The sequence below is a fragment of the uncultured Flavobacterium sp. genome, from assembly GCF_963975515.1.
Taxonomy (GTDB): domain Bacteria; phylum Bacteroidota; class Bacteroidia; order Flavobacteriales; family Flavobacteriaceae; genus Flavobacterium.
In genome coordinates this window covers 1-57,671 of record NZ_CAXBGY010000004.1, presented here as the reverse complement: position 1 = coordinate 57,671, position 57,671 = coordinate 1, and the positions used below count along the sequence as shown (strand labels likewise).

Sequence of the window (57,671 nt, the reverse complement as noted above, 5' to 3'; positions counted from 1 at the left end):
ATAAGCATTGGAAGAATTTTTGAGGCTCCAAGCAATAAATTATCTAAATTCCAGAAATTAGTTGATAAAAAAGCCATTCCATCATTTGGAAAACCGTTTATCTGACCATAATGCTGAAAACCAGCATTGAACATACCAAAAATTAATGCAGGAATCAATGACATGATTACTGTATTCATTACACGTTTTAAATCAGCTGCATCTCTAACGTGTGCTCCTGAATGTGTAGTGATATTTGGTAAATATAGAAAAGTGTGCAAAGCATTGAACGATTGTTCCATCTTTGTACCTTTATACTTCTCTTTTAAATTATGTAAATTTTGTTTTAATCCCATTTTCGTTTTTCTTTATTTTGAAATTAACCCACCTCATTAATCATCATATCCAATCCAGCACGGATTATTTTTTGATGATCTTGTTTTGAAACGTCAACATATTCTGTTAAAGCAAAATCTTCTGGAGCTACTTCATAAATTCCTAAAGCTTCCATTTGATCAATATCTCTAACTAAAATAGATTTTAATAATTCCATTGGATAAATGTCTAAAGGAAATACTTTTTCATATTTTCCAGTAAGTACAAATCCTCTGTGTTCTCCGTTTGTATTTGTATTTAAATCGTATTTTTTATTTGGCGTTAAGAATGAAAACATTCCAGCTCTATAAATACTAAATTTATTAGGCCTTGGTAAATTCCAACCAAAGAAATCATAATCATCACCTTCTGGAATTACAGTAACTTGAGAATGATAAAATCCTAATGATTGTTCTTTAGATTTTTTATCTCCAGTTAAAACGTTTCCACTGATGATTCTATAGTTTCCATCTTTTAAGTTAGAAGCAACAACATCTGACATTTGAGCACCAGCAATTACATTTACGTAAGAAGGTTTATCAAATCCAGTTCCTGTTAAAGCAACTGTTCTTTGAAGATTTAATTTTCCTGTTGAGAATAGTTCTCCAATTACAGCAACATCTTCTATTTGAATAGTCCAAACTTTTTCCCCTTTATTGATTGGATCAATAGTAGCAATTTGAGTTGAAACCAATCCAATTGGATGAACTCCTTCTCCTTTATGAAGAATAATCGCATCAGTTTCTGGCATAAAAGCAGCATTCGACTTTGTAGTTACATGAACTTTTCCGGTAGTTAATTTTGCTAAAACCTCGAAACCAGCTTTTAAAAATTCTTTTTTACCTTCTAAAGTAAAATTCAAATCACCAGCTAATGGTGCAGAATTGATTCCAGATACAAAAATTGCTTTTGGAGTATCGGCAGAATTAGCAATCACATCATAAGGACGCTGATTGATAAATGGCCAACAACCTGAAGCCAACAAGTGTTCTTTTACTTCTTGAGACGATAAATCTTTTGGGTTTTTTTTGCTATGCTCTATGTGAATATCCTGAAAATCTGCCGTGATAAGAATTTGTAATATAACTCTTTTATCACCACGAGTAATCTCTTGGATAGTTCCACTTACGGGAGAAACAAATTTTACTGACTCATCATTTTTTGAGTAGAAAATTACTTCCCCAGCTTTTACTTTTGCTCCTTCTTTAACAACCATTTTTGGTGTCATTCCGTGAAAATCAGAAGGATTAATAGCATAGACTTTCGATCGGGAAACAACAGAAAGTGTATTTTCTGCCTCACCCTTCAATTTAAGGTCTAAACCTTTTTTAATTCGAATGTCTTTTGACATGTGTATTGAAGATATGGTTAGTACTATTTTATAAAACGTGCAAATTTAATCATTTACCAATATGCTTACCAAATATTTAACCATGTGATTTTGTTATTTAAAACAGTTCTAAATAATTGTTTTTTAGGATTCAAGCATAATTATTGTAAAGTTATTTTTAGATTTACTAAATTTACATTTCCCTATACATTATTTTATGAAAAAATTATTTATTCTTTTATTGACTATACTCGGCTTTGCAAAGGTTTTTTCACAATCATTAACCGAACAAGAAGTTACTCCACCTTACAACATTAAAGCTGTTTCGTTTCATCAAAGAGATTCGGTCGCAACTCCTTTTTTTAGATTGGGAGATAGCTTTGAACTACAATTTGATGATCTTTTTGGAAATGAAGCAGATTACTACTACACAATTACACAATATAGTTACGATTGGAAACCAACTAACTTAGCTAAAGTAGAATATTTACAAGGAATGGACAATCAACGAATAATAACATATGAAAATTCATTCAATACTTTACAACTATACTCACATTATGTTCAAACATTTCCAAATCGTTTTAACAGAATAACAAAAAGCGGAAATTACATGGTTAAAATATTTAATGATGATAAAGAAATTGTTTTTTCAAGAAAATTCATCATTTATGAAGATATTGTTGCAGTACCAGCAGTTGTAAGAAAATCAAGAAACATTCAGACTATTCAAGAAAAACAAAACTTGGACTTTACCATAAACCTAGGCGAAACAACCTATCAAAACCCAAAGCAAAATATAAAAGTCAGTATTTTTCAAAATGCTCGTTTTGATACTGCAAAAAATAATATCGCTCCACAATACACCATTGGAAACGAATTAGTCTATAGGTATAATGAAGAAACGCAATTTTGGGGCGGAAATGAATTCTGGAATTTTGAAAACAGCACCATTAGAGCGACGAGCAACTCTGTTTTAAAATACACTGCTGGAGACATTTACAACACTCATCTATATGCAAATCACGAAAGAAAAAACAAGATTTACACTTATTACCCAGATATAAATGGAAGGTTTTTGGTCTATAATAGAGGCGCAGAAAACTCATCTATACAAGCTGATTATACTTGGGTTTATTTCACATTAGATGCCGCAACTACTTTTACTAACAACAGTATCTATATTGGTGGTATGTTTAATAACTATGCCAAAACTGATGAATATAAAATGGCCTACAACAAAGAAAGTGGTTTCTATGAAAAAGCTGTTTTAATCAAACAAGGATTTGTAAATTTCGAATACACCTTAACAGATAAAAAAGGAAATGTTGATAGTGAAAACGCTATAGATGGAAACTTTTATCAAACCGAAAACCAATACAACATCGTTGTTTATTATAGAGGAAACAATGATAGATACGATAGAGTAATAGGAAACGGAATGACTACTTCTAAAGTTATTAAAAACTAATGTCCAAAAGAAAATCAAGACAGTTTAGAGGTTCAAAATGTTTAAATTGCGAGACTGCATTAGACATTAGCGAAAAATATTGCCATCAATGTGGACAATTAAACTCAACCAAAAAATTAACGATTGGAGATTTTTTTGAAGAATTTCTATCCAACTTTTATGCTTATGATTCTCGCTTAAGAAACTCTATTGTTTCAATTTTCACAAAACCAGGAGTTTTAGCAAGGGAATTTAACGAAGGAAAGCGTCAGAAATACGCCAATCCTTTTCGTTTGTTTTTGAGCGTTTCCATTGTTTTATTTTTAACAATGAGTATTGAAGAACCTGACATTAATTTAAATCCTAATTTAGAAAAGGAAATTGAAAATGAAAAACAAATAAACAATATTAAAGACAGCTTAGATGTGTCTGTATTTGGAAAAAGCAAAAATAAGGACATTGCTTCATTAAAAACAGAAAAACTACACAAAGACTCTATCTACAATAAAACACAACTAGACAATAGTATTTATATTTTTCAAAGAACCATTTCTTCATATAGAAATTTTCACATAAAATACCCAGAAAAAACTACAGAAGTAAGTTTAATAGAATTAGGCTATAAAAATGATTATTTGAATAGACTAGTATTCAACAAAGCAATCACCTTCAAATCTAATGAAATCACAGATGAACTTTTTAGCTATTTCTTTCAAAAATTTCCGATATTATTATTTGTAACATTACCATTTTTAACCATAATGTTTTGGTTGATGTTTTTTTCGAAATCAAGAAATTACACAGAAAACTTAGTGTTTTCATATACTTTTTTTACATTTATGTTTGTAAGTTTCATACTTTTCAATCTATTAGAATATTTTTTTATTGATTATTCTAACTACATTATTTTTCCTACATTGTTAATTATTTTTCCAATTTATTTTTACAAATCTTTAAGAAATTTTTACCAAAAAAGCCGTTGGATAACTATTTTAAAATTCGTACTTTTGAACATATTATTTATACCTTTTGCAATATTGAGCATGTTTTTAATACTGTTTTTAGGTGTCTTATTCTTTTAACCTATGGTAACACAAATAACAAGAGGCATTAAAATTTCAGTTTTGACTAGTTTTGAAGGTACATACTTCAAGAACTACAAAATTCATTTTGCTTTTTCTTATGAGATTACTATTGAAAACCAAAGCAAAGATTCTGTGCAACTAAACACACGTCATTGGGAAATTTACGATTCTTTAAGTCAAACAGAAATTGTTGATGGCGAAGGTGTTGTTGGAAAAAAACCCGTCCTAAAACCCGGAGAATCTCACGTTTATTCTTCAGGATGTTTATTAGCTTCACCTATTGGAGCTATGAAAGGTCATTTTAATATGATAAATTTCACCTCAACAAGAAGTTTCAAAGTTGAAATTCCAACTTTTAAATTAAGTGCAACTTTTGCCTTAAATTAATTTGTATCTTTTCTAACATACTTTTTAAAAAATCATTCGTATTTTTGCATACAAATAATAATTTTTCAGAAATCAATCGTCTGAAAATCTAATATCTAAATAAAATTATCATGCCAAAAGGATTCTTTCATGTCCCAAAAGCGGTTAACGAACCCGTAAAATCTTACGCTCCAAATTCTCCAGAAAAAGCAGCCGTTTTAGCAGCTTATAAGAAAATGTGGAACGAAAATATAGATGTTCCTATGTACATAGGTTCAGAAGAAATTCGCACAAATAACACAAAAACAATGTCTGCTCCTCACGACCATCAACATATCGTAGGAACATATCATTTAGCTGAAAAATCTCATGTAGATAAAGCTATTACAGCTGCATTAGAAGCAAGAAAAGAATGGTCTCAAATGCCTTGGGAACACAGAGCTGCAATCTTTTTAAAAGCTGCTGAATTAATTGCTGGTCCATATAGAGCTAGAATTAATGCTGCAACAATGATTGCACAATCAAAAAATATTTTTCAAGCAGAAATTGATGCTTCATGTGAGTTAATTGACTTTTTACGTTACAACGTAGAATTCATGACTCAAATTTATAACGACCAACCAACGTCAAATTCTGATGTTTGGAATAAAGTTGAATATCGTCCTTTAGAAGGATTTGTTTATGCAATTACTCCATTTAACTTTACGGCTATTGCTGCAAATTTACCTGCTAGTGCTGCATTAATGGGAAATACTGTTGTTTGGAAACCTAGTGATAGTCAAGTTTTTTCTGCAAAAATCATTATTGATATTTTCAAAGAAGCTGGAGTTCCTGATGGAGTTATCAATGTAGTTTTTGGAGATCCAGTGATGATTTCTGATACAATTTTTGATCATCCAGATTTTGCTGGAGTTCATTACACAGGTTCAACGTATGTTTTTAAAGAAATTTTCAAGAAAATTGGAAACAATATTCATACTTACAAAACATATCCAAGAATTGTTGGAGAAACTGGTGGAAAAGATTTCATCGTTGCACATGCATCAGCAAATCCAAAACAAGTGGCAACAGGAATAGTTCGTGGTGCATTTGAATTTCAAGGACAAAAATGTTCAGCAGCTTCAAGAGCTTACATTCCTCAAAGTATGTGGCCTGCAGTTAAAGAGCAATTAGTAACAGATGTAAATTCTATGAAAATGGGTTCTCCAGAAGATTTTGGAAACTTCATTACAGCAGTTATTCATGAAGGTTCATTTGACAAGTTAGCTAGTTTTATTGACCAAGCTAAAAAAGATAGTGATGCTGAAATTTTAGTAGGTGGAAATTACGATAAATCTAAAGGTTATTTTATTGAGCCAACAGTTATTGTAACAACAAACCCAAAGTATGCTACAATGGAAACAGAACTTTTTGGACCCGTAATTACAATTTATGTTTATGAAGATGCAAAATGGTCAGAGACATTAAAATTAGTGGATGAAACTTCAGAATATGCTTTAACTGGAGCAATTTTTAGTAGAGATAGATACGCAACTGTTGAAGCAACAAATGCTTTAGAAAATGCTGCTGGAAACTTCTATATCAACGACAAACCAACAGGAGCTGTTGTAGGAATGCAACCATTTGGTGGAGCAAGAGCTTCAGGAACAAATGACAAAGCAGGTTCTATGCAAAACTTATTGCGTTGGGTTTCACCAAGAACCATTAAAGAAACTTTCGTTACACCAGAAGATTATAGATATCCTTTCTTAGGAGAAAAATAAATACAAAAAAGGGATTCAAAATTGAATCCCTTTTTTTATGCTTTAAACTTTAAAGGCAAATGCACCACTTTTTTAGTTTCAAAAAAATCTTCACTAAAATAATCTGATAAATTATATTCTGTTGCTTTTGGAAAATCTTTTAATTCTTCCGTTAAATCACCACCTTTTAAATATAGAATTCCGTTTTTAAGTTCGTGTTTACTTTGTTTTTTGATTTTATCTTTAATCCAACTTACAAAATCAGGCATATTTGTAACTGCTCTACTTACGATAAAGTCAAAATCTCCTTTTACGTTTTCAGCACGCATTTGTTCAGCTTTTACATTTTTTAAATCTAAAGCGTTTGCTACTTCATTAACCACTTTTATTTTTTTAGCAATAACATCAATCAAATAAAAACGCGTTTCTGGAAATAGAATCGCTAATGGAATTCCAGGAAAACCACCACCAGTTCCAACATCTAAAATATATGTTCCTTTTTCAAACTGCTGAATTTTAGCTATTCCAAGAGAATGTAAAATATGTCTTGTATAAAGTTCGTCTATATCTTTTCTTGAAATTACATTGATTTTTGAATTCCAATCTTCATATAAAGCTTGTAATTTTTCAAATTGTTCAATTTGAACAGGAGTTAAATTGGGAAATTGCTTTAAAATTTCTTGCATAAAGTTAATTTTTTACAAAAATAGTCATTTTAATGAATAAAAAATGATGAATATCATATTTGAAAAAATTATAATAATTATCTTTGACACTTAATTAAATATTTATGAATTCGAATTCACCAACTTTTTCAAACAACGATTCAATGAAGTTCTTTCGTACTCTAAACAAGAGAGTTAACGAATACTTCAAAGAAAACAAAATACAAAAAACAGGAAACTGGAAACTGCATTTAAAAACTGTAGTGATGTTTGCAATATTTTTAACACCTTATTTCTTTCTTTTGGCAATGAATATGCCTTTTTGGGTTTATTTACTTCTTAACGTAGTTATAGGAATAGGAATGGCTGGCGTTGGAATGAACGTAATGCACGATGGAAATCACGGTTCGTACTCATCAAAGGGCTGGCTAAACAAAATTATGGGTGGAAGCATCTATATTTTAGCCGGTAATGTGTACAACTGGCAAGTACAGCACAACGTTTTACATCACACCTATACTAATATTCATGGTCATGATGAAGATTTAGATGCCGGAAGAGTAATGCGTTTTACAAAACAAGCAGACTGGAAATACTTTCATAAATTTCAACATCTTTATTCCGTTTTCTTATACGGTCTTTTGACTTTCAATTGGGCAATCACTACAGATTTTCTTCAAATGAAACGTTTTTTAAAAAGAAAATTATCTTATGGAGAATTCGTAAAACCTTCAATAAGATGGACAACCTTGGTTATTACTAAGGTAATTTATTTCTCTATCTGGTTAGTAATTCCAATGGTAATTGGAATTGTTTGGTGGAAAGTTTTATTAGGATTCGTTGTAATGCATTATACAGCAGGAGTTATCTTAAGTGTAGTTTTCCAATTGGCACACGTGGTTGAAGACACCATTACTCCTTCTCCAAGTGAAGATGGTACTATGGAAAACACTTGGGCTATTCACCAATTGTTTACAACAGCTAACTTTGCTCCAAAAAACTGGTTAGTAAATTATTATACTGGTGGATTGAATCATCAAGTAGAGCATCATTTATTCCCACACATCAGTCATATTCATTATGATAAAATCGGTAAAATTGTAAAAGAAACAGCTTTAGAATACAATTTGCCTTATTATGAATTTAAAACCATGAGAGGAGCTCTTTATTCGCATTTTAAACATTTAAAAGAATTAGGACAAAAACCTCAATTAGTATAAACATCTGGACGCGATTAATTTCGCGTCTCTTTATTTAACATCATCAATACCATGAACAATCCACTTTCAGACAGAATTAACAAATTATCGACATCTCAAACTTTAGCTATGGCTGCTTTAGCTAGAGAACTAAAATCACAAGGGAAAGACATCATCAGTTTAAGTTTAGGTGAGCCTGATTTTAACACTCCTGATTTCATTAAAGAAGCTGCAAAAAAAGCAATTGACGAAAATTACTCAACGTATTCTCCAGTTGATGGGTATATGGATTTAAAAGAAGCCATTTGTAGAAAATTCAAAAGAGATAACGATTTAGATTATAAGCCTTCAAACGTTGTAGTTTCCACTGGTGCAAAACAAGCTTTGTACAACATTGCTCAAGTCATGCTTAATGATGGTGATGAAGTTATTTTACCAGCTCCTTATTGGGTTTCTTATTACGAAATCGTAAAAATGGCTGGAGGAATTCCTGTTGAAGTTCCAACAACTATTGAAAGTGATTTTAAAATCACACCAGAACAACTAGAAAAAGCAATTACACCAAAAACAAAAATGATTTGGTATAGTTCTCCTTGTAATCCAAGTGGTTCTGTTTTTAATCGTGAAGAATTAACTGCTTTATCAGAAGTAATTCTAAACCAAAAACAAGAAATTTATGTAGTTTCTGATGAAATTTACGAACACATCAACTTTTCAGGAACATTTTGTAGTATAGCTTCAATTCCAGGTATGTTTGAAAGAACTATTACCGTAAACGGAGTTGCAAAAGCTTTCGCGATGACAGGTTGGAGAATCGGTTATATTGGAGCTTCTGAAATTATAGCAAAAGCTTGTACAAAAATGCAAGGACAAGTTACTTCTGGAGCAAATTCAATTGCACAAAGAGCTACAATTGCAGCTGTTGATGCTGATCCAAAAGTATTAAATGAAATGGTTTCAGCCTTTAAAAGCAGAAGAGACTTAGTAGTTGGATTAATTAAAGAAATTCCAGGATTAAAAATCAATTCACCTGAAGGAGCATTTTATGTATTCCCAGATGTATCTGACTATTTTGGAAAAATCCTTAGAGGAACAGAAATTAAAGACGCTAACGATTTTGCAATGTATTTACTTTCTGAAGCTAATGTTGCAACAGTAACAGGTGAAGCTTTTGGAAATCCAAACTGCATTAGATTCTCCTACGCAACAAGCGAAGAGTTATTATCTGAAGCAATGCGAAGAATTAAAGAAGTATTAGCATAAAATAGGTTAAAAGGTATGAGGTTAAAAGGTTATAAGTAATGCCTTTTAACCTCATAACCTTTTAAACCAATAAACAAAACAATGAAAATATTATTATTAGGATCAGGTGAACTAGGAAAAGAATTTGTAATTGCAGCACAACGAATCGGTCAAACGGTTATTGCAGTTGACAGTTATGAAAATGCACCTGCAATGCAAGTCGCACATAGTTTTGAAGTCATAAACATGCTTGATGGTGCAGAATTAGACAGAATCGTAACTAAACACCAACCTGATTTTATTGTCCCTGAAATTGAAGCTATTCGAACAGAACGTTTTTATGATTATGAAAAACGAGGAATCACAGTTGTTCCTTCTGCAAAAGCTGCAAATTTCACTATGAATAGAAAAGCAATTCGTGATTTAGCAGCTAAAGATTTAGGTTTAAAAACAGCAAATTATCGCTATGCAACAACTGCAGATGAATTACAAAAAGCCGTTCAAGAAGTTGGAATGCCTTGTGTAGTAAAACCATTAATGAGTTCGTCTGGAAAAGGTCAATCTACTATAAAAACTAATGAAGATATAACAAAAGCATGGAATTATGCTGTTGAAGGTTCTCGTGGTGATGTTGTAGAAGTTATTGTGGAAGCATTTGTGAATTTTCATTCTGAAATTACTTTATTAACAGTTACCCAAAACAACAACCCAACTCTTTTCTGTGCACCAATTGGCCACAGACAAGAACGAGGTGACTATATGGAAAGTTGGCAACCTGCAAGAGTTTCTGACAAAGATTTATTTGAAGCACAAGACATGGCCGAAAAAGTTACAGAAGCACTTGGTGGCGCTGGCCTTTTTGGTGTAGAATTTTTTTTAACAGACGAAGGAGTTTATTTTTCTGAGTTATCTCCAAGGCCACATGATACTGGAATGGTTACTTTAGCCAATACTCAAAATTTTAATGAATTTGAATTACATCTTCGTGCGATTTTAAGTTTACCAATTGCAGAAATTACTCTAGAAAAAAATGGAGCAAGTGCTGTAATTTTAGCTTCTGAAAACTCTAACAATCCAACATTTACTGGTGTTGAAAAAGTGGCTTGTTTACCAAAAACAGATTTTAGATTATTTGGCAAACCAACTTCAAGACCTTACAGAAGAATGGGAGTTGTTTTAACTCACGATTCATTAGAAACTCCAATTGAAAAAATTATTGAAAGAGCAAAAATAACAGCTAAATTAGTAACCGTAAATCCATAAAAAATGAAAAAAACAGTCTTACTATTAATCTTCTTTTCAACTTTAAGCATTTTTGCTCAAGAGAAAAAAATAACGATTGAAAAACAAATTGTAGAAACTTCTTGTGGTCAATGTCAATTTGAAATGACAGACAAAAAAGGATGCGATTTAGCCATTAGAGTGGATGGAAAAGCATATTTTGTAGAAGGAACATCGATTGATGATCATGGTGATGCACACGCACATGATGGCTTTTGTCAAGCAGTTAGAAAAGCAGAGGTTTCTGGAGAAATAGTTAATGAAAAATTTAAAGTGACACATTTTGCACTGTTACCAAAAGAAGAAAAGCCTAAAAAATAATGACTTTACTACTTCAAAATATAGAAAAAATAATTTCGCTTTCTGAAAAGGAAAAGGAACTAATTTTATCTAAAATTGAAGTCAGAAATTACAAAGCTAAAGCAGTCTTACTTAATGCTGGAGAAATTTGCAAACATTCCTATTTTGTGAATTCTGGAATTTTAAGAAGTTTCAATATTAACGACAATATTGTTGAGCATGTTTTACACTTTGCTTGTGAAGGTTGGTGGATTGGAGATATGTATAGTTTACTTTCTCAAAAACCGGGAAATTTATTCATTGAAGTTAATGAAGATGCTGAAATCGTTTTACTTTCAAAAGAAAACCAAGAAGAATTATATTTAAAAATTCCAAAATTAGAACGCTTTTTTAGAATTCTAACTGAAAACTCATTAGTAGCTCATCAAGAACGATTAATGGATAATTTAAGTCTATCTGCAGAAGAACGTTTTGAAAAATTTTGTTCAAAATATCCAACGCTAATTCAACGTGTACCTCAAAAACAAATTGCTTCATACATAGGAGTTACACCAGAATTTTTTAGTAAAATGAAAGCTAAAATGCTGAAAAAGTAATTTCTTAATCTAGGTTAAGTGCTCTTCCTTTGTTCCTAACGTAAATTTGTATCATAATAATTACTAAATTTATATCCTTATGAAAAATACAGTTTTACATAAAGCAAAAACAAGAGGAAATGCAAACCACGGTTGGTTAAATGCTTTTCATAGTTTCAGTTTTGGAAGTTGGTACAACCCAGAAAGAGTTCAATTTGGAACTTTGAGAGTTTTGAATGATGACACAATTGCAGCAGGAATGGGTTTTGGGACTCATCCTCATGACAATATGGAAATTATCACTATTCCGTTAGAAGGTGATTTGGCACATAAAGACAGTATGGGAAATACTGAAGTGATAAAAACTGGTGATGTTCAAGTAATGAGTGCCGGAACAGGAATTCAACATTCTGAGTTTAATCCAAATCCAGATTTACAAACTAAATTATTTCAAATATGGTTGTTTCCAAAAACTCGTGATGTTACACCACGTTACCAACAAATTACTTTAGATAAATCGTTAGAAAAAAATAATTTCGCTCAAATATTGTCACCTAATGAAAATGATGAAGGTGTTTGGATTCATCAAGATGCTTGGTTTTATTTAAGCGATTTTGACGAATATTTTTCAAAAAAACTTACGCTTAAAAAAGAAGGAAACGGATTTTACATCATGAATATTGAAGGAGAAATCGAAGTAAATGGTGAAAAACTAGAACAAAGAGATGCACTTGGCGTTTGGGAAACTTCAGCATTAGAAATAAAAGCATATACAAAAGCAAAATTTTTAGTAATGGAAATTCCGATGGAAGTTTAAAAAAGTGCTCAGTGTTCAGTTAGTAGTGTTCAGTCACAGTTTAAATCAAATAAAAAATGGAAGTACAATTAAATATAAACGATAAAAATGGTTTTTTCTATATTGAAGAAAATGGAAAAACAGAAGCTAAAATGACTTTTGTGTTTGCTGGTGAAGATAAAATCATAATTGACCACACAGAAGTAAATGAAGGGAATAATGGAAAAGGTTATGGCAAAATGATGGTTGAAAAATCAGTTGAATATGCTAGAGAAAAAAACATCAAAATAATTCCTCTTTGTCCTTTTGCAAAAAAAGTGATAGAAAAAACACCTGAATTTCAAGATATTTTATAACTTAAATTTATTAACCATGAGCACAAAAGACATTACAAAAGAATATACAAACGGTGAAGTTACTGTTGTATGGCAATCTGGAAAGTGTACGCATTCTGGAAATTGTGTAAGAAATAATCCTGATGTTTTTCAACCCAAAGAAAAACCTTGGATTAAAATTGACAGATAAAATCATGGAAACTGTAAATAAATGTCCTTCTGGAGCTCTTTCATACTATAAAAACAAAAAAAATGACTAAAAAAATAATAGCCTTTGGTGGTTCATCAAGTAAAAATTCAATTAATAAAAAACTAGCAACTTATTCCTCAAGTTTATTTAAAAATGCTACTGTCGAAATTTTAGATCTAAATGATTTTGAAATGCCTGTTTTTTCAGTTGACAAAGAAGAAAATGGTTTTCCAAAAGAAGCTCAAAACTTCCTTAATAAAATTGAAGAAGCAGATTTACTAGTTGTTTCATTAGCCGAACACAATGGCGCTTATTCAGCTGCATTTAAAAACATTTTAGATTGGACTTCTAGAATAAATGGAAAAGTTTTTCAAGGAAAAAGAATGTTATTAATGGCAACTTCTCCAGGTGCTCGTGGTGGACAATCGGTTTTAGAAATTGCGAAAGATAGATTTCCAAGACATGATGCTACTTTAGTAGGCACATTTTCTTTGCCAAGTTTTCATGATAATTTTGATAATAAAAACGGAATTAATAATTCTGATTTAAAAAATGAGTTAATGGAAATTGTAAATTCAATTGATTTATAATAAAAATGTTATTTTTGCAACAAAATAATCGTTCAGCATTGATGAGATGCTGAAATAAATTCAGCATAAAATGAAAGCATACATATTTCCAGGTCAAGGTGCTCAATTCTCAGGAATGGGAAAAGACTTATATGAAACCTCAGCATTAGCCAAAGATTTATTTGAAAAAGCAAACGAAATTTTAGGTTTCAGAATCACAGACATAATGTTTGAAGGAACTGCTGAAGAATTAAAAGAAACGAAAGTAACACAACCAGCTGTTTTTTTACATTCAGTAATTTTAGCAAAAACTTTAGGAGCTGATTTTAAACCCGAAATGGTTGCAGGTCACTCATTAGGTGAATTTTCTGCATTAGTTGCCAATGGAACATTATCTTTTGAAGATGGGTTAAAATTAGTTTCAAAACGTGCATTAGCTATGCAAAAAGCTTGTGAAATTAAACCTTCAACAATGGCTGCTGTTTTAAATTTGGACGATAAAATTGTAGAAGATATTTGTGCTTCAATTGATGGAATTGTTGTGGCTGCAAACTATAACTGTCCAGGACAATTAGTAATTTCTGGAGAATACAAAGCGGTAGAAGAAGCTTGCGAAAAAATGAAAGAAGCTGGAGCAAAAAGAGCATTGATTTTACCTGTTGGTGGAGCATTTCACTCACCAATGATGGAACCAGCAAGAGAAGAATTGGCAGCTGCAATTGAAGCAACTACTTTCTCCACTCCTATTTGTCCGGTTTATCAAAACGTAACAGCAAGTGCTGTTTCTAATGCTGAAGAGATTAAGAAAAACTTAATTATTCAATTAACTGCTCCAGTTAGATGGACACAATCTGTACAACAAATGATTGCTGATGGAGCAACTAGCTTTACAGAAGTTGGCCCAGGAAAAGTTTTAGTTGGATTGGTTGGAAAAATTAATAAAGACGCTGAAACGCATTCTGCATAATTAATTTTTTCTAAAGAAATGATTAAATTCATTATCTTTGAAAGTCAAATTGATTGATTATGAAAAATTTATTTTTTTATTTAGTACTGTTTTTTACTGCTATTACTAATGCCCAAACAGTTGCTGAGCTAGACCTTACTTTTAACAATAACAGTGCTTTATCCGGAAATGGAGAAGGCCCTATAAAATATGGTTTTGTTACTGCTGCTGCTCTACAAACAGACGGTAAAACAATTGTTGCAGGTAGTTTTACATCTTATAATGGAACTCCGTGTAATGGATTAATAAGATTAAACGTTGATGGATCACAAGACAATAGCTTTGTTATTAGCACTCTTAGTAACAGTAATATAAAATCAATAAATATACAACCAGATGGGAAAATAATTATTGCCGGAAGTTTTCAATACTTAAATGGTAATAGTGGAGCTAATTATAGTGATATTGCAAGACTAAATACAGACGGCTCAACTGATTTAACTTTTAATTCTACCATAGTAAATACAGTTGGTGGCGTTAGTGGTTCAATTATCAACTCATCTATAATTCTGCCTAATGGAAAAATTATTATTTGTGGCAATTTCACTACATATAATAATATAAATGCATACAGAATTGCAAGATTAAATACTGATGGAACTCTTGATACAAGTTTTAACATTAGTGGTTTAGGTGCTCAATATGGTATTACAAACTATAATAGTGAAACTGATATAAAAAGTCTAAAGTTACAACCAGATGGGAAAATAATAGTTATAGGTAACTTTACGGCTTTTAATAGTACTGTTAGAAATCATATTGCAAGATTAAATAGTGACGGGACTATTGATTTAAGTTTTAATTCTGAAATAGGGTTAAGTTTTCAATCTAATGAATATATTAAAGCTAATTCAATTTCTATACAACCTGATAACAAAATCATTGTTGGAGGTCAGTTTATAACCTACAATAATTCTCCTGCAAAAGGACTTGTTAGAATTAATAGTGATGGTTCAATTGACAATACATTTAATGTTGGAAATGGTTTCATTTTACAAGGAAATTTAGTAACTGGAAACACATACATATATCCTGGAGAAGTGATTAAAACTGAAATCCAACCTGATGGTAAAATTATTGTAGGTGGTGATTTTATTAAAATTGATCAAACATTAATAAGAAATTTAGCAAGATTAAATACTGATGGCTCATTAGATCTAACATTTAACAATTTTAGTGGACCTTCAAATATATTTTTTCCGCCCTCTAGTGGTAACATTACAGGAAAAATTTCAACTTTATTTTTAGATAATCAAAATATTTTTATTGGAGGAAGTTTTGATTTCTACAATTACACACACATTGGTTCATTTACAAAATTAAATAGCAATGGAACAGTTGATTTTGATTTTAATAAAAACAATGGCCCAAATCATACTGTAAAATGTACAAAAATTCAGTCTGACGGAAAAATAATTATTGGAGGGATTTTTACAAGATATAACGGTGCAGATACGAAAGCAATCGTTAGAGTAAATGAAGATGGAAGCATAGACCAAAGCTTTAACATCGGAAGCGGTGCAGTAGCAAACACTAATATTCAAGCACGTAATTTTAGTTATATTAATTCAATCATTATTCAATCGGATAATAAAATTATTGCTGCAGGTCATTTCGACTTTTTTAATAATACTGCAAAAAGTTCAATTGTAAGGTTAAATGCGGATGGTTCTGTAGACAATACTTTCAATCCTATTTTACCATTATATACAAACTCAATTAATAAAATAATTCTACAATCTGATGGAAAAATAATTGTAAAAAGTAACAATACATTATTTCGTTTAAATTCAGATGGTTCAAACGACAATTCATTTAATCATATAACAATTAATAGTAGCTATAGCAATCAAAATTCAGTTATTTTAAAAAATGACGGTAAAATTATTTATACTGATGGAAATAGTATAAAAAGATTAAATGCTAACGGGTCTATTGATACAACTTTTAATATTGTAAGTGTTTGTTGCGTGTTTTCCATAGAGGTTAATTCTGATGATAAATTAATTATCGCAGGAGATTTTAGCAGTGTAAATAATGTATCTGTTTACAAAATTGCAAGACTAAATCCAAACGGAACACTTGATGTAACATTTTATCCAAACGGTTTTTATTGCGACAAGATTCTAACCACAAAAATTTTAAGTAATGGAAAGATTTTATTGGGGTGTTATGGCAATAGCTCACAAACTATACAATCATTAATATTATTAAATAGCAATGGAAGTTTCGATTCAAATTTTAATATAGGAACTGGTTTTGCTTTCGCATCCATTGATGCTGAACATTCTATTTATGACATAAACATACAAGATGACAATAAAATTTTAGTTGGTGGATCATTTACAGCTTATAATGGAGTAAATCAAAATAGAATTTTAAGATTAAACAATTCAGGCAGCTTAACTAATGATTTATTCAATTCTTCAAATGAAATCTCTTTATTTCCAAATCCAACAAATCATTTATTAAACATTGATGTTCCTGATAATTTTGAAATTAAATCTATAAATATTATCAATCAAATTGGCCAAACTGTTATTAACCAAAATGAAAACTATAAAACTATTGATGTTTCTACTTTAAGTAATGGTATCTATTTCATAAAAATAAATGGTGAAAATGGAACTATTACAAAGCAATTTATTAAAAATTAATAAAGACGCTGAAACTCATTCTGCATAAGCTTTAACTAAATAAAATACAAAAGCCTTTCAGTTTCTAATTGAAAGGCTTTTTTTAGAATATAGGTTTTTCTGAATTACCAAATACATCAGTTGAATTAGAACAATCTAAATATACGTTGCAATTTGGCATTCTATCTTTTAACACATAAGCTTTTTTAAGAATGTTTTCTTCTGTGTCATCATCATTTGAATCCAAAAAAATTTCTTTAAGACTTTGATTGTTCAAATCTTCACATAAATCGCTTAAAGCTATCTGTGTTCTAGTAATGTTTAAACTTTCTAAAGATTCCATTTTATTGAAATACGGAATACTTTCTTTAGTTATTTGATCATGTTTTCGTAAATGAAGCTTTCTCAAATTCTTGAAATTCATCATGTGTTTTACACCTTCGTCTGTAACGTAAGATTCTTTTAGATATATTTCATGAACAATATCAACACGTAAACTTATAAAATAAAAATAGTCATCGGTTTGTTCGTCTCCATAGCCATAGCCACCAATGTTATTCCATTCTTTTGGTATACTTTCTGATTTTTCGATTCGAAAATGCTTTAGCCAGAATTTTTTTTCTTCTTTTTGGAGGCTCATTATTAATTTGAATAAATCTTACACAATAACTTCATATTAAATGTACCACAAATTATTACATTTTAAAATATATTATCCAAAATAACTTAAAAAATCATCCTATATTTTTAGTTATCTTTGTTGAAAGAATGCTTTTATTTATGAATTTAGATTTACGTACTGTAAACGTTACACGTTATATCACTCCTCTTCGAGAAGGTGGCTCGTTACCTGCATTAGCTGAAGCTGATGATGATTTTAAATATGTTTTAAAATTTCGAGGAGCAGGTCACGGTGTAAAAGCACTTATCGCTGAATTTTTAGGTGGACAAATTGCTAAATATTTGGAATTACCCGTTCCAGAATTAGTATTTGCTAATTTGGATGAAGCCTTTGGAAGAACAGAAGCTGATGAAGAAATTCAAGATTTATTGAAATTTAGTCAAGGTTTAAACTTAGGATTACATTTCTTATCTGGAGCCTTAACTTATGATGCAGCGGCAAATGATTGTGAGGCTACTTTAGCTTCAAAAATAGTATGGTTAGATGCTTTTATCATAAATGTTGACAGAACTTTTAAAAACACCAATTTATTAATTTGGAAAAAAGAACTTTGGCTAATTGATCATGGTGCTGCATTTTATTTTCATCATTCTTGGACCAATTGGGAAGCAACTGCAAAAACACCTTTTGCTTTAATTAAAGATCACGTTTTACTACCTAAGGCATCAAAATTAGATGAAGTTCATACTGAATTTACTTCAAAATTAAATGATTCAATATTAAAAGAAATTGTAAATCAAATTCCTGAAGATTGGTTGCATTGGGAAGATCAAAATATTTCACCAAACGAAATTAGGGAGATTTATTTTCAATTTTTATCTATACGATTGCAAAACTCAGAATTATTTTTAAAACAAGCGCAAGATGCACGAAAAACACTTATATGAATATGCTGTAATTCGTGTTGTACCTAAAGTTGAACGCGAAGAATTTATTAATGTTGGTTTGATGCTTTACTCAAAACGTCAAAAATATTTGCGCATTAAATACAATATTCCGTCTGAAAAAATAAAAGCTTTCTGTACTGATTTTGATTTAGAACTTCTAAAAATCAATCTTGAGGCTTTAGTAAATATCTGTGAAGGCAAAAAAGAAGGTGGTCCAATAGCTCAATTTGAAAAAGATGAACGTTTTAGATGGATTTCAGCTATAAAAAGCTCAAGTATACAAACTTCAAGACCACATTCTGGCTTTAGTGTTGATTTAGATAAAACTTTCGAAAAATTATATAATGAATTAGTAGAATAATAATATGAATAGAAATTTAGAAGAATTACTTATAGAACAAAAAAATATAAAAGTCATTGATTCATCAATTGATTACAAAGATTATGTGGCTTTAGATTTATCAGCAACTCACACAGATCAATTAGATTTAAATTTAACTGACGCTTTAATTTTTGAAGAATTCGTTGAAAATCACTTATCAAATAATAAAGCAAAAGTTGCATTTGGTGGTTATTTAGAAACAAGAAATTTATACAGAAGAAGTGAAGTTTTTAAAAACGAAATCACAGATGAACGCAACATTCATATTGGATTAGATTTATGGATAAAAGCCGGAACTAGTGTTTTAGCAGCACTAGACGGAAAAATTCACAGCTTTCAAAACAATACTGCTTTAGGAGATTATGGCCCAGCGATAATTTTAGAACACACAATTGACAACCTAACTTTTTACACATTATACGGACATTTAAGTCTTGATAGTTTAGATGGAAAATCAGTTGGTCAAATTGTAAAAAAAGGGAATCAAATTGCAACACTTGGAGCAGCGCCAATAAATGGTGATTATGCACCGCATTTACATTTTCAGATTATAAAAGACATGCAAGGAAAAAAAGGAGATTATCCAGGTGTATGTAGTAAAAAAGAAGTGGATTTTTATACAAGAAATTGTCCTAACCCAAATTTTCTATTGAAGATTAAATAGTTTTTTATATATTTGATTATCAAATAATTATTAATTTAAAAAACATTAATTTATGAAAAAAGTAATTTTAGCATTAGCATTTGTATCAACTCTAGCATTTGTATCTTGTAAAGAATCTACTGAAGATAAGGTAGAAGATGCAACCGAAGCTGTTGGAACTGAAATCGAAACGGCAACTGAAGATGCAGTTGATGCAATTGACTCTACAGCAACAGAAGTTGGACACGACATGAAAGAAGGTGCAGAGAATATGGAAAAAAAGATGGATGAAGCTGTAAAGTAGTTTCTTCCTAAAAATGAGAAAGCCCAAATAATTTTACTTATTTGGGCTTTTTTTATTAATTTGAACTTCTGATTTTCTGTTCCCATTTCCAAGCGCTTGATAAAGCTTCTTCTAAAGTAGATTTTGCTTTCCAACCTAGAACATTATTTGCTTTATCGGTATTGGCATAAGCTTCCGTAATATCACCTTCTCTTCTACCAACAATTTGATAATTTAATTTTTTATTGGACACTTTTTCAAAAGTATTTATTACTTCTAAAACAGAACTTCCTGTTCCTGTTCCTAAGTTAAAAGTTTCTACTTTTTCAAGATTTTTTTTGTCTAATAAACGTTTCAAGGCAACAACATGAGCTTTTGCTAAATCCACTACGTGAATATAATCACGAACTGCTGTTCCGTCTAATGTAGGATAATCATCTCCATAAACAGATAATTTTTCACGTAAACCCATTGCAGTTTGTGTAATAAAAGGTACTAAATTTTGCGGAACTCCTAAAGGTAATTCTCCAATTTCAGCAGTTGGATGTGAACCAATAGGATTAAAATAACGCAATAAAATTGAATTCACATTTGTTATTTTAGCTACATCAGTAATTATTTCTTCACCAATTTGCTTGGTGTTTCCATAAGGCGACATTGCTGGTTGAATGGATGCATTTTCAGTAATAGGCATATTTTCGGCTTGACCGTAAACTGTACATGAAGAACTAAATATAAAGTTTGCTTTATCTAATTTTGTTAATTCTTGCAAAACATAAACCAAAGCATTTATATTGTTTTCATAGTACAACAAAGGATTCTCTACACTTTCTCCTACAGCTTTTGAAGCCGCAAAATGAATTACACCAACAACATCACTATGTCTTAAAAAAAAATCTTGAACTGCTGTTTTTTCTCTTAAATCTAATTTTTCGAAAATTGGTTTTTTTCCTGTGATATTGAAAATTCCGTCTAAAACTTTTTCAGATGAATTTGATAAATTATCAATAGCTACAACTTCAAAACCTTCATTTTGTAATTCTACTACTGTGTGAGAACCTATAAATCCTAAACCTCCTGTGACTACTATTTTCATGTTTTCGATTTCTCGATTATTCGATTATTCGATTATTCGAACGATCTAAAAATCGAATTAAACAAATTCTAAAATAGAATCCGTTATAAATTTAATTTGTTCATCATCTAATTCAGTATGCATAGGCAAAGCAATAACTTCTTTACATAATTGGTTAGTTACCGGAAAATCTTCTTCCTTATATCTTGTATCAGCATACGCTTTTTGACTGTGTAAAGGAATTGGATAATATATTGCACAAGGAATATCTTTACTTTGTAAATGCGCTAATAAACCATCGCGTTTTCCATTTGTAATTCTGATAACATATTGATGAAAAACATGACAATCACAAGTATCACAAATTGTTGGTGCTACAATATTTAGATTTAAACCTAGTGCAGCAGAATATTTTCTTGCAGCATCTTGACGTGCTTTATTATATTCGTCTAAACGAGATAATTTTGCTTTTAAAACTCCAGCTTGTATACTATCTAAACGAGAATTTACTCCAACCACATCATGATGATATCTTTCATACATTCCGTGATTTACAATTCCTCTTAATTTATGAGCTAATGCATCATCATTTGTGAAAATTGCTCCACCATCACCATAACAACCTAAATTTTTAGAGGGAAAAAATGAAGTTGCTCCAACATGACCAATCGTTCCAACTTTAGTTTTTGAACCATCTTTTGAAGTATAATCTGCTCCAATAGCTTGAGCATTATCTTCAATTACATATAAATTATGTTCCTTAGCAATTTCCATTATGGCATCCATATTTACCGAACGGCCAAATAAATGAACTGGAACAATCGCCTTTGTTTTTGGAGTAATTGCTTTTTTAATAGCTTCCAACGAAATATTCATATTATTCATATCAACATCCACTAAAACTGGAGTCAATTGTAATAATGCAATAACTTCAACAGTTGCCGCAAAAGTAAAATCGGCAGTAATTACTTCATCACCTGGTTTTAAATCTAATCCCATCATGGCAATTTGCAACGCATCTGTACCATTAGCACAAGGAATTACATGTTTTACTCCTAAATATTTCTCTAAATCTGCTTGAAATTGATGAACCAATGGCCCATTTATGTATGTATTTGTATCTAAAACTTCTTGAATTGAAGCGTTAACTTCATCTTTAATTTTTTCGTATTGACTTTTTAAGTCAACCATTTGTAGTTTTTTCATATGTTGATAGTCGTTATTTTTTAATGGTCAAATGTAAATCCATGAGAAAAAAATCTGTAATGATTCTAATTCTTTAATTTGGATACTTCATTTGAAATAAAATTAAGTGTTACAAAAGTAAGAAATTCTAACTTACAATTTAAAATTACACAAAAGAAACGTATTTTTAACCCATTAAAAAGAAATCCATGCTTACTGTTTATAATCTAATTGTTTATTTAGCCTCGCAAATTCTTAAAATAGTTGCTTTGTTTAGTCCAAAAATGAAGCTTTTTGTAAATGGTCGAAAAACAGTTTACTCTACTTTAAAAAGTAAAATTAAATCTGATGATAAAACGATTTGGTTCCATGCTGCCTCACTAGGTGAATATGAACAAGGCTTGCCCGTTATAGAAAAAATCAAAGATAAATTTCCTTCCCATAAAATTGTTGTTACTTTCTTTTCTCCTTCTGGATATGAGGTTCGAAAAAACAATACTGTAGCTGATGTTACTGTTTATTTACCGTTAGACACCAAATCAAATGCTAAACAATTTTTAGATTTAGCACATCCAGAACTAGTTTTCTTTATTAAGTACGAATATTGGCCTAATTATTTAAATGAACTGAAAAAACTAAATATTAAAACTTACTTAATTTCAGGAATTTTAAGAGAAGATCAAGCGTTTTTTAAATGGTATGGTGGTTTTTATAAAGATGCTTTAAAGACTTTTGATTACTTTTTTGTTCAAAATGAAAAATCTAAAAAATTATTACAAAGCATTGGATTCAATAATGTGAAAATTTCTGGTGATACACGTTTTGACCGAGTAGTTTCTATTTTAGAAAGAGACAATTCTTTAGGTTATATTGAAGAATTTAAAGACAACGAAACAACTATAGTAATTGGGAGTTCTTGGCCAAAAGACGAAAATTTACTGATTGAATACATTAATAATTCATCTGAAAATGTAAAATTTATTATTGCACCACATAACATCAAACAAGAACAAATTCAAGAATTAAAGAATTTAATTAAGAAAAAAAGTATCCTATTTTCAGAAAAAGATGAGATTCTGAATCAAGTTCAGAATGACAAATTAGCTGATTTTCAAGTTTTCATTATTGACACCATTGGAATTCTAACAAAAATATATTCTTACGCAGATATTGCCTATGTTGGTGGTGGATTTGGAAATCCTGGTGTGCATAATATTTTAGAACCAGCTACTTTTGGTGTTCCAATTGTTATTGGTCCAAATTATTCGCATTTTGCAGAAGCAACCGCTTTGGTTAACATGGATGGATGTATTTCTATTCAAAACCAAACCCAACTTAATGAAGCATTGAACTTATTACTTCAAAATGAAGATGAACGTTTCGAAAAAGGGCATATTTGCAGCACTTTTGTTCAAATGAATAAAGGAGCATCAGATAGTATCATGAATTATATTATTAATAAAAATTAATTTAGAGAAAATTATAAAAATCGTAACTTGCAATACTTATCAAATTAAAAAAAATGAAACATATTAAATTACTATTACTACTTTTCGTTATTTCAACACAAGCCCAACAAGGTGGAATGTGGATTCCTTCTTTGTTAAACGGAATGAATGAAACCGAAATGAAATCGCTTGGAATGAAAATTTCAGCAAAAGACATTTATGATGTCAATAATTCAAGTTTAAAAGATGCTGTTCCGCATTTTAATGGTGGATGTACCTCTGAAGTTATTTCTCCAAAAGGATTAATTTTAACAAATCATCACTGTGGTTATGGAGCAATTCAAAATCATTCTACTGTTGAACACGATTATCTTCAAGACGGATTTTGGGCTTACAAAATGGAAGACGAATTACCCAATAAAGGAATGGTCGTAACTTTTGTTGTTCGCATTGAAGACGTAACACCAAAAATCTTAGAAGGAACTGAAACTTTAACAGACGAAGCTCAAAAACAAAAGAAAATTCAAGACAACATTCAACTTCTTAGCGAAAAATCTCTAAAAGAATCTTGGCAGGAAAACAAAATCAAAACTTTTTATGATGGAAATCAGTACCTTTTATTTGTAACTGAAACTTATAAAGATGTTCGTTTAGTAGGTGCGCCACCGAGTTCTATTGGAAAATTTGGTTCAGATACAGACAATTGGGTTTGGCCACGTCATACTGGTGATTTTTCATTATTCAGAATTTATGCTGATAAAAACAATCGTCCAGCAGAATATTCAGTAGATAACGTTCCCTACAAACCAAAACATTTTCTACCAATTTCAACAAAAGGTATTAAAGAAAATGATTTCACTATGGTATTAGGTTACCCTGGAAGAACACAAGAGTATTTGCCTTCTTTCGCTGTGGAACAAATTGTAAATGATTTAAATCCTGCAAAAATTGAAATTCGTGATGCAGCTTTAAAAGTACAAGATGGATTTATGCGAAAAGATCAAGCTATTAAAATTCAATATGCTTCAAAATTTGCGAGTGTAGCTAATTATTGGAAAAAATGGATTGGAGAAAGCAAGGGATTAAAAAAATCAAATGCAGTTGGAATCAAACAAAAATTTGAAACTGACTTTATGAATAGAGTTGCAAAAGCTGGAAAACAAACTGAATATGGAAATTTACTTTCTGAATTTGAAAAAAATTATACTGAAATTAAAGATTACGCTGTTGCAAGAGATTATTTTAGTGAAGTTGTTTTAAGAAATACCGAATTATTGAGCTTTGGCTTCAAATTATATCAATTAGAACAAGTTTATACTTCTAAAGGAGAACAATCATTTAACGACAGAAAAAACAACTTAATAGCGGGTTTTGAAGATTCTTACAAAGATTTTAATGCACAAGTTGATGAAAAAGTTTTTGAGCAATTAATTCATTTGTATGCAACAAAATCTCCAAAACAGTTTTTACCTAGTTCTTTAGAAAATGTAAATGCTACTAATTTGTCGAAAGAAATTTATTCAACTTCTAGTTTAACTAGTTATGAAAAATTAAAAGAATTATTAAACGGAGATGCAAAATCAGTACTTGAAAAACTAAACAATGATAAAGGTTTTCAGTTAGTAAAATCCTTAGCTGATGCTTATTATTCTAAAATCGCTCCAACTTATAGCGAACTAGATTTAAAAAATTCAGCTTTACAAAGAACTTACATGAAGGCTATTGTTGAATTATTCCCAAACGACAGAATTTTCCCAGATGCCAATAGTACCTTACGTGTAACTTATGGAAAAGTAAAAGGTTATGCACCACAAGATGCTGTTTATTATGAACCTATTACTTATTTAGATGGTGTAATGGAAAAATATATACCTGGAGATTATGAATTTGATGTGTCTCAAAAATTAGTAGATCTATACAACAAGAAAGACTACGGAGATTATGCAGCTAAAAACGGCAAATTACCAGTTAATTTTATTGCTACAAATCATACAACAGGAGGAAACTCAGGAAGTCCAGCAATTGACGCAAAAGGAAACCTAATTGGATTAAACTTTGATAGAGTTTGGGAAGGAACAATGAGTGATATCTATTATAGTCCAGATATCTGTAGAAACATTATGGTAGACATTAGATATGTACTATTTATCATTGATAAGTATGCTAATGCTCAGAATATTATCTCAGAATTAAAGTTAGTAAAAAAATAATTTGAAAAAAATAATTTTGGCACGGATATTGTAAATACATACTCCGGAATTCAAGGATAAAAAATAATTTGAAAAAAATAACAAAAAATATTTTGTCATATCAAAAAATTTATATCTTTGCTCCGAATTAATAATTAACCCTTTATAATAAAAAAGATGAAAAAAGTTGTATTAAGTTTAGCATTAGTTGCTATGATGTTCGTATCTTGTAAAGAAACTGAAGCTAACGTAGAAGAAGCTGCTGTTGCTACTGAAGAAGTTGCTGTTGAAACAGTTGAAACTGTTGAAGTTGCTGTTGATTCTCCTGCAGTTGCTGTTGAAGCTACTACTGAAGAAGTTGCTAAGTAATTAGAAGCTATCAAAAAAATAAAGTCTCACATTGTGAGACTTTTTTTTTGATTTATTTTTTTTAACGTAATCTATTTACTACAATTAATCTTTGAAAATATCTAATTCTAAAGTAAAATCTAAAATCTCAGATTGATTACCATACTTAACTATTTCATTAATACTTTTTTGCAACATCAATTGAGTAGAGAATTTTCTACTTACAGCGATTTCTTTTTCTTTTAATACAATTTTAAAATAAAATTTACCTTTTGTTGATTTAAATTGCATAAAAAAACAATCTTCCAATCTGGTTTTTAAGTTTTCTATTTCATTTTCACATTCAAACCTCAACTCAAAGTCCTTACTAATAAAAATAGGCTTGCCTTTTCTAGATACAAATTCGTATTTATATAAGTCGTTTATTCTTTTAGTAATAACAAATGTTCCCATAATTGTTTTTGTAATAAAACAGCAAGCTACTATTTTAAAATCAGGAATAAAAAGGTTTAAAAAAAAGTATTGAAGATGTTATAAACAAAAAAAGCTCCAAACATAGTTTGAAGCTTTTAGTACTCGAGGCGGGACTTGAACCCGCACGGGCATTACTACCCACTGGATTTTAAGTCCAGCGTGTCTACCAATTCCACCACTCAAGCATTTGGTTTAACAAAAAACCATTGGTATATTTTTGAGCGAAAAACGGGGCTCGAACCCGCGACCTCGACCTTGGCAAGGTCGCGCTCTACCAGCTGAGCTATTTTCGCGTTTATGATAAAACTCAAAAAAGACTAGATTTAGTAGAACATAATCACACTCTATTAGGAGTCTATTTTCACTTTATATTTTTAAGAACTTCGCCATACTTGTTCCGTATTGCGGTTGCAAATGTACACTATAATTTTAATTTCGCAAACCTTTTTTAATAAAATATTTCAAAAAATAAATAACCTATTGATAGTGATTTATTTACAATTGAAATTATTTTACAATCATTCGTTTTATTTCATTCAATTTCATCAAAGCTTCAACTGGAGTCAAGGTATTGATGTCTAAATTCACAATTTGATCCCTAATTTCTTCTAATAATGGATCATCTAAATTGAAAAAACTTAATTGCAACTCATCATTTGCGTCTTTTATATTTAACAATTCACTCGAAGAATGATTTTTCTCTAACTTCTTCAACAAATTTTGTGCTTTTTGAATCACGACTTGAGGCATTCCAGCCATTTTTGCCACATGAATACCAAAACTGTGAGCACTTCCACCTTTTACTAATTTACGAATGAATAAAACAGTATCTTTTAATTCCTTTACAGAAACATTAAAATTCTGAACTCTATCAAACGTAACTTCCATTTCATTTAATTCATGGTAATGGGTTGCAAATAGTGTTTTTGGCTTGTTTGGATGCTCGTGTAAAAACTCGGCAATAGCCCAAGCAATAGAAATTCCGTCATAAGTTGATGTTCCTCTTCCTATTTCATCTAATAAAATCAAACTTCTTTCTGATAAATTATTCAAAATAGAAGCCGTTTCATTCATTTCGACCATAAAAGTAGATTCACCCATCGAAATATTATCACTTGCTCCTACTCTAGTGAAAATTTTATCCACAATTCCCATTCTAACAGCTTCTGCTGGGACAAAACTCCCCATTTGAGCCAATAACACAATCAAAGCTGTTTGTCGCAAAATAGCCGACTTACCAGACATGTTTGGCCCAGTAATCATAATGATTTGTTGGGTTTCTCTATCTAAAAACACATTATTAGAAATATAAGGTACTCCAACAGGCAATTGTTTTTCGATAACAGGGTGACGACCTTCAGTAATTTCCAAATCAAAACTATCATCAATTTGAGGTTGCACGAATTTTTGCTCGATGGCAATTTGCGTATACGCATTTAAACAATCCAACTGTGCAATTAAATTGGCGTTCAACTGAACAGGTCTAATATACGTCGACATCCAATGAATTAATTGCTCAAATAATTGATTTTCTAAAACCTGTATTTTTTCTTCAGCACCTAAAATTTTAGCTTCATATTCTTTTAATTCTTCTGTAATATATCTTTCCGCACTTACTAAAGTTTGTTTTCTAATCCATTCTTCAGGAACTTTATCTTTATGTGTATTTCTAACTTCAATATAATAACCAAAAACATTATTGAAAGACACTTTTAAAGATGTAATTCCGGTTTTTTCACTTTCACGAAGTTCTAAGTCGTCTAAAAAACCTTTCCCTTTTGAAGAAATGGCTCTTAATTCATCTAATTCTTCATTTACCCCAGAAGCAATAGCGTTTCCTTTATTAATTGCAACAGGTGCTTCTTGATTTAAAGTGGATTTTATTTTTTCACGAAGTAATTCACAAGCATGCAAACTATCACCAATAACCTTTAAAGAATCATTATTTGAAGACAAGGCTAATTCTTTAATCGGAATTATAGCTTCTAATGAATCTTTCAAATAAATAACTTCTCTTGGAGAAATTTTTCCTGTAGCAACTTTAGAAATTAAGCGTTCTAAATCTGAAATTTGCTTAATTTGATGTTGTATTTTTTGCAAAACGGCAACATTATCTTTTAAATAAGCTACAACTTCATGACGACTTTTTATTTTGACAGCATCTTTTAAAGGCAAAGCCAACCAACGTTTTAATAAACGCGAACCCATTGGAGACAATGTTTTATCAATAACATCCAAAAGCGTTACAGCATTTTGATTCGTAGAATGATATAATTCTAAATTCCTTATGGTAAATCTATCCATCCAAACATAAGCATCTTCTGCAATGCGTTGAATAGAAGTTATGTGTTGAATTTTATTATGTTGGGTTTCTGATAAATAATATAAAATAGCTCCAGATGAAATGATTCCTTCGTGTAATTCTTCAATTCCAAAACCTTTTAAGGAATTGGTTTGAAAATGATTGGTTAAACTTTCAAAAGCATAATCTTGTTTAAAAACCCAATCTTCCAAAAAGAAAGTATGATAATCTTCTCCAAAAACTTCCTTAAACTTTAACTTGAATTGCTTCGGAATTAAAACTTCACTGGGTTGAAAATTTTGCAATAATTTATCAATGTATTCTTCATTTCCTTGAGCCGTTAAAAATTCACCTGTTGAAACATCTAAAAACGAAATTCCAATAGAGATTTTTCCAAAATGTAATGCGGCCAAAAAGTTATTTGATTTGGACTGCAAAACCTCATCATTCATGGAAACTCCAGGAGTTATTAATTCGGTTACACCACGTTTTACAATGGTTTTAGTCATTTTTGGATCTTCTAATTGATCACAAATCGCCACACGCAATCCTGCTTTGACTAATTTTGGTAAATATGTATTTATTGAATGATGTGGAAAACCACACAAAGCAGTTTCTGTTGCAGAACCAGCACCACGTTTTGTTAAAGTAATTCCTAAAATTCCTGCAGCACGAACAGCGTCTTCCCCAAAGGTTTCATAAAAATCTCCAACACGAAATAACAAGCAAGCATCAGGATATTTTGCCTTAATGCCATTGTATTGTTTCATTAAAGGAGTTTCTTTAACTTCTTTTGAATTAGATTCTTTTGCTGATTTCTTAGCCACAATATATATTTTTAGGTAATGCTTGCGAAGTTACGAAAATCAATGACAATTTCAATTTCAAAATTATAAACAAAAAACTACCTTTGCCACATGAAAAAATTAGCTAACCAAGAATTAAATAGAATCAGTAAAGAAGAATTTAAAGAAGCTGAAAAAACTCCGATTATCATCATTTTAGATGATATTAGAAGTTTGCACAATATTGGTTCTGTTTTTAGAACTTCTGATGCTTTTTTGATTGAAAAAATCTATTTATGTGGAATTACGGCAGTTCCTCCAAACAAGGAAATTCACAAAACAGCTTTAGGAGCAACCGACACAGTTACTTGGGAATATGCAAAAGATGTTTTGGAAGTAATTGAAAAATTAAAAGCCGAACAAGTTGCTATTTATTCAATAGAACAAGTTGAAAATTCTATTATGTTGAATAATTTTCAGCCTGAAGTTGATAAAAAATATGCGTTAATTTTTGGAAATGAAGTAAAAGGAGTTCAACAAGAAGCTATTAATTTAAGTAATGGTGTAATTGAAATTCCGCAATTAGGAAGCAAGCATTCTCTTAACATTTCTGTTAGTGCTGGAATTGTAATTTGGGATTTATTTCAAAAATTAAACTAATGAAAATAGGACCTTTATCAATAGTGATTTTACTTGTTTCTTTTGCATTTATGCTAGTAACAACTTTGGATTGGATTGATAACAATCCATTTAGCGATTATAAAATTCTTGCTGCTTTACAATTTATGCTTATTGGAAGAGTTGTTCTTAAAAATCAAAGAAAAAAGAAATAGAGTCTATTTTATTTTGGCATTTATCTCATTCAATAAATAAACGTAATCACTTTGTTTTTTGATGAAATCTAAATCCGAAATATCAATTACCAAAACGTTTAAATCGGTTTGAGTTTTAATATAATCTAAATAACCACGATTGATTTTTTCTAAATATTCGGCTGGTATTTCTTGCTCGTAACTTCTTCCTCTTTTTTTGATATTTGACAAAAGTCGATCTGTATTCTGATATAAATAGACATATAAATCAGGTTTTGGCATTTCTTTTCGAATGATATCAAACATCGTTTTGTATAAACGAAATTCATCTTCATGTAAAGTAACTTTTGCAAAAATTAAGGATTTAAAAATATGATAATCGGCAACTATAAAATCTTTAAACAAATCAAATTGAGCCAAATCATCTGTCAATTGTTGATATCTATCAGCTAAAAACGACATTTCTAACGGAAAAGCATAACGATTTTGATCTTTATAAAATTTAGGCAAAAACGGATTATCTGCAAAACGTTCTAAAACTAATTTTGCATTACAATCTTCTGCTATTTTAGTAGCCAAAGTTGTTTTTCCTGCTCCAATATTTCCTTCAATAGCAATATAATTGAAGTTTTGTAAGTTTAATTTTTCAATTGGTGAAGTTAATTTTCCAACTATTTTACATTCGCTTTCATCTTCACAAACTTGGATTAATTCAGCAATAGATTTTCTAACTATGGGATGAACCCAATTCAGTCCTAAATCTTGCATAGGCAATAACACAAACATTCTATTCTGCATTTGTTTGTGTGGAATTTGCAAGTTTTCGGTTTCAACAATCTCTTCGTTTAAGGAAATAATATCAATATCAATTATTCTTGCCTGATAACCTTGTTGTTTTCCTCTGATTCTACCTAACTGTTTCTCAATTTTTAGAATTTGCGAAAGAATTTTTTGTGGAGACTTTGTGGTATGAATAACAATTGCGCAATTATAAAAAGGCTCACTTTCAAAACCCCAAGCTGGTGTTTCATATATCGTAGAAACTTTAACAACTGTTGCAATTTCGTTGTGAATTAAAGAAACACAAGACTCAATAGCTTCTAACCTATTTCCTATATTACTTCCAAGTGATAAAACGATTTGATTTTGCGAATTCATAGAATTACAAAATAACGAACATTTTTTGGCTTATCTAGAATGAATTTTATTTTTTTATAAACATGTAACATAATTACAAAATCATACACTTATAAGTATATTAATTAATAATTTAAAAATGAGATTTTTAAGTAACATTTTATCAACTATAATCGGAATATTTTTATTCTTTTTTATTTCCTTCTTTTTTATTTTAATCATTGGAGCAATTGCTGGAAGTGGTGATGGAAAACCTAAATTAAAGAAAAACTCGGTTATTGAATTAGATTTATCTGAGATCAGCTTAGATTATAATGGGAAATTTGAACCAAGTCCGTTTGAAGCATTATTTGACCAAGGAAAAAAAGCAAGTGTTATTGAAGTTATAGATGCCATTGAAGCTGCAAAAACAGACAAAGACATAAAAGGAATTTCTATATTAAAAAATAATTCTTCTTTAGGATTAGCGCAAAGCAAAGCAATAAGAAACAAATTAGATGAATTTAAAAAATCAGGAAAATTTGTTTATGCTTATTCTGATGTATTGAGCCAAAAAGATTATTATTTGAATTCGGTTGCAGACCAAGTATACTTAAACCCAGTTGGAGAATTAGATTTCAAAGGATTAGCTTCAGAGGTAATTTACATGAAAGATTTACAAGAAAAATCTGGTGTAAAATTTGAAGTAATTCGTCACGGAAAGTACAAAAGCGCTGTCGAACCGTTTTTAGCCCAAGAAATGAGTCCTGAAAACAGAGAACAACTAACCGTTTTATTACAGTCTGTTTGGCAAACTGTTGTAACAGATATTTCTAAGAGCAGAAACATAGATGTTGCCACTTTAAATACTATTGCTGACAATTTAGGAGCAAGAACACCAATATTAGCTCTTGAAACTAAATTAATTGACAAAATTGGGTATGAAGATGAGTATCATGACTTAATTCGAAGTAAATTAAAAGTTAAGAAAGATCAAGAATATGAGTCTATCTCAATATCAGATTATGCTTCATTAGCAGATTCTCCTTCAACTAATTTTACTGCTGATCATACTATTGCTGTAATTTATGCACAAGGAGAAATTCAAGGTGGTGAAGGAAGTGTAAATGTAATTGGAGAGGGTTCAATAAATCGTTCTTTAAAAGAAGCTCGCGAAGATGATGATGTAAAAGCAATTGTTTTACGAATAGATAGCCCAGGTGGAAGTGCTTTAACTTCTGAATTAATTTGGAGAGAAATCGAATTGACAAAAAAAGTAAAACCTGTCGTTGTTTCTATGGGTAATGTTGCCGCTTCTGGTGGCTATTATATTGCTTGTAATTCGGATTATATTTTTGCGGAACCAAATACCATAACAGGTTCGATTGGGGTTTTCGGAATGTTACCAAACATGAATGAACTAGGAAAAAATATCGGAATTAATGCTGAACAAGTAAAAACACATAAAAACGCAAGTGGTTATAGTGTATTTGAACCTTTAGACGAAGGTTTTAAAGCTGTAGTTTTAGAAAGTATTGAAGATGTGTATGGAACTTTTTTACAACGTGTTGCTGATGGAAGAAAAATGACTACAGAACAAGTTGACACAATAGCTCAAGGAAGAGTTTGGACTGGAACTGACGCCCTAAAAAACGGTTTAGTTGACAAACTAGGTAGTCTAGATGATGCTATTAAATACGCGGCAACTTTAGCAAAAGTTAAAGAATACAGAACAGAAAACTACCCAGAATATGAAAGCAGTTTTGAAGATTTATTAGCTAGCATGTCTGGAATTTCAATATTTAAAACTAAAGAAAGTTTATTAAAAGAACAATTAGGAACCGAAGGTTATATGCTTTTAGAAAAAATCAAAAGAGCCCAAAACATAAAAGGTGTTCAAGCTATGATGCCTTATGAGTTGGATATTAAATAGTATTAAGATTGAAGTATTAAGTCAAAATTAATCGATGTAGTCCTTGACAGAAAACTAATGACCACTAAACTAATGTTTAGTGGTTTTTTTATTTTATAAACTTCAAGTTAACCCTAAAAGAAGTGCTACTTATCGATTAATTCAGATTCTGTAAAACTTTATTAAAATCTTAATACATTCTTTTTCAAATTGGTATTACTTTTGCTTATCACTTTTATCTAATTTAAGTCACATTATAAATAAAACTTTATGCTAAAGAAAATTTTAAAAATCACAGGAATAACTTTACTTGTTGTAATTATTGGATTAGTTGCAGCACCTTTCATCTTTAAAGATAAAATTAAAGAGATGATTGCAAAAACACTGAACGAAAGTGTTGATGCAAAAGTTGCTTTTGAAGATGTAGATTTAAGTTTACTTAAAAGTTTTCCTTTAGCAAATGTTTCGATTGATAAATTAAGTATTATAAACAAAGCTCCTTTTGAAGGCGATACTTTGTTTTATAGTGGTGAAACGAATTTAAAAATGAGCATTAAAGAATTATTCAAAGATGCCTCAGAAACTATAAACTTAGAAAGCATTTCTGCTGAAAATGCGATTGTAAATATTATTTTTAATAAAGATGGCATAGGTAATTTTGACATCGCGTTAAAAGACGATCAACCTGAAACAGAAAGTGACAGTAAACCTTTTGCTTTAAATATTCAAGATTATAAAGTTGAGAATCTACGTTTTACTTATTTAGATCAAGGTTCAGATATGAAAATGGTTTTAGACAGTATTAATCACTCTGGAACTGGAAACTTTGCTGCACAAAAATTAGATTTAGACACAAAAACTACGGCTAAACTTTCCTTTGAAATGGAAAAAAACAAATACATGAACAATGTTGCTGTTACTTTAGATGCGGTTTTAGGAATTGACATGGATAAAATGAAGTTCGATTTCAAAGACAATAAAGCCTTAATAAATCAATTGCCATTAGAATTCAATGGCTTTCTTCAAATGGTAGATGATGGTCAATTATATGATTTAACATTTAAAACGCCAACTTCATCATTCAAAAACTTTTTAGGATTAGTACCAGAAGCTTACTCTGGAGACTTAGACAAAGTGCAAACTTCTGGTGATTTTACGGTAAATGGAAAAGTAAACGGAAAATTAACCGAAACTACTATTCCTAAATTCAACATTAAAATTGCTTCTATCAATGCTATGTTTAAATATCCTGATTTACCAAAAGCAGTAAAAAATATTGTAATTGATACAGATATTGTAAATGAGACTGGTTTAATGAATGATACTTACGTAAATTTAGATAAATTATCATTTTCGATAGATCAAGATGTTTTTAATGTAAAAGCGAATATCAGAAATTTCGAAAATGCTTTAGTAAATGCAGAATTAAAAGGAACTATCAATTTAGCGAATGTTACAAAAGCATATCCTGTTCAATTAGATATGCCTTTATCTGGAATATTAAAAGCTGATGTTGTCACTAAATTTGACATGAAATCAGTTGAAACTTCACAATATCAAAACATTCAAAATTCAGGAAATATGTCAATTACTGGCTTTAATTATGAAGGACCAGAATTAGCTAAACCATTCCGAATAAACAAAGCGGCAATTGTTTTCAATACAAGTAAAATTCAATTAAATGAGTTTGATGCAAAAACTGGTAGTTCTGATTTAAAAATAACAGGTGCTTTAGATAATTTCTATGGCTTTATGTTTAAAAATCAGGTATTGAAAGGTAATTTCAATATGAATTCTAATAATTTAATGGTTTCAGATTTTATGGAGCCAACAACTACAACTACGACAGAAGGAAAAAAAGCTACAGAAGCTGTGAAAATCCCTTCTTTTTTAGACTGTAGTATAACTGCAAAAGCTAACAATGTAGTTTATGATAATTTAATTTTAAAAGATGTTTCAGGAAACTTAGTTATTAAGGATGAAGCGATTGCTTTAAACAATTTAAAAATGGCAATTTTTGGAGGAAACATTGGCATGAATGGAACAGTTTCTACTAAAGGGAAAATTCCAACATTTAATATGGATTTAGGTTTAAATCAAGTTAATATAGCTGAATCGTTTACACAATTAGATATGTTGAATAAAATCGCACCAATTGCAGGTGTAATTAATGGAAAATTAAATTCAACAATAAAATTATCAGGTAATTTGACAAATGAGATGACACCTGATTTAAAAACGCTTTCGGGAGATTTAATTGGACAATTATTATCAACAACCATTAATGAGAAAAACTCAAAACTACTTTCAACTTTAACTTCTAACTTAAGTTTCATCAACTTAGATAAGTTAAATTTAAATGATGTAAAAGCAGCCTTATCATTTAGCGATGGTAAAGTAAACCTAAAACCATTAGATATAAAATATCAAGATATTAAATTAACTGTTGGTGGAACGCATGGATTTGATCAAGTTATGAATTATGATTTAAAATTTGATATTCCAACCAAATACTTAGGTACAGAAGTAAATAATCTTATTACTAAATTAACTCCTGCAGATGCTAAGAAAATGGAAAGTATTCCAATTAATGGTTTAATGACTGGAAGTTTTGCTGCACCAAAATTTACAACTGATTTAAAAGTTGCCACAACTAACTTAGTCACACAATTGGTTAAACAACAAAAAGATAAATACATCAACCAAGGATTAAGTCAATTAGGAAATGCCGCTGGTCTTCCAACAAAAACAGATTCTACCGGAACAATAGTTCCAAAAACTAAAGAAGAAGTTAAGGAAGAAGTCAAAGAGGTTGTAAAAGACAAAGTAAAAGACAAACTTAAAGACCTATTTAATAAAAAGAAAAAAGACGAATAAATTTTATAATACTCACGCAAAAAAATCCCTTTTCATTAATTTGGAAAGGGATTTTAATTTTCTATAAACTAATTCTCACAACATAACCTTCATTACTCCTAACATTAAAAACGGTTCCGTCTTCAAATAAGAGATATTGACCTTTAATTCCGGATACTTTTCCTGTAAAGAATGGTGTTTTATCTAAATTTAAACTTTTTACTTTTTTTGGATATTCTAAGACAGGATAATGCAAATCTAACAATTCAACTTTAGGCATAAAAAAAGGCTTTGCTTCAGTTGGCAACCATTGTTCAGCTTTTAGTCGTTCAGCTAATAAATCAACTTGAGGAACATCATTTTTAAGCATTTTTTGCCAAGCTGTTTTATCTGCAAAATGATTTTTTAAGGCAACTTCTGTAATTCCTGCTAAATAACGATTTGGAACCTCAACAATTGGAACGGCTTGCACTGCTCCTTGATCAATCCATCGTGTAGGAACTTGTGTGTTTCTGGTTACACCAACTTTTACTTCACTTGACAAAGCTAAATAAACAACATGAGGTTGCAATTGCACTTTTTTCTCATAAGCTAAATCTCTGTCTTCAATATCTAAATGAGCTGTACTTAATTCTGGACGCATAATCCAATCACCGACTGATGCACTACTCATAAAGCAATCATAACAATATCCTTGACGAAATATTTTCTTTTTCAAACCACAATTCAAACATTGAAATCCTTGAAAAACTATTTCGGTTTCTTTTCCAATTAACTGATTAACGTTTAAAAAACTATTTTCAAAAACCAAATAATATTGAATTGGGTTTCCTATTTCGGTTTGCATTTTGGTTAAAACACCTTCGTAAGTCATTCTTGTAAAGATTTTGGATTAAAGTATTATATTCAACAAAATTTGTTATTTTTGGTAAAGTTATAATACGTATTTCGTAATTCATAATTCACAGTTTAAAAATATGGCGTTTCCGATCATAAATTCTATTGCTTCTTTTATATTAAAAAAACGAATTCATCAAATGGAATTGTTTTTAAAATATCCTCACGAAGTTCAAGAAGAATTACTTTTCAGTCTACTAAAACAAGCCGAAAACACATTTATTGGTAAAGAATATGAATTTAGCTCTATAAAAAACTACAAAACTTTCTCAGAACGTGTTCCGGTTTCAACCTATGAACAGCTAGAACCTTTAATTGAACGAACTCGAAAAGGAGAACAAAATATTTTTTGGAGTACACCTATAAAATGGTTTGCCAAATCAAGTGGAACAACAAATGCTAAAAGTAAATTCATTCCTGTTAGTCCAGAATCATTAGAAAATTGTCATTACAAAGCCAGTAAAGATTTATTGTGTTTGTATTTGAATAATAATGAAGAATCACAAATGTTTACAGGTAAAAGTCTTCGATTAGGCGGAAGTAAACAATTGTATGAAGATAATAACACATTTTTTGGAGATTTGTCTGCCATTTTAATTGATAACATGCCAATTTGGGCCGAATTTAGTTCAACACCAAGCAGTAGCATTTCGTTAATGGGTGACTGGGAAAGTAAAATGCCAGCCATAATTAATCAAACTATAAATGAAAATGTGACTAGTTTAGCAGGTGTCCCGAGCTGGATGATGGTTTTATTAAACAAAACTTTAGAACAAACAGGCAAACAAAACATGTTAGAAATTTGGCCAAATGCCGAAGTTTATTTTCATGGTGGTGTGAATTTTGATCCTTATAGAGAACAATATAAAAAGCTTTTTCCAAAAGACAATTTTCAGTATTATGAGATATATAATGCTTCTGAAGGATTTTTTGCTTTACAAGATTTAAACAATTCTAACGATTTACTGTTGATGTTAGATTACGGAATTTTTTATGAATTTATTCCAATGGACACTTTTGGGCAAGCAACTCAAAGAGTCATTCGGTTAAACGAAGTAGAATTGAATAAAAACTACGCTGTTGTTATTACTACAAATTCAGGTTTATGGCGTTATATGATTGGTGACACAATTAGATTCACAAGCTTAAATCCGTATAGAATTAGAGTTACAGGAAGAACCAAGCATCATTTAAATGTATTTGGTGAAGAATTAATGGTTGAAAATACTGAAATGGCTTTAACAGCTACTTGTAAAGAATTAAATTGTGAAATTATAGATTACACCGTTGCTCCTATTTTTATGGAAGGCAGACAAAAAGGAGCTCACGAATGGATGATTGAATTTAAAACTCAACCGGAAAATCTAACATCTTTTGGTGTGGTTTTGGATAAAAACATTCAAAATCTAAATTCTGATTACGAAGCAAAACGCTATAATAATATGACTTTAAATCCGTTAGTATTAAATGTAGCTCGTCCAAAATTGTTTTATGATTGGTTAAAAGATAATGACAAATTAGGTGGTCAACATAAGATTCCTAGGCTTTCTAACGATAGAAATTATATGGAACAGTTATTGCGAATGCAAACTGTAGAAGTTTAATAAACAAACCCTTTCATAGTTTAAAACTCTGAAAGAGTTAAAAAAAATATTATGAAAAAAATAATTACCTTATTCTTACTTACTTTATTTTTAGTTTCATGCTCTAGTACACCAAGATATGGTTGTAATCCTAGAAGATGTGATGTAAGTCAAGTTCAAAAATAAAAAAAGGCTCAAAAATAATTTTGAACCTTTTTAAAATTATTAATAATTTAAATTTATGAAACAGCTTTTAATCGCTGTAATAAATTTTTATTTAAACTTTGTTCAGCATATTCCTTAGTTACTAATAGTGATTTATCCTCAGAACCTGGTAAATCAAACATTGCATCCGTTAAAATTGCTTCACACAAAGATCTTAAACCTCTTGCCCCTAATTTGTATTCTAAAGCTTTTGAAACAATAAATTCTAAAGCACCTTCTTCAACTTCTAATTCAACATCATCCATTTCAAACAACTTTTTGTATTGTTTTACTAAAGCGTTTTTTGGTTCAGTTAAAATACTTCTTAAAGTTGCTGCATCTAATGGATCCATGTGAGTAAGCACTGGCAAACGACCAATAATCTCAGGAATTAGTCCAAAGTCTTTTACATCTTTAGGAATAATATATTGCAATAAATTTTCTTTATCTACATTATCTGTATTGATAGATGAACTATATCCAACAGCTTGATGATTTAATCGTTTTGAAATTACACGTTCAATTCCGTCAAAAGCACCACCAGCAATAAATAAGATATTTTGCGTATTTACCTCAACGAATTTTTGGTCTGGATGTTTTCTTCCTCCTTTTGGTGGCACATTAACAACTGTTCCTTCTAGCAACTTCAATAAAGCTTGTTGTACACCTTCTCCAGAAACATCTCTTGTAATAGAAGGATTATCACTCTTACGAGCAATTTTATCAATCTCATCAATAAAAACGATTCCTCTTTCGGCTTTTTCAACATCATAATCTGCTGCTTGGAGCAAACGTGTTAAAATACTTTCAACATCTTCACCAACGTAACCAGCTTCTGTTAAAACTGTAGCATCAACAATAGCTAAAGGCACATTTAACATTCTTGCAATAGTTTTTGCAACTAATGTTTTTCCTGTACCAGTTCTACCCACCATTAGTATGTTACTTTTTTCGATTTCAACATCGTCTTCTGATGGCTTTTGCATTAATCTTTTGTAGTGATTATATACAGCAACACTCATTACTCTTTTAGTTTGATCTTGTCCAATAACATAATCATCCAAAAAAGCTTTTATCTCTTTTGGCTTGTGTAAAACTAAATCAGACAACAATTCTGATTTTCCAGTTTGTTTGATTTCTTCAATTACAATTCCGTGAGCTTGTTCAATACATCTATCACAAATATGTGCATCTATACCAGCAATTAATAAATTAGTTTCTGGCTTTTTTCTTCCACAAAATGAACATTCTAATACTTCTTTTGCCATTATTTTTTGGTTTGGGCTTATCGTTAATTGGTTATGGGCAAAACTATTACCCATTACCTATTACCTATTTTATTTTCTTTCTAATACTTCATCAATCATACCATATTCTTTAGCTTCAGCAGCAACCATCCAATAATCGCGTTCTGAGTCTTTATACACTTTATCAAAATCTTGTTTTGAATGCTGCGCAATAATATGATATAATTCGTCTTTTAATTTCAACATTTCACGTAAGTTAATTTCCATATCAGAAGCAACTCCTTGAGAACCACCACTTGGTTGGTGAATCATTACACGTGAATGAGGTAACGCACTTCTTTTTCCGTCTGCACCAGCACATAATAAAACAGCTCCCATTGAAGCAGCCATTCCTGTACAAATTGTAGCCACATCTGGTTTAATGAATTGCATTGTATCATAAATTCCTAACCCAGCGTAAACACTTCCACCAGGAGAATTGATATATATTTGAATATCTTTAGAAGCATCTGTACTCTCTAAAAACAACAATTGAGCTTGAACGATGTTTGCTATTTGATCATCAACACCTGTTCCTAAGAATATAATTCTATCCATCATTAAACGTGAGAAAACGTCTAATTGAGATACGTTTAATTGACGCTCTTCCATAATGTAAGGTGTCATTCCTGTTGGTGTGATTTGTTTTACGATTTTATCATAATACAAATTATTTATTCCTTGGTGCTTAGTCGCAAATTTTTTAAATTCTTTTCCGTAGTTCATTTTCTTGGGTTATAGGTTATAGGTTGTGGGTTATAGGATACAGAATGCTTTTAATCTTTCAGCCCTATAATTTTACAAACCTTCAATATTAATAAAAAACGCCAAACAAATAAGTTTGACGTTCAAAGATAATTATTTTTTATGAGAAATTATTCTCCGTACATTTCTTTAATAAAGTCTTGGTAAGAAACTTCTTTTGTTTTAGCAGGAACTTTCTCTTTGTAAAGATTAATCATTTTTTCGCTCATGATTTGTTCAGACAAACGTTTGATTTCATCTTGGTTTGATAAAACTCTAGCAACAACGCCATCAACCTCTTCATCCGTTGGGTTAACTTGACCAAATTGAGCCATTTGTTTTTTGATTAAGTTAGCCGTAAACGCTTTTAAATCTTCAAAAGTTGTTTGAAGTTTGTTTTCAATGATAACTTTTCCTTCAATCAATTGGTAACGTAATCCTTTTTCTGATTTTTCGTATTCTTCTTCTGCTTGTTCTGCTGTTAAAGGGTTTTCACCTGCATTTTGAATCCATTTTTTTAAGAATGCTGCTGGCAAATCGAATTTAGTATTTTCGATTAAAGACTCAGTAACGTCATTTAAATATTTTTGATCGGCTTGTTGTGTAAATTGACCTTCAGCATCTTCTTTAATTTTTGCTTTTAATTCTTCAACTGATTTTACATTTCCTTCGCCAAATAATTTATCAAATAATTCTTGATTTAATTCAGCTAATTCAGTTGCGTTAATTTCTTCAATTGTAAAGTTTACATCAACATCTAAACCATGAACATCTTCATGAGAAACTTTTAAGTAATCCATTAATTTATGGTCATCATCAAAAAGTCCTTTTGTATTTAAAACAACTACATCACCAACTTTTTTTCCGATGAATGCTTTTGCTGTTTTTTTGTCTTTAAAAATATCTAAAGCAAAAGTTGCTCTGTTTTCAATTCCTTTTTCTTCATTTGAGAAAGTTCCTGAAACGTCAAAACCTTCTTCAAGTTTATCTTTAGGCATTAATTTACCATATTGTTTCTGAATTCTTTCTATTTGTTCTTTCAACATAGCTTCATCCGCTATAATTGTAAATTGAGTTACATTAGTTTTTGAAGTTAAATCAACTTTAAAATCAGGAGCCAATCCTAATTCAAATTCAAATTTAAAATCTTCTTTATCCCAATCAAAATCTTCTGTTACTTTTGGAAGAGGATTTCCTAAAATATCTAATTTTTCTTTAACAAGGTAGTCGTTTAAAGACTTTTGTAAAAATTTATTTACTTCATCTAACAAAACTGCTTTACCGTATTGTTTTTGAATAACACTCATTGGCACAGCACCTTTTCTGAATCCTGGGATATTTGAGTTTTTTCTATAATCTTCTAAAATTTTAGCTACTTTGTCTGAATAATCTCCTTTTGCAACTGCTACAGTTACTATTGCATTTAATGCATCAACGTTTTCTCTTGTAATGTTCATTTTTACTTTTTTTTCCTAATAAAATTGGGTTGCAAAATTATAAAAATTTTGCAACCCAAACAAGTTTTTAATTAACTGAAATTCAATTGTATAAATTTTAGCTTTTCTCTACAAAAATATTATTCAGAATTGACTGACCTAAAGAAAGCAGCAAACTAAACAACAAAGCATACCAAAATCCTGAAACTCCAAACCCATCAATTAGTTTATCACATATTAAAATAATAACCGCATTAATGACCAACAGAAAAAGACCCAAAGTAATAATTGTAACAGGAATTGTAAGAAAGATCAATATAGGTTTTAAAAATGTGTTTAATATTGCTAAAACAACTGCAACAATTAAGGCTGTAGAAAAGCTTTCTACGGCAATTCCTGGTAAAAAATATGCCAATACAAAAACTACAATTGTAGAGATTAAAAGCTTAATAAGTAAGTTCATAGTAATAAATTTAATTTTAAAGATAAAAAAAAGACACCAGAAATGGTGTCTTTTTTAAAAAATAATTTGTTTCTAATCTATTAATTTGTTGCAACAACATTAATCCCTGGAAAATAAGAAGGGTTTAAAAACGGCATATTAGATTTATAATGAGCATTAATCACTTTAATGATTTCGTTTGCAATTACAGCATATCCTCTAGCATTTGGATGAACACCATCTAATGAGAATAAAACTTTATTTTCTGTTGCAGCACCACTAAAATAATTTGCAGTATAAATTGAACCATCAACCGAACGCAAACCATTAACTAAAACTCCCAATATTGCATTCATATCTGCAACTGCTAAACCTTTAGAAGCCGCAATTGATTTGATTGCTGCATTATAAGCGTTAGTTGCGTTTGCAATTGCTGTTTGTTCAGAAGGAATTAAGATGTGTTGATCCTGAAGAGGATAAGTAACCCCATACTTATCTAAAGGAGCAGGAACACCTGTAGGTGCAGTTCCTATTACACCACTTGTAGTTAACAAAACTAAGTCATCTGCAGTAGCTTGACGAGCTTGACCAAAAACACTTCCATAAAAAGCAGCAGTTGCAGCCCCTAGTGAAGGTGTGAAAGCAGCAGTCAATTGTGCAGATAAATTTGTTAAAGATTCATCTTTGATTAACAAAGGATTTCCACCTGTAGCAATTAATAAATTAATTCTCGAACCTGCACCAAATGCGGTTAGTGCTTGTTTTAAAGGCCCATACAATTGAGCATTTAAAGCAGTAATATTTGATGCTCCACCAACTGCTGCTGCAGTTACAGGATTATAAGGAACTGTTGTAAAGAAAGGTATAGATGTTACACTTGGAATAGTTGCAACAACTCCTTTAGCACCGTTTTGAGCTAAACCTGTTACAGTTCCAAAAGCAGGATGAGTACCTCCATTAATGATTAAACTATAAACACCTGCAAAAACAGTTGGATCAGTGATGTCATTTGTACCATAAGTCAATGGGTTTGGATTCCCAGTTTGGTCTACTCCAATACCACCTGTTGTTGCATATGACAAAATATCATTTGCACCAATCCAGTTTGTAAAGAAAGTTGGGTTTTTAGAAACAGCATCTCCTAAAACTGTTGAAGTATTTGAAGTTGCATGTCTTACATAATAAGGATTAGCTTGTCCTAAAGCTAATCCAGCAGGATTACCATAACCAGGTGCCAATAAATGAAATGATTTTGCTCCTGGAACACCCATATTATTATAGGCTGTTGCTTGAGCTGTTAACGTAATTGTTGAAGTACCAGCGATGTTTTCTGGAGCACTTGTAGCAAAATTAATTACTCTACGAGTACCAAATCCAGGAACACCTAAAATACCTCCTAAATTGTTTACGTCTTCTTCATAAGATGGTTGTGTAAACACACCTCCACCAACTGTTGCAAATTGTTGCGACAATAAGTTTGGAAATGAATTTGCTTGACCACTTTTGTACATTGTTCCATCCATGTAACCAGCAGTTAATGAATTTCCAATAGCAACATAACTTGAGAAATCAGCTTCTCCAGCAGTATAATTAGTATCTACTGCGTTTTCAAATTCTGGTTCACAAGAAACTAATCCTGCCATTGCCAAAATTGATAAGTATATAAATTTATTTTTCATTTTTATTAAAATTTTTGATTAGAAGCTGTAAGTAACACCTACACCTGGTGAGAAAACTGATGATTTATAAGTACCTCCAAAATCTGGGTTTGGAGTTCCAGATACTGGATCAGTAGAATGATTATATGAATTATCTATTTCATCAAAATGTAAATACAATAATGACACGTCAACTCCGAATTTTGGATTAACTTGATAAGTCAAACCTCCTGTATAACCCATTGATTCATTTCTTGGAGTTTCTGGTGCAAAATATGTGTCTTGTACTGGACTTTCGTCAAAATACCAACCTGCTCTAAAAGTAAATTTATCATTAGCAACATATTGAGTACCTACTCTATATGTACTAGCGTTTTTATAATTTCTTGGGTTTAAAGATTCTGTTCCGTTACCAAATTTCACATCAAGTGCCTTATACACACTCCACATTGTATAGTTGTAGTCAAAAGCAACTAACCATTTATCAGTAACCTGATAAGATAACCCTGAAGTAACTTCAGCAGGTAATGGTAAATCTGCATTAAAAGTTGTATTATTAATTGGATTAAAAGCAGGAACATCTGCATAAGTTGCATCTCCATCTCTAGCTTCCATAATAATTTCTGAACGATAGTTAAACCCTAATCTTAACTTACTAGTTGGATTAAACATAAAACCAACATTATAACCCCATGCAGTTATTCCAGTTGAATCTAATGTCACGTCTGATCCACTTCCATTAGCAGACAACAATGGGTTAAGTGATAAATTTCTATTAAAATTCACTGAACCGGTAGCTAAAATTGGCCCACCACCAAAACTAAATTCATCTCCTACTCTTATAGAAAAAGTTGGCTGTACAAAAATAGCTTTCAAATCAATATTATTTACTAAATGAGCACCTTGCCAATCTTGATCCCATTCTACCGAACTTCCATAAGGAGAATAAACAGCCAAACCAGCCGTTAACCAATCTGTTACTTTATAAGTAGCATAAACATTAAAAGGTGTACCTATGTTATCTGAAGAAGCTTCCCAATTATATTTAGAATTTTGGAATCTTGTTTTTGAAAACAAAACACTTCCACCTACTGACAAATTAAACTTATCTTTTAAGTAAGCCATTCCTGCAGGGTTAAAAAATGCTGTTTCAGCACTGTTTACTATAGCAACACCAGTATGTCCCATAGCTAATTGTTTTTGTCCTTGAATACTTACTCTATATCCTCCTGCAAAAGCAGTAGAGCTGGCCAAAACAAAAATTGTTAAAGAAAGTAATTTTCTCATAATAAAATTTAATGTGTTAGTTTTTTTTCGAATTTGTTAAAATGAATACTTCAAAATTAATACAAATTATGAATTTTACAATTTTTTTAACAAAAAAATTATGCATGCATAGTAAATTAATCGCTTTTATTTAATAAAGTTCATTGTTTTAATGTAAAACTCACTAGGATTTTCGGCATGTAGCCAATGACCGGCATTTGAAACAGCTTCAATTTTAGCATTTGGAAAATGAAAATGAATCGTTTCAAAATCTTCATCCAAAATATAATTTGATTTTGAACCTCTAAGAAAAAGTGTTGGTTTTTCAAATTTATTTGATGAAGGCAAAGCTTTTCCAATTTCTTCTATTTTTTTATTGAACACGTCTAAATTAAATCGAAAAGCTAATTGTTCTTTTTCTTTCCAATATAGACTTTTTAATAAAAATTGCCTTGTACCAAAATCTGTAATATATTTAGAGACTGTTTCTTCCACTTCACTTCTACTAGGTTGTTTTGAAAAGTCAACTGCATTTAATCCTTCTAAAATAGGTTGATGATGTTGCGGATAAAATTTTGGCCCTATATCGGCAATAATTAGCTTTTCAACTAAATCTGGATATAATGTTGCTAAAAGCATAGCTGTTTTTCCTCCCATTGAATGACCAAGTAAAATAATATTTTCCAATTTATGAAAATCACAGTATTCTTTTACATCATTTGCCATCAATTCATAACTAAAATCTTCTGAATGAAAACTTTTTCCGTGATTTCTCATGTCTAACATATGTACTTGAAAACCAACTTCTGCATATTGAGAACCTAAAGTTTTCCAATTGTCTGACATTCCTAAAAAGCCGTGAAGAATTACAAATGGTTTTCCGTTTCCTTCTATTCTTGAATTTAAAATCATTTTTTATTTTTTAATCGATTGTGCGTTAAGGATGGAAGCGGCATCCTTTTTTGAAAAAAAAGATATAGCGAACAGCCTGACCTCGTTTTTTTTAACGAGGTAACGTCCAAAAATTATTTCATTTTATTAAGATACATATTAATTACATTATCAAAACCTAAATATAAAGATTCCGCAACCAAAGCGTGACCAATTGAAACCTCTAACAAATCTGGAATATTTTGTTTAAAAAACTGAATATTATCCAGACTTAAATCGTGACCTGCGTTGATTCCTAATCCTAATTCGTTTGCTTTATTAGCTGCATCAATATAAGGTTGGATTCCGTTTTTGTTTCCAAGTCCATATTGATGTGCAAATTCTTCAGTATATAATTCTATTCTATGTGCACCCGTTTCTTTTGCTCCTTCAATCATTTCGATGGTTGGATCAACAAATATGGAAGTTCTGATATTATTGTTTTTGAATTCTTGAATGATTTCTTTTAAAAAATCTTTGTGTTTAATTGTATTCCAACCTGCATTTGAGGTCAAAGCATCATCTGCATCTGGAACCAAAGTAACTTGAGTAGGTTTAATTTCTAAAACCATATCCATAAACTTCTTTACTGGATTTCCTTCTATATTATACTCTGTATAAACTACATCTTTTAAGTCAAATGCGTCTTGATATCTAATATGTCTTTCGTCTGGTCTTGGATGAATAGTGATTCCTTGTGCACCAAATTGTTGTAAATCCTTAGCAACTTGAAGTAAATTTGGCACATTTCCACCACGAGAATTTCTTAAAGTTGCAATTTTATTAATATTAACTGATAACTTTGTCATAACTTTGTTTTTTAACTTGTACAAAAATACAAAGTCTAATAAGTTTAGTCTTGTATTTTTTGATTATTTTGCAAAAGAAATTAAACTATATGCACAATTTAATAGATTACATAAATTTTGACATTAAACCGCTAAAAACAACTCAAACTATTGCAGATGCACAAGATTTGTTTTTAGAAATTTCTTATTCGCATTTCCCTGTGACTGAGAACAACATTTATATAGGCTGCATTAGCAATGAAGACGCTTCTTCTATTAATGAAAACAGTAAAGTTGGTGAAAATAAATTTAATTTCGAACGCTTTTTTGTTCGAGATTCTATGATTTGGCTAGATGTTTTAGAAGAATTTGGCAAAAATGATTGCAATATTATGCCTGTTTTAAATGAGAAAAACAAATACATAGGCTATTATGAATTAGATGATATAATAAAGTTTTTTCAGGAAAGTCCGTTTTTAAAGGAAGAAGGAGGAATTATTGTTGTTCAAAAACCTAAATCTGATTATTCAATTGGTCAAATAGCTCAAATTGTAGAGGGAAATGGTGGCAAATTATTGGGTTTATTTATTTCTAATATTAGTGAAAATACTGTAGAAGTTACTTTGAAAATTTCTCAAAGTTATATGAACGAAATTCTTCAAGGCTTTAGAAGATATGAGTATGTAATTATATCTGAACATCAAGAAGATTCGTATTTAGAAAACTTAAAAGAACGTTCGGATTATTTGGATAAATACCTAAATATTTAGTAATGAAGATAGCTTTATTTGGAAAAAACTACCAAAACAATACAATTGAAATAATTCGAAAAGTCATTGACGTTCTTGAAAAAAAAGGAGCAGAAATTTGTATTGAAAAAAAGTTTTTTGAATCCATAAAGGACGAAATTAAATTTTCAAAAGAATATGAAATTTATAAAAAACATGACGAATTAAATGAATCAATAGATTTTTTAATTAGCATTGGTGGTGATGGAACTATTTTAAGAGCTGCAACTTTAGTTAGAGACAAAAAAATACCTATTGTTGGTGTAAATGCAGGAAGATTAGGTTTTTTAGCAACCGTTCAAGAAGAAAATATAGAAACTTTTTTGCCTAAATTATTTTTAAATGAATTTAAAATCTCTAAAAGAACGCTATTAAGTTTAAAATGTTCTCCTCCAAATAAAGATTTGGAAGACATTAATTTTGCATTAAATGAAGTTACCGTTTCAAGAAAAGATACAACATCGATGATTACTATCGAAACTTTTTTAAATGATGAATACTTAAATTCTTATTGGGCAGACGGATTAATTATAGCAACACCAACAGGCTCAACAGGTTATTCCTTAAGCTGTGGTGGTCCAGTTTTAATGCCTGAGAATTCAAGCTTAGTCATTACTCCAATTGCCCCACACAATTTAACTGCAAGACCTCTTGTAATCCCAGATGATATAGAAATTAAATTAAGTATTTCTGGTAGAGAAGAACAATTTTTGGTTTCACTTGACTCAAGAATTACTACTGTAACTAAAGAGACTCATTTAACTATAAAAAAAGCTCCTTTTGAGATAAACATGGTTGAATTTTCTGAAGAAGGTTTCTTAAAAACTATCCGAAAAAAACTACTTTGGGGCGAAGATAAAAGAAATTAAAAACTCTTTTATACCTAATTATATTACTTTTCATTTTTTTGCGTTACTTATATTGAGTAAAAAAACGCTTCTTTATGAAGTTAAAACATCAATATTGTTATATTTGCAATCTGAAAAAAATGAAAAGACTAGTTTTATACATATTTTTTATAGCATTTTTCAATTCGTCCAAAGCACAAATACATGAAGTTGGTGTGTTTCTTGGAGGAACAAATTATGTTGGAGACGTTGGAAAAACGAATTACATCAATCCAAATGAGCTAGGATTTGGGCTAATATATAAGTGGAATAAAAGCGTAAGACATTCTTATAGGTTTACTTATATGCAAGGAGGAATAAAAGGTAACGATCTAGATTCTAAAGTTCCAAGTAGAAATTTAAGAGAATATAGTTTCACAAATACTATTAAAGAGGTTTCGGCCGGAATTGAATTTAATTTTTTTCCGTTTGATTTACATCAATTTGATATGCAATATACTCCTTATGTCTTTACAGGTGTAAATTATTTTTGGCATAATGATTTTGAAAGTGATAATATTAATGCTGGAAAAGGTTTTGACAAAGGTAGATCTTTTTCTATTCCAATGGTTTTGGGATTTAAAGCAAGAATTGCACATTCTTTTATTATAGGAATTGAAGCTGGAGCAAGATATACTTTGTCCGATAATTTAGATGGAAGTAATTCTCCAAATGATAATTATGAAAATATTCGTTTTGGAAATTTAAACAGTAACGATTGGTATATGTTTACTGGAGCAACATTAACATATACTTTTGGCGAAAACCCATGTTTTTGCCCACAAGGAAATAAATGAATTATTTAGAACAAATAAACGACAAAAAACTTCCCAACCATTTAGCAATTATAATGGATGGAAATGGTCGTTGGGCTAAACAAAAAGGGTTTTTAAGAGCAATTGGTCATGAAAACGGATCAAAATCTGTAAAAGTAACCGTTGAATCTTGTGCCAAGCTAGGAATAGAAAACCTAACATTATATGCCTTTTCAACAGAAAATTGGAATAGACCAAAATTAGAAGTCGATACGTTAATGAAATTATTAATTTCTTCCTTAAAAAAAGAAGAAGCTACATTAATGAAAAACAATATAAAACTTAATGCAATTGGTAATTTAACAACCTTGCCAAAAAAAGTTTTAAAAGAATTACAAGAAGTAATAGAAAAAACAAAAAACAACAATAGAATGACATTGACTCTAGCTTTAAGCTATGGATCTAGAGAAGAAATCATTCAGGTTGTTAAAAATATTAGCAATAAAGTTAAAAATAATATAATTTCTGAATCAGCTATTGATGAATCAATTATTAATCAGCATCTTTACACGCACAATTTACCAGATGTAGATTTAGTAATCAGAACAAGTGGTGAACATAGGATAAGTAATTTTTTATTATGGCAAATAGCCTATGCCGAATTTTACTTTACAGATGTATTATGGCCTGATTTTACAGAAAACAATTTGTATGAAGCAATTATTAGTTACCAAAAAAGAGAACGTAGATTTGGAAAAACAAGTGAACAATTATAAAAGAAATTCTCTTTTAAACAAAAATATCAAGTATAGCGCGATATTGTTTTTATTTTTAGGCCTTTTCAAAATTTCTGCACAAGAAACAGATTTTGAAAATGGCAAATCTTATATTTTAGCAGATATAGAAGTTACAGGAAAAGTAAATTATAACCCTCAGACTATAATCACATTTGCTGGTTTAGAAAAAGGACAAAGCATAATTGTACCTGGTGAAGAAATTAGTACTGCTATTAAAAAATTATGGAAATTAGGATATTTTAATGATATCAATGTTTACGTAAATAAAATTCAAAATGATAGTATCTATTTAGAATTAAACATCAACGAGTTACCTAAATTGGCTGATGTTAAAATCACTGGAGTTAAAAAAGGTAAAAAAGAAGAACTAATCAAAGACAATGACCTTAAAAAAGGGAAAATTGTTAATGAAAACCTTATTACTACTACAAAAAACTACATTCAAAATAAGTACAAAAAAGATGGTTTTTATAATACCAAAGTTATTGTAAACACTTTTCCAGACTCAACAGATACAAATGTTGATTTACTTATTAAAATAGACAAAGGTGACAAAGTAAAGATTAAGAAAATAAATTTTGAAGGTAATGAGCAATTTTCTGATAAAAAACTAAGAAAGTCTTTTAAAAATACTAAACAACAGAATCCAATTAGAATATTTAAAGCTTCAAAATTCATAAAAGATAAATATGAAGAAGACCTAACTAATGTTATTAGTAAATATAAAGAAAAAGGATATAGAGATGCTAGGATCATTAATGACTCTGTTCGCTATGACAAAGAAAAAAATAAAATATTTATTGATGTAAAACTAGAAGAAGGTAGAAAATATTACATTGGTGATATACGTTTCTTAGGTAATACAATTTACACAGAAGACTATTTAAGAAGAATTTTAAGCATTAATAGAGGTGATGTTTATAATGGAGTTTTACTTCAAAAAAGAATTGAAGATAAAACAAATCCAGATGCTGAAGACATTACAAACTTATACCAAAACAATGGTTATTTATTCTCAAACATCAACACGGTTGAAGTTAAAACAGAAAATGACACTATTGATTTTGAAATAAGAATAAGTGAAGGACCTTTAGCTTACTTTAATAAAATAACAGTTGTTGGAAACGAAAAAACAAACGATCATGTTATTTATAGAGAAATTCTAACAAAACCAGGAAAAAAATATAGTAAAGACGCTTTAATAAGAACAATAAGAGAGCTTGGTCAGCTTGGGTTCTTTGATCCAGAAGCTATTGATCCTAAATTCAAGAATGTAGATGCTGCAGCTGGAACAGTTGACATTGAATATAACGTTGTAGAAAAAGGAGCTAGTCAAATTCAACTACAAGGTGGTTATGGTGGTGGTGGTTTTATTGGAACTTTAGGGTTGTCATTTAATAATTTTTCTATCAGAAACATCTTTAACAAAGAAGCATACAAACCTTTACCAATGGGAGACGGACAAAAAATGTCTCTTAATTTACAAGCGAGTTCATATTTTAGAACGTATAGTTTAAGTTTTCAAGAGCCTTGGTATGGAGGAAAAAAACCAGTTAGTTTCTCTACTTCATTATCTCAAAGTAAACAATTTTTATACAACTATTCAACTAGAGATGTAGACAAATCACAAAGTTTTACAATTACTTCGTTGTCAGTTGGTATAGCAAAAAGACTTACTGTTCCTGATGATTATTTTACACTTTCTCAAGCAGTATCTTTTCAATATTATAAACTTAACAATTATAATTCTGGATTATTTACCTTCGGAAATGGTGCATCTAGAAATTTAGCCTATACTATTGGTTTAACTAGAAACAGTAAAGGTATAAATCCAATTTATCCTACTTATGGATCAGAATTTAGTGTTTCTGCAAAATTTACGCCACCTTACTCACTTATTAACGGTGTAGATTATTCTAAATTAGGAGATTTAGCAGAAAACAAATATGTATATGATGGAACTGGATACATATACACAGATGATTCTGGGGCAGAGGTTTTGGTAAACAACGGAGATCTTTTAACCGCATTACCTTCAACTTCAAATCCTACTCCATCAAAAGCCTACACTACAGAAACTGCTGTTGCAGATCCTGCCAAAGTAGATCAAATAAAATACAAATGGTTAGAATACTATAAAGTTAAGTTTAAAGCAGATTGGTATACTAAAGTTTATGATAAATTAGTATTGCGTTCGCTAGGAGAATTTGGATTTATGGGAGCTTATAACCAAGATAGAGGATTAGTGCCTTTTGAACGTTTCTACCTAGGTGGAGATGGACTTGCAAACTATTCTTTAGACGGAAGAGAAACAATTCAATTGCGTGGATATCCAAATAATTCATTATCTTCGAATGACGGAGGTACTATTTATAATAAATTTTCGTTAGAGTTAAGATATCCGATTACTTTAAAGTCTAGTGCTTCAATATATGCACTATCATTTTTAGAAGCTGGAGCTGCTTTTAATGATTTCAATTCATATAATCCTTTTAGCGTTCAACGTTCTGCAGGATTTGGATTAAGAGTATTTATGCCAGCCTTTGGATTATTAGGAATAGATTTTGCACATGGTTTTGATGCAATTCCAGGTGCTACTCAAAAAAGCGGATGGCAAACACACTTTATTATAGGTCAACAGTTTTAATATCTGACTTAAATAATTTAAAATATAGTAATATGAAAAAAATAGTTTTATTATTTTTATTTTTAAGTACAACAATTGTTTTTTCTCAATCAAGAGGAATAAGAATTGGCTTTATTGATATGGAATATATTTTAGAAAAAGTTCCAAATTATGCTGAAGCCAAAAACCAATTAGAGATTAAAGCCCAAAAATGGAAACAAGAAATTGAATCTAAAAAAAATGAAATAAATAAGTTAAAAGAAGATTTAAAAATCGAAAGACCTCTTTTAACAAAAGAATTAATTGAAGAAAGAGAAGAAGAAATAAATTACCTTGAAACCGAATTATTAGAATATCAACAAAATAGATTTGGACCAAAAGGAGATTTAATTATACAAAAATCTGTACTTGTAAAACCAATTCAAGATCAAGTTTTTACAATTATACAAGACATAGCTGAACAAAAGAAATATGATTTTATTTTTGACAAATCTTCAGACATGACAATGCTTTTTGCTGCAAAACGCTACGATATAAGCGACCAAGTTGTTCGACAATTAGTCAGAGCAGAAAAAAGAGAACAATTAACATCTAAGCAATTAAAAGAACAAGAATCTAGAGATGCTTTAGAAGACATGCAAGATGAAAACCCAGAAATGGCAGAACGTCAAAAAGCATTAGATGAGAAAAGAGCTGCTCGTGAAAAATTAATTGAAGACAAAAAAGCAGCTTACGAAGCAAGAAAAAAAGAAGCAGCAGATAGAAGACAAAGGTTAATTGATGAAAGGGAAGCTAAAAAAAATGGCACGTTAATTGAAGACAATAATAAAACAACAACTGGTGACGATAAAAACTCAACTGAAGGAGATAAAAAAACTTCAACTGAAGGAGACAAACTAACACCAGAAGAAGTAAGACAAAAAGCTTTAGACGATCGAAATAAAAAAATAGAAGATCGAAAAAAAGCAGCCGAAGACAGAAGAACAAAAATTTTAGAAGAAAGAGAAGCTGCTAAAGCAAAAAAAGACGAAGAGAATAAAACCGGAGAATAAGAATAAATTAAAATTAAACACAAAACAATGAAACAATTAAAATCAATTTTTATCGCAGTAGCATTTTTAGTGAGTGCTCAATTTGTAACTGCTCAAACAAAAGTAGCGCATATTGACGTAAGTGAATTAATGACAAATATGCCTGCAATGAAAACTGCTCAAACTCAACTTGAGAAAATTCAGAAATCATACGATGGTGAGTACAACACTATGGTACAAGAGTATCAAACTAAAATGAAAAAATACCAAGGTGATGCTGAATCAAATCTAGTATCTGATGCAATTAATGAAACAAGAGCAAAAGAAATGCAAGATATGGCTGGACGTATTCAAGGATACAGAGAAACTGCTACAAAAGAATTACAACAAAAAGAATTAGACCTTGTAAAACCAATTATGGAAAAAGCACAACAAGCTATCCAAAAAGTGGCACGTGCAAAAGGGTATGAGTATGTATTAGATGCTTCAAATGGAAGTGGAGTCTTAATGGCTGATGGTCCAAACTTATTAGCTGATGTTAAAAAAGAATTAGGTTTCTAATAAAACTTTCAATTAAAAAATTAAAAACTGCATATGATCAAACGTATGCAGTTTTTTTTTTATTTTTGATGTATGAAAAAAAACAATCCCATTGGACTTTTTGATTCTGGTATAGGTGGAACATCTATTTGGAAAGAAATTAATAAATTACTTCCATTAGAAAATTCTATTTATTTAGCCGATAGTAAAAATGCTCCGTATGGATTAAAAAGCAAAGATGAGATTATTGCTTTAAGCAAAAAAAATACCGAATTTTTATTAAATAGAAATTGTAAAATCATTGTTGTTGCTTGTAATACTGCTACGACTAATGCAATAAAAGAGCTAAGAGCAGTATATGACATTCCTTTTATTGGAATTGAGCCTGCAATAAAGCCTGCGGCTAATAATTCACAAACTCACACTATTGGAATTTTAGCCACCAAAGGAACACTTAATAGCGAATTATTTCACAAAACTTCATCATTGTTCGAAAATGTAAAGATAGTTGAGCAAATTGGCCATGGATTAGTTCAATTGATTGAAAATGGAGAGATTGATACTCCTCAAATGTTTGAATTATTAAAAAGCTATCTAAACCCAATGATTGAACAGAATATAGATTTTCTAGTTTTAGGATGTAGTCATTACCCTTATTTAATTCCTCAAATTAAAAAAATTCTACCTTCAAAAATAAAAATAATCGATTCTGGCAAAGCTGTAGCTAAACAAACTAAAAAAATTCTTAATCAAAATGGTTTGCTAAACAATTCAAAAATAGAAATTTCAAATATTTTTTATACCAACTCAAGTTCAAAAGTCTTGAAGGAAATTTTAAAAAATCAATATAAAATTATTGAAGAAGATTTTTAATATTATTCCTCCTTTTTAAACCATCCAGAATACATTACATAATTATTTGAAATACGTTCAATTTCACCACCGAAGTCACTTTGGTCAATATCTTTAACTTTCTTGGCAGGAACACCAGCATAAATACAACCTGATTCTATAATTGTATTTTGAGTTACGACTGCTCCAGCCGCAACAATTGAATTACTTTCAACTACGCAATTATCCATAACTATTGCTCCCATTCCTATTAAAACATTATCATGAATTGCACAACCGTGTACAATTGCATTATGTCCTATTGAAACATTATTGCCAATTATTGTTGGATGTTTTTGATAAGTGCAATGAATAATTGCTCCATCTTGAATGTTTACTTTATTTCCGATTTTAATAAAATTAACATCGCCTCTAATTACAGCATTAAACCAAACACTGCACTTTTCACCAAAAGTAACATCACCAACAATTGTAGCATTTTCGGCTACATAACAATCTGAAGGAATATTTGGTGTTTTACCGTTTATTGTCTTTATTATCATATCAAAAAAAATCCCGTTCATAACAAACGGGACTATATTTTTAAATTAATTAAATTTAGTTTACTGCTGGACAGTTACAATCATATCTAGTGTTTTTACAGAAGATATCTAATCCTAAAGTAATTTGATGAAAACCACCTTTATCAAATTTAACATCGCCTGTTAAATGAGAATATGTATAGGCAAACATGAATTTTTTATAATTTAAACCTAAAATTGGTGTAATATATTGTAATTTTTGTTCCCCTACACTTGTTCCATCTACATAATTTGCTCCATCAAAACTTCTTCTATAAGATAATCCGGCCCAAACTCTACCAAAATCTAAATTTTTATAAAGTTTCAAGTTTAAATCAATTGTCTTTTCTTTTGTTTGATCAACTAATTGAAATAATGTTGAAGGCTCTAATAATAACCCATTATCTCCAACATTAAACACATAACCAACACTCCATAGATATTTTCTCAAATTGTCAGTTTCAATATCTGTATATAACTCTCTCTTGCTAGCTATAACATTTTTAACTGTAAAGTGAGTGTAAAGATCTAAATAGAAATAAGAAGCACCTAAATCTACATTAAAATAAGAGTCTTTTTGAACTATTCCTCCATTTACAATTGGATCATACGATGGGTTTGACAAATAGAATGAAGTTTCGTCTAAATTACTTTGAATTAAACCTGCATTCATACCAAATGATAATTGATTTAAATCTAAAGTACTTCTTGAAAACCTCAAATGGTGTGCATAACTTAATTTTGCACCTGTTTGTGTATGATATCCATTTCTATCATTAAAAACTATCGCTCCTATTCCTGAACGTTCTCCCACCGAAGTATTAAAACTCAATGTTTGTAAAGCAGGTGCTTCATCTTGGCCAAACCATTGTTGACGGGCTGTCATTCTAACTTTACCACAATCTGCTGCTCCTGCCATTGACGGATGCAACAAATAAAGGTTGTCTGATAGATAATCAGAATAAACTGCGATTCCTTCTTGTGAGAATGAAAATTGTGTAATAAACACTAATAATAGTAGGTATCCTCTTTTAAAATTCATAATATATTATCGTTTTAATGAAAAGTGAGCTTTAAATTGTTTTGGTACTAATATACCGT

At 30.3% G+C, this 57,671-nt stretch carries 54 protein-coding genes, 2 tRNA genes and 1 pseudogene (1 of these 57 running past the window's edge); 35 read left to right on the top strand and 22 right to left on the bottom strand.

The annotated features are described in order from the left end of the window. Together AAC008_RS06615 and AAC008_RS06610 are read right to left on the bottom strand one after the other, a co-directional pair. Nucleotides 1–335: the 5' end (the start) of an NADH:ubiquinone reductase (Na(+)-transporting) subunit B gene (locus tag AAC008_RS06615; RefSeq protein ID WP_339888215.1), read on the bottom strand. The gene continues 883 nt to the left of window position 1, outside the view; the window shows 335 of its 1,218 coding nt (coding positions 1–335); the start codon lies at nucleotides 333–335; its stop codon lies off the left edge, out of view. A 23-nt stretch (nucleotides 336–358) separates the two neighbouring features. Next, entirely contained in the window at nucleotides 359–1,705 is a 1,347-nt protein-coding gene (locus AAC008_RS06610) for a Na(+)-translocating NADH-quinone reductase subunit A (protein WP_339888214.1), read from the bottom strand. Nucleotides 1,706–1,901: 196 nt separating this feature from the next. Between AAC008_RS06610 and AAC008_RS06605 the strand changes: the two genes are divergently transcribed. The 4 genes from AAC008_RS06605 to pruA all read left to right on the top strand — a co-directional run bounded on the left by AAC008_RS06605 (nucleotide 1,902) and on the right by pruA (nucleotide 6,348). Next, on the top strand, nucleotides 1,902–3,155 hold the full coding sequence (locus tag AAC008_RS06605; protein WP_339888213.1) for a DUF5103 domain-containing protein: 1,254 nt from the start codon (nucleotides 1,902–1,904) through the stop codon (nucleotides 3,153–3,155). Further along, complete coding sequence (locus AAC008_RS06600) at nucleotides 3,155–4,216, top strand: DUF3667 domain-containing protein (protein WP_339888212.1); 1,062 nt, start codon at nucleotides 3,155–3,157, stop codon at nucleotides 4,214–4,216. The genes AAC008_RS06605 and AAC008_RS06600 overlap by 1 nt, the downstream gene beginning before the upstream one ends. Before the next feature lie 3 nt (nucleotides 4,217–4,219). After that, nucleotides 4,220–4,606 carry a Co2+/Mg2+ efflux protein ApaG gene (gene apaG / locus AAC008_RS06595; protein ID WP_339888210.1) on the top strand — a complete coding sequence of 129 codons (387 nt, stop codon included), beginning with the start codon at nucleotides 4,220–4,222 and terminating at the stop codon, nucleotides 4,604–4,606. Between the two features lie 110 nt (nucleotides 4,607–4,716). After that, a complete protein-coding gene (gene pruA, locus AAC008_RS06590) occupies nucleotides 4,717–6,348 on the top strand; it encodes an L-glutamate gamma-semialdehyde dehydrogenase (RefSeq protein ID WP_339888209.1) in 1,632 nt (543 codons plus the stop codon). Nucleotides 6,349–6,383: 35 nt separating this feature from the next. Here the strand turns inward: pruA and rsmG are convergent, their stop codons facing one another. Next, on the bottom strand, nucleotides 6,384–7,013 hold the full coding sequence (gene rsmG, locus AAC008_RS06585; RefSeq protein WP_339888207.1) for a 16S rRNA (guanine(527)-N(7))-methyltransferase RsmG: 630 nt from the start codon (nucleotides 7,011–7,013) through the stop codon (nucleotides 6,384–6,386). 104 nt (nucleotides 7,014–7,117) lie between these two features. Here rsmG and AAC008_RS06580 point away from each other — a divergent pair, with 104 nt between their 5' ends. The 11 genes from AAC008_RS06580 (at nucleotide 7,118) to AAC008_RS06530 (ending at nucleotide 17,142) form a co-directional block, all read left to right on the top strand. Then, nucleotides 7,118–8,212: an acyl-CoA desaturase gene (locus AAC008_RS06580; RefSeq protein ID WP_339888205.1), complete on the top strand. Its 1,095-nt coding sequence runs from the start codon at nucleotides 7,118–7,120 to the stop codon at nucleotides 8,210–8,212. A 51-nt stretch (nucleotides 8,213–8,263) separates the two neighbouring features. Then, complete coding sequence (locus AAC008_RS06575) at nucleotides 8,264–9,454, top strand: pyridoxal phosphate-dependent aminotransferase (protein WP_339888204.1); 1,191 nt, start codon at nucleotides 8,264–8,266, stop codon at nucleotides 9,452–9,454. Nucleotides 9,455–9,535: 81 nt separating this feature from the next. After that, nucleotides 9,536–10,696, top strand: a complete 1,161-nt coding sequence (gene purT / locus AAC008_RS06570; RefSeq protein ID WP_339888203.1) for a formate-dependent phosphoribosylglycinamide formyltransferase — start codon at nucleotides 9,536–9,538, stop codon at nucleotides 10,694–10,696. Between the two features lie 3 nt (nucleotides 10,697–10,699). Then, nucleotides 10,700–11,035 carry a DUF6370 family protein gene (locus AAC008_RS06565; protein ID WP_339888202.1) on the top strand — a complete coding sequence of 112 codons (336 nt, stop codon included), beginning with the start codon at nucleotides 10,700–10,702 and terminating at the stop codon, nucleotides 11,033–11,035. Next, on the top strand, nucleotides 11,035–11,610 hold the full coding sequence (locus AAC008_RS06560; protein WP_339888201.1) for a Crp/Fnr family transcriptional regulator: 576 nt from the start codon (nucleotides 11,035–11,037) through the stop codon (nucleotides 11,608–11,610). The genes AAC008_RS06565 and AAC008_RS06560 overlap by 1 nt, the downstream gene beginning before the upstream one ends. 79 nt (nucleotides 11,611–11,689) lie before the next feature. Continuing rightward, a complete protein-coding gene (locus tag AAC008_RS06555) occupies nucleotides 11,690–12,406 on the top strand; it encodes a pirin family protein (protein ID WP_339888200.1) in 717 nt (238 codons plus the stop codon). Between the two features lie 56 nt (nucleotides 12,407–12,462). Next, nucleotides 12,463–12,741, top strand: a complete 279-nt coding sequence (locus AAC008_RS06550) for a GNAT family N-acetyltransferase (protein ID WP_339888199.1) — start codon at nucleotides 12,463–12,465, stop codon at nucleotides 12,739–12,741. Nucleotides 12,742–12,757: 16 nt separating this feature from the next. Next, nucleotides 12,758–12,910, top strand: a complete 153-nt coding sequence (locus tag AAC008_RS06545) for a (4Fe-4S)-binding protein (protein ID WP_339888198.1) — start codon at nucleotides 12,758–12,760, stop codon at nucleotides 12,908–12,910. Between the two features lie 62 nt (nucleotides 12,911–12,972). Next, nucleotides 12,973–13,500: an NAD(P)H-dependent oxidoreductase gene (locus AAC008_RS06540; protein ID WP_339888196.1), complete on the top strand. Its 528-nt coding sequence runs from the start codon at nucleotides 12,973–12,975 to the stop codon at nucleotides 13,498–13,500. A gap of 70 nt (nucleotides 13,501–13,570) precedes the next feature. Continuing rightward, nucleotides 13,571–14,446 (top strand): ACP S-malonyltransferase, encoded by an 876-nt coding sequence (gene fabD / locus AAC008_RS06535; RefSeq protein ID WP_339888195.1) that lies wholly within the window; start codon nucleotides 13,571–13,573, stop codon nucleotides 14,444–14,446. 59 nt (nucleotides 14,447–14,505) lie between these two features. Next, nucleotides 14,506–17,142, top strand: a complete 2,637-nt coding sequence (locus AAC008_RS06530; RefSeq protein WP_339888194.1) for a T9SS type A sorting domain-containing protein — start codon at nucleotides 14,506–14,508, stop codon at nucleotides 17,140–17,142. Nucleotides 17,143–17,224: 82 nt separating this feature from the next. Here AAC008_RS06530 and AAC008_RS06525 read toward each other — a convergent pair whose 3' ends face one another. Continuing rightward, on the bottom strand, nucleotides 17,225–17,761 hold the full coding sequence (locus tag AAC008_RS06525; RefSeq protein ID WP_339888193.1) for a hypothetical protein: 537 nt from the start codon (nucleotides 17,759–17,761) through the stop codon (nucleotides 17,225–17,227). Nucleotides 17,762–17,901: 140 nt separating this feature from the next. Between AAC008_RS06525 and AAC008_RS06520 the strand changes: the two genes are divergently transcribed. From AAC008_RS06520 to AAC008_RS06505, 4 genes are read left to right on the top strand one after another with little or no spacing between them, the layout of a single operon-like run. Beyond that, nucleotides 17,902–18,690, top strand: coding sequence for a HipA family kinase (locus AAC008_RS06520; RefSeq protein WP_339888192.1), 789 nt, complete (start codon nucleotides 17,902–17,904; stop codon nucleotides 18,688–18,690). Next, the gene (locus AAC008_RS06515; RefSeq protein WP_339888191.1) at nucleotides 18,668–19,051 is read left to right on the top strand and encodes a DUF3037 domain-containing protein; all 384 of its coding nucleotides are present in this window, start codon (nucleotides 18,668–18,670) and stop codon (nucleotides 19,049–19,051) included. Before AAC008_RS06520 ends, AAC008_RS06515 begins: the two co-directional genes overlap by 23 nt. A gap of 4 nt (nucleotides 19,052–19,055) precedes the next feature. After that, nucleotides 19,056–19,736 carry a peptidoglycan DD-metalloendopeptidase family protein gene (locus AAC008_RS06510; protein ID WP_339888190.1) on the top strand — a complete coding sequence of 227 codons (681 nt, stop codon included), beginning with the start codon at nucleotides 19,056–19,058 and terminating at the stop codon, nucleotides 19,734–19,736. Between the two features lie 52 nt (nucleotides 19,737–19,788). Further along, nucleotides 19,789–20,019: a hypothetical protein gene (locus AAC008_RS06505; protein WP_339888188.1), complete on the top strand. Its 231-nt coding sequence runs from the start codon at nucleotides 19,789–19,791 to the stop codon at nucleotides 20,017–20,019. A 55-nt stretch (nucleotides 20,020–20,074) separates the two neighbouring features. Here AAC008_RS06505 and galE read toward each other — a convergent pair whose 3' ends face one another. Both galE and AAC008_RS06495 read right to left on the bottom strand, forming a co-directional pair. Beyond that, nucleotides 20,075–21,094, bottom strand: a complete 1,020-nt coding sequence (galE, locus tag AAC008_RS06500) for a UDP-glucose 4-epimerase GalE (protein ID WP_339888187.1) — start codon at nucleotides 21,092–21,094, stop codon at nucleotides 20,075–20,077. A gap of 57 nt (nucleotides 21,095–21,151) precedes the next feature. After that, nucleotides 21,152–22,291: pseudogene (locus tag AAC008_RS06495) on the bottom strand (DegT/DnrJ/EryC1/StrS family aminotransferase); the annotation flags it as partial. A 176-nt stretch (nucleotides 22,292–22,467) separates the two neighbouring features. On the opposite strand from AAC008_RS06495, the gene AAC008_RS06490 reads away from it, so the two are divergent. The 3 genes from AAC008_RS06490 to AAC008_RS06480 all read left to right on the top strand — a co-directional run bounded on the left by AAC008_RS06490 (nucleotide 22,468) and on the right by AAC008_RS06480 (nucleotide 26,264). Further along, entirely contained in the window at nucleotides 22,468–23,727 is a 1,260-nt protein-coding gene (locus tag AAC008_RS06490) for a glycosyltransferase N-terminal domain-containing protein (RefSeq protein ID WP_339888185.1), read from the top strand. A 53-nt stretch (nucleotides 23,728–23,780) separates the two neighbouring features. Further along, nucleotides 23,781–25,916 (top strand): S46 family peptidase, encoded by a 2,136-nt coding sequence (locus AAC008_RS06485; protein ID WP_339888184.1) that lies wholly within the window; start codon nucleotides 23,781–23,783, stop codon nucleotides 25,914–25,916. 156 nt (nucleotides 25,917–26,072) lie between these two features. Further along, nucleotides 26,073–26,264, top strand: a complete 192-nt coding sequence (locus AAC008_RS06480; RefSeq protein WP_339888183.1) for a hypothetical protein — start codon at nucleotides 26,073–26,075, stop codon at nucleotides 26,262–26,264. Between the two features lie 84 nt (nucleotides 26,265–26,348). Here the strand turns inward: AAC008_RS06480 and AAC008_RS06475 are convergent, their stop codons facing one another. From AAC008_RS06475 to mutS, 4 genes are all read right to left on the bottom strand, one after another. After that, a complete protein-coding gene (locus AAC008_RS06475) occupies nucleotides 26,349–26,696 on the bottom strand; it encodes a DUF1508 domain-containing protein (RefSeq protein WP_339888182.1) in 348 nt (115 codons plus the stop codon). Nucleotides 26,697–26,816: 120 nt separating this feature from the next. Then, nucleotides 26,817–26,902 (bottom strand) — tRNA-Leu (locus AAC008_RS06470). Nucleotides 26,903–26,937: 35 nt separating this feature from the next. Further along, nucleotides 26,938–27,010: transfer RNA gene (locus AAC008_RS06465), tRNA-Gly, on the bottom strand. Nucleotides 27,011–27,224: 214 nt separating this feature from the next. After that, nucleotides 27,225–29,789, bottom strand: coding sequence for a DNA mismatch repair protein MutS (gene mutS / locus AAC008_RS06460; protein WP_339888385.1), 2,565 nt, complete (start codon nucleotides 29,787–29,789; stop codon nucleotides 27,225–27,227). A 147-nt stretch (nucleotides 29,790–29,936) separates the two neighbouring features. Here mutS and AAC008_RS06455 point away from each other — a divergent pair, with 147 nt between their 5' ends. Next, the gene (locus AAC008_RS06455; RefSeq protein ID WP_339888181.1) at nucleotides 29,937–30,464 is read left to right on the top strand and encodes an RNA methyltransferase; all 528 of its coding nucleotides are present in this window, start codon (nucleotides 29,937–29,939) and stop codon (nucleotides 30,462–30,464) included. Further along, a complete protein-coding gene (locus AAC008_RS06450; RefSeq protein WP_339888180.1) occupies nucleotides 30,464–30,637 on the top strand; it encodes a hypothetical protein in 174 nt (57 codons plus the stop codon). Before AAC008_RS06455 ends, AAC008_RS06450 begins: the two co-directional genes overlap by 1 nt. A gap of 3 nt (nucleotides 30,638–30,640) precedes the next feature. Here AAC008_RS06450 and folK read toward each other — a convergent pair whose 3' ends face one another. Then, complete coding sequence (folK, locus tag AAC008_RS06445) at nucleotides 30,641–31,774, bottom strand: 2-amino-4-hydroxy-6-hydroxymethyldihydropteridine diphosphokinase (RefSeq protein WP_339888179.1); 1,134 nt, start codon at nucleotides 31,772–31,774, stop codon at nucleotides 30,641–30,643. Nucleotides 31,775–31,892: 118 nt separating this feature from the next. Between folK and sppA the strand changes: the two genes are divergently transcribed. Further along, nucleotides 31,893–33,665 (top strand): signal peptide peptidase SppA, encoded by a 1,773-nt coding sequence (gene sppA, locus AAC008_RS06440; protein WP_339888178.1) that lies wholly within the window; start codon nucleotides 31,893–31,895, stop codon nucleotides 33,663–33,665. Between the two features lie 249 nt (nucleotides 33,666–33,914). After that, nucleotides 33,915–36,521 carry an AsmA-like C-terminal region-containing protein gene (locus AAC008_RS06435; RefSeq protein ID WP_339888176.1) on the top strand — a complete coding sequence of 869 codons (2,607 nt, stop codon included), beginning with the start codon at nucleotides 33,915–33,917 and terminating at the stop codon, nucleotides 36,519–36,521. A gap of 61 nt (nucleotides 36,522–36,582) precedes the next feature. On the opposite strand, the gene AAC008_RS06430 is transcribed toward AAC008_RS06435, so the two are convergent. Next, nucleotides 36,583–37,374, bottom strand: coding sequence for a DUF2797 domain-containing protein (locus tag AAC008_RS06430; protein ID WP_339888175.1), 792 nt, complete (start codon nucleotides 37,372–37,374; stop codon nucleotides 36,583–36,585). A gap of 103 nt (nucleotides 37,375–37,477) precedes the next feature. Here AAC008_RS06430 and AAC008_RS06425 point away from each other — a divergent pair, with 103 nt between their 5' ends. Further along, a complete protein-coding gene (locus AAC008_RS06425) occupies nucleotides 37,478–39,001 on the top strand; it encodes a GH3 auxin-responsive promoter family protein (RefSeq protein ID WP_339888174.1) in 1,524 nt (507 codons plus the stop codon). Nucleotides 39,002–39,219: 218 nt separating this feature from the next. Here AAC008_RS06425 and clpX read toward each other — a convergent pair whose 3' ends face one another. From clpX to AAC008_RS06385, 8 genes are all read right to left on the bottom strand, one after another. Continuing rightward, nucleotides 39,220–40,452 carry an ATP-dependent Clp protease ATP-binding subunit ClpX gene (gene clpX / locus AAC008_RS06420; RefSeq protein WP_339888173.1) on the bottom strand — a complete coding sequence of 411 codons (1,233 nt, stop codon included), beginning with the start codon at nucleotides 40,450–40,452 and terminating at the stop codon, nucleotides 39,220–39,222. Between the two features lie 69 nt (nucleotides 40,453–40,521). Beyond that, nucleotides 40,522–41,196, bottom strand: a complete 675-nt coding sequence (clpP, locus tag AAC008_RS06415; protein WP_339888171.1) for an ATP-dependent Clp endopeptidase proteolytic subunit ClpP — start codon at nucleotides 41,194–41,196, stop codon at nucleotides 40,522–40,524. A gap of 149 nt (nucleotides 41,197–41,345) precedes the next feature. After that, nucleotides 41,346–42,671 carry a trigger factor gene (gene tig, locus AAC008_RS06410; RefSeq protein WP_339888169.1) on the bottom strand — a complete coding sequence of 442 codons (1,326 nt, stop codon included), beginning with the start codon at nucleotides 42,669–42,671 and terminating at the stop codon, nucleotides 41,346–41,348. 97 nt (nucleotides 42,672–42,768) lie between these two features. Further along, the gene (locus tag AAC008_RS06405) at nucleotides 42,769–43,113 is read right to left on the bottom strand and encodes a phage holin family protein (RefSeq protein ID WP_339888168.1); all 345 of its coding nucleotides are present in this window, start codon (nucleotides 43,111–43,113) and stop codon (nucleotides 42,769–42,771) included. 80 nt (nucleotides 43,114–43,193) lie between these two features. Further along, nucleotides 43,194–44,771, bottom strand: a complete 1,578-nt coding sequence (locus AAC008_RS06400; protein ID WP_339888166.1) for a G-D-S-L family lipolytic protein — start codon at nucleotides 44,769–44,771, stop codon at nucleotides 43,194–43,196. An 18-nt stretch (nucleotides 44,772–44,789) separates the two neighbouring features. Beyond that, nucleotides 44,790–46,037: an outer membrane protein transport protein gene (locus tag AAC008_RS06395; RefSeq protein ID WP_339888165.1), complete on the bottom strand. Its 1,248-nt coding sequence runs from the start codon at nucleotides 46,035–46,037 to the stop codon at nucleotides 44,790–44,792. A gap of 126 nt (nucleotides 46,038–46,163) precedes the next feature. Continuing rightward, entirely contained in the window at nucleotides 46,164–46,925 is a 762-nt protein-coding gene (locus AAC008_RS06390) for an alpha/beta fold hydrolase (protein WP_339888383.1), read from the bottom strand. A 116-nt stretch (nucleotides 46,926–47,041) separates the two neighbouring features. Beyond that, nucleotides 47,042–47,755 (bottom strand): pyridoxine 5'-phosphate synthase, encoded by a 714-nt coding sequence (locus tag AAC008_RS06385; RefSeq protein ID WP_339888164.1) that lies wholly within the window; start codon nucleotides 47,753–47,755, stop codon nucleotides 47,042–47,044. 89 nt (nucleotides 47,756–47,844) lie between these two features. On the opposite strand from AAC008_RS06385, the gene AAC008_RS06380 reads away from it, so the two are divergent. The 8 genes from AAC008_RS06380 to murI all read left to right on the top strand — a co-directional run bounded on the left by AAC008_RS06380 (nucleotide 47,845) and on the right by murI (nucleotide 56,031). Then, nucleotides 47,845–48,504 carry a CBS domain-containing protein gene (locus tag AAC008_RS06380; RefSeq protein ID WP_339888163.1) on the top strand — a complete coding sequence of 220 codons (660 nt, stop codon included), beginning with the start codon at nucleotides 47,845–47,847 and terminating at the stop codon, nucleotides 48,502–48,504. Nucleotides 48,505–48,506: 2 nt separating this feature from the next. Next, nucleotides 48,507–49,391 (top strand): NAD kinase, encoded by an 885-nt coding sequence (locus AAC008_RS06375; protein WP_339888161.1) that lies wholly within the window; start codon nucleotides 48,507–48,509, stop codon nucleotides 49,389–49,391. Between the two features lie 119 nt (nucleotides 49,392–49,510). Beyond that, a complete protein-coding gene (locus AAC008_RS06370; protein ID WP_339888159.1) occupies nucleotides 49,511–50,206 on the top strand; it encodes a DUF6089 family protein in 696 nt (231 codons plus the stop codon). Then, on the top strand, nucleotides 50,203–50,940 hold the full coding sequence (locus tag AAC008_RS06365; protein WP_339888158.1) for an isoprenyl transferase: 738 nt from the start codon (nucleotides 50,203–50,205) through the stop codon (nucleotides 50,938–50,940). The genes AAC008_RS06370 and AAC008_RS06365 overlap by 4 nt, the downstream gene beginning before the upstream one ends. Then, nucleotides 50,876–53,608 carry an outer membrane protein assembly factor BamA gene (gene bamA / locus AAC008_RS06360; RefSeq protein ID WP_339888156.1) on the top strand — a complete coding sequence of 911 codons (2,733 nt, stop codon included), beginning with the start codon at nucleotides 50,876–50,878 and terminating at the stop codon, nucleotides 53,606–53,608. Before AAC008_RS06365 ends, bamA begins: the two co-directional genes overlap by 65 nt. A gap of 32 nt (nucleotides 53,609–53,640) precedes the next feature. Continuing rightward, nucleotides 53,641–54,639 carry an OmpH family outer membrane protein gene (locus AAC008_RS06355; protein WP_339888155.1) on the top strand — a complete coding sequence of 333 codons (999 nt, stop codon included), beginning with the start codon at nucleotides 53,641–53,643 and terminating at the stop codon, nucleotides 54,637–54,639. Between the two features lie 27 nt (nucleotides 54,640–54,666). Next, nucleotides 54,667–55,179, top strand: a complete 513-nt coding sequence (locus AAC008_RS06350; protein ID WP_339888153.1) for an OmpH family outer membrane protein — start codon at nucleotides 54,667–54,669, stop codon at nucleotides 55,177–55,179. A 72-nt stretch (nucleotides 55,180–55,251) separates the two neighbouring features. Next, nucleotides 55,252–56,031, top strand: a complete 780-nt coding sequence (murI, locus tag AAC008_RS06345; RefSeq protein ID WP_339888152.1) for a glutamate racemase — start codon at nucleotides 55,252–55,254, stop codon at nucleotides 56,029–56,031. Nucleotides 56,032–56,033: 2 nt separating this feature from the next. On the opposite strand, the gene AAC008_RS06340 is transcribed toward murI, so the two are convergent. Together AAC008_RS06340 and AAC008_RS06335 are read right to left on the bottom strand one after the other, a co-directional pair. Next, nucleotides 56,034–56,552: a gamma carbonic anhydrase family protein gene (locus AAC008_RS06340; protein WP_339888150.1), complete on the bottom strand. Its 519-nt coding sequence runs from the start codon at nucleotides 56,550–56,552 to the stop codon at nucleotides 56,034–56,036. A gap of 55 nt (nucleotides 56,553–56,607) precedes the next feature. Then, on the bottom strand, nucleotides 56,608–57,612 hold the full coding sequence (locus AAC008_RS06335) for a type IX secretion system membrane protein PorP/SprF (protein ID WP_339888149.1): 1,005 nt from the start codon (nucleotides 57,610–57,612) through the stop codon (nucleotides 56,608–56,610). Between the last annotated feature and the right edge of the window lie 59 nt (nucleotides 57,613–57,671).

Coding starts and splice junctions, on each gene's coding strand:
- AAC008_RS06610 (WP_339888214.1), bottom strand. CDS start 1,705: ATGTCAAAAGACATTCGAATTAAAAAAGGTTTAGACCTTAAATTGAAG.
- AAC008_RS06605 (WP_339888213.1), top strand. CDS start 1,902: ATGAAAAAATTATTTATTCTTTTATTGACTATACTCGGCTTTGCAAAG.
- AAC008_RS06600 (WP_339888212.1), top strand. CDS start 3,155: ATGTCCAAAAGAAAATCAAGACAGTTTAGAGGTTCAAAATGTTTAAAT.
- apaG (WP_339888210.1), top strand. CDS start 4,220: ATGGTAACACAAATAACAAGAGGCATTAAAATTTCAGTTTTGACTAGT.
- pruA (WP_339888209.1), top strand. CDS start 4,717: ATGCCAAAAGGATTCTTTCATGTCCCAAAAGCGGTTAACGAACCCGTA.
- rsmG (WP_339888207.1), bottom strand. CDS start 7,013: ATGCAAGAAATTTTAAAGCAATTTCCCAATTTAACTCCTGTTCAAATT.
- AAC008_RS06580 (WP_339888205.1), top strand. CDS start 7,118: ATGAATTCGAATTCACCAACTTTTTCAAACAACGATTCAATGAAGTTC.
- AAC008_RS06575 (WP_339888204.1), top strand. CDS start 8,264: ATGAACAATCCACTTTCAGACAGAATTAACAAATTATCGACATCTCAA.
- purT (WP_339888203.1), top strand. CDS start 9,536: ATGAAAATATTATTATTAGGATCAGGTGAACTAGGAAAAGAATTTGTA.
- AAC008_RS06565 (WP_339888202.1), top strand. CDS start 10,700: ATGAAAAAAACAGTCTTACTATTAATCTTCTTTTCAACTTTAAGCATT.
- AAC008_RS06560 (WP_339888201.1), top strand. CDS start 11,035: ATGACTTTACTACTTCAAAATATAGAAAAAATAATTTCGCTTTCTGAA.
- AAC008_RS06555 (WP_339888200.1), top strand. CDS start 11,690: ATGAAAAATACAGTTTTACATAAAGCAAAAACAAGAGGAAATGCAAAC.
- AAC008_RS06550 (WP_339888199.1), top strand. CDS start 12,463: ATGGAAGTACAATTAAATATAAACGATAAAAATGGTTTTTTCTATATT.
- AAC008_RS06545 (WP_339888198.1), top strand. CDS start 12,758: ATGAGCACAAAAGACATTACAAAAGAATATACAAACGGTGAAGTTACT.
- AAC008_RS06540 (WP_339888196.1), top strand. CDS start 12,973: ATGACTAAAAAAATAATAGCCTTTGGTGGTTCATCAAGTAAAAATTCA.
- fabD (WP_339888195.1), top strand. CDS start 13,571: ATGAAAGCATACATATTTCCAGGTCAAGGTGCTCAATTCTCAGGAATG.
- AAC008_RS06530 (WP_339888194.1), top strand. CDS start 14,506: ATGAAAAATTTATTTTTTTATTTAGTACTGTTTTTTACTGCTATTACT.
- AAC008_RS06525 (WP_339888193.1), bottom strand. CDS start 17,761: ATGAGCCTCCAAAAAGAAGAAAAAAAATTCTGGCTAAAGCATTTTCGA.
- AAC008_RS06520 (WP_339888192.1), top strand. CDS start 17,902: ATGAATTTAGATTTACGTACTGTAAACGTTACACGTTATATCACTCCT.
- AAC008_RS06515 (WP_339888191.1), top strand. CDS start 18,668: ATGCACGAAAAACACTTATATGAATATGCTGTAATTCGTGTTGTACCT.
- AAC008_RS06510 (WP_339888190.1), top strand. CDS start 19,056: ATGAATAGAAATTTAGAAGAATTACTTATAGAACAAAAAAATATAAAA.
- AAC008_RS06505 (WP_339888188.1), top strand. CDS start 19,789: ATGAAAAAAGTAATTTTAGCATTAGCATTTGTATCAACTCTAGCATTT.
- galE (WP_339888187.1), bottom strand. CDS start 21,094: ATGAAAATAGTAGTCACAGGAGGTTTAGGATTTATAGGTTCTCACACA.
- AAC008_RS06490 (WP_339888185.1), top strand. CDS start 22,468: ATGCTTACTGTTTATAATCTAATTGTTTATTTAGCCTCGCAAATTCTT.
- AAC008_RS06485 (WP_339888184.1), top strand. CDS start 23,781: ATGAAACATATTAAATTACTATTACTACTTTTCGTTATTTCAACACAA.
- AAC008_RS06480 (WP_339888183.1), top strand. CDS start 26,073: ATGAAAAAAGTTGTATTAAGTTTAGCATTAGTTGCTATGATGTTCGTA.
- AAC008_RS06475 (WP_339888182.1), bottom strand. CDS start 26,696: ATGGGAACATTTGTTATTACTAAAAGAATAAACGACTTATATAAATAC.
- mutS (WP_339888385.1), bottom strand. CDS start 29,789: ATGAAACAATACAATGGCATTAAGGCAAAATATCCTGATGCTTGCTTG.
- AAC008_RS06455 (WP_339888181.1), top strand. CDS start 29,937: ATGAAAAAATTAGCTAACCAAGAATTAAATAGAATCAGTAAAGAAGAA.
- AAC008_RS06450 (WP_339888180.1), top strand. CDS start 30,464: ATGAAAATAGGACCTTTATCAATAGTGATTTTACTTGTTTCTTTTGCA.
- folK (WP_339888179.1), bottom strand. CDS start 31,774: ATGAATTCGCAAAATCAAATCGTTTTATCACTTGGAAGTAATATAGGA.
- sppA (WP_339888178.1), top strand. CDS start 31,893: ATGAGATTTTTAAGTAACATTTTATCAACTATAATCGGAATATTTTTA.
- AAC008_RS06435 (WP_339888176.1), top strand. CDS start 33,915: ATGCTAAAGAAAATTTTAAAAATCACAGGAATAACTTTACTTGTTGTA.
- AAC008_RS06430 (WP_339888175.1), bottom strand. CDS start 37,374: ATGACTTACGAAGGTGTTTTAACCAAAATGCAAACCGAAATAGGAAAC.
- AAC008_RS06425 (WP_339888174.1), top strand. CDS start 37,478: ATGGCGTTTCCGATCATAAATTCTATTGCTTCTTTTATATTAAAAAAA.
- clpX (WP_339888173.1), bottom strand. CDS start 40,452: ATGGCAAAAGAAGTATTAGAATGTTCATTTTGTGGAAGAAAAAAGCCA.
- clpP (WP_339888171.1), bottom strand. CDS start 41,196: ATGAACTACGGAAAAGAATTTAAAAAATTTGCGACTAAGCACCAAGGA.
- tig (WP_339888169.1), bottom strand. CDS start 42,671: ATGAACATTACAAGAGAAAACGTTGATGCATTAAATGCAATAGTAACT.
- AAC008_RS06405 (WP_339888168.1), bottom strand. CDS start 43,113: ATGAACTTACTTATTAAGCTTTTAATCTCTACAATTGTAGTTTTTGTA.
- AAC008_RS06400 (WP_339888166.1), bottom strand. CDS start 44,771: ATGAAAAATAAATTTATATACTTATCAATTTTGGCAATGGCAGGATTA.
- AAC008_RS06395 (WP_339888165.1), bottom strand. CDS start 46,037: ATGAGAAAATTACTTTCTTTAACAATTTTTGTTTTGGCCAGCTCTACT.
- AAC008_RS06385 (WP_339888164.1), bottom strand. CDS start 47,755: ATGACAAAGTTATCAGTTAATATTAATAAAATTGCAACTTTAAGAAAT.
- AAC008_RS06380 (WP_339888163.1), top strand. CDS start 47,845: ATGCACAATTTAATAGATTACATAAATTTTGACATTAAACCGCTAAAA.
- AAC008_RS06375 (WP_339888161.1), top strand. CDS start 48,507: ATGAAGATAGCTTTATTTGGAAAAAACTACCAAAACAATACAATTGAA.
- AAC008_RS06370 (WP_339888159.1), top strand. CDS start 49,511: ATGAAAAGACTAGTTTTATACATATTTTTTATAGCATTTTTCAATTCG.
- AAC008_RS06365 (WP_339888158.1), top strand. CDS start 50,203: ATGAATTATTTAGAACAAATAAACGACAAAAAACTTCCCAACCATTTA.
- bamA (WP_339888156.1), top strand. CDS start 50,876: ATGAAGCAATTATTAGTTACCAAAAAAGAGAACGTAGATTTGGAAAAA.
- AAC008_RS06355 (WP_339888155.1), top strand. CDS start 53,641: ATGAAAAAAATAGTTTTATTATTTTTATTTTTAAGTACAACAATTGTT.
- AAC008_RS06350 (WP_339888153.1), top strand. CDS start 54,667: ATGAAACAATTAAAATCAATTTTTATCGCAGTAGCATTTTTAGTGAGT.
- murI (WP_339888152.1), top strand. CDS start 55,252: ATGAAAAAAAACAATCCCATTGGACTTTTTGATTCTGGTATAGGTGGA.
- AAC008_RS06340 (WP_339888150.1), bottom strand. CDS start 56,552: ATGATAATAAAGACAATAAACGGTAAAACACCAAATATTCCTTCAGAT.
- AAC008_RS06335 (WP_339888149.1), bottom strand. CDS start 57,612: ATGAATTTTAAAAGAGGATACCTACTATTATTAGTGTTTATTACACAA.